Annotated in this window: 38 protein-coding genes and 1 pseudogene; 19 read left to right on the plus strand and 20 right to left on the minus strand. The window is 70.3% G+C overall.

Translation table 11 applies throughout. The features are described 5' to 3' along the window. Positions 1 to 146: 146 nt before the first annotated feature. The 4 genes from ACIP4X_RS33635 (at position 147) to ACIP4X_RS33650 (ending at position 8591) form a co-directional block, all read left to right on the plus strand. Positions 147 to 326, plus strand: a complete 180-nt coding sequence (locus tag ACIP4X_RS33635) for a hypothetical protein (RefSeq protein WP_190216024.1) — start codon at positions 147 to 149, stop codon at positions 324 to 326. Between the two features lie 95 nt (positions 327 to 421). After that, on the plus strand, positions 422 to 5824 hold the full coding sequence (locus tag ACIP4X_RS33640; RefSeq protein WP_401352048.1) for a hypothetical protein: 5403 nt from the start codon (positions 422 to 424) through the stop codon (positions 5822 to 5824). Positions 5825 to 6028: 204 nt separating this feature from the next. Next, positions 6029 to 7597: a zinc-ribbon domain-containing protein gene (locus ACIP4X_RS33645; RefSeq protein WP_401352050.1), complete on the plus strand. Its 1569-nt coding sequence runs from the start codon at positions 6029 to 6031 to the stop codon at positions 7595 to 7597. A 268-nt stretch (positions 7598 to 7865) separates the two neighbouring features. Beyond that, positions 7866 to 8591, plus strand: coding sequence for a hypothetical protein (locus ACIP4X_RS33650; protein ID WP_240318756.1), 726 nt, complete (start codon positions 7866 to 7868; stop codon positions 8589 to 8591). A gap of 27 nt (positions 8592 to 8618) precedes the next feature. Here the strand turns inward: ACIP4X_RS33650 and ACIP4X_RS33655 are convergent, their stop codons facing one another. Both ACIP4X_RS33655 and ACIP4X_RS33660 read right to left on the minus strand, forming a co-directional pair. Further along, the gene (locus ACIP4X_RS33655; RefSeq protein ID WP_401352054.1) at positions 8619 to 10712 is read right to left on the minus strand and encodes a Helicase associated domain protein; all 2094 of its coding nucleotides are present in this window, start codon (positions 10710 to 10712) and stop codon (positions 8619 to 8621) included. A gap of 176 nt (positions 10713 to 10888) precedes the next feature. Then, positions 10889 to 11176, minus strand: coding sequence for a hypothetical protein (locus tag ACIP4X_RS33660; RefSeq protein WP_190216020.1), 288 nt, complete (start codon positions 11174 to 11176; stop codon positions 10889 to 10891). A gap of 116 nt (positions 11177 to 11292) precedes the next feature. On the opposite strand from ACIP4X_RS33660, the gene ACIP4X_RS33665 reads away from it, so the two are divergent. Further along, complete coding sequence (locus ACIP4X_RS33665) at positions 11293 to 12255, plus strand: nucleotide kinase domain-containing protein (RefSeq protein ID WP_319352131.1); 963 nt, start codon at positions 11293 to 11295, stop codon at positions 12253 to 12255. Positions 12256 to 12297: 42 nt separating this feature from the next. Here ACIP4X_RS33665 and ACIP4X_RS33670 read toward each other — a convergent pair whose 3' ends face one another. From ACIP4X_RS33670 to ACIP4X_RS33685, 4 genes are read right to left on the minus strand one after another with little or no spacing between them, the layout of a single operon-like run. Continuing rightward, complete coding sequence (locus ACIP4X_RS33670; RefSeq protein WP_401352058.1) at positions 12298 to 13086, minus strand: hypothetical protein; 789 nt, start codon at positions 13084 to 13086, stop codon at positions 12298 to 12300. A gap of 42 nt (positions 13087 to 13128) precedes the next feature. After that, entirely contained in the window at positions 13129 to 14025 is an 897-nt protein-coding gene (locus ACIP4X_RS33675; protein ID WP_401352061.1) for an ImmA/IrrE family metallo-endopeptidase, read from the minus strand. Next, positions 14022 to 14426, minus strand: coding sequence for a helix-turn-helix domain-containing protein (locus ACIP4X_RS33680; protein WP_190216019.1), 405 nt, complete (start codon positions 14424 to 14426; stop codon positions 14022 to 14024). The genes ACIP4X_RS33675 and ACIP4X_RS33680 overlap by 4 nt, the downstream gene beginning before the upstream one ends. After that, positions 14423 to 14683 (minus strand): acyl carrier protein, encoded by a 261-nt coding sequence (locus ACIP4X_RS33685; protein WP_093686008.1) that lies wholly within the window; start codon positions 14681 to 14683, stop codon positions 14423 to 14425. Before ACIP4X_RS33685 ends, ACIP4X_RS33680 begins: the two co-directional genes overlap by 4 nt. Before the next feature lie 123 nt (positions 14684 to 14806). Between ACIP4X_RS33685 and ACIP4X_RS33690 the strand changes: the two genes are divergently transcribed. Continuing rightward, a complete protein-coding gene (locus tag ACIP4X_RS33690) occupies positions 14807 to 15685 on the plus strand; it encodes a nucleoside triphosphate pyrophosphohydrolase family protein (protein ID WP_401352066.1) in 879 nt (292 codons plus the stop codon). Positions 15686 to 16017: 332 nt separating this feature from the next. On the opposite strand, the gene ACIP4X_RS33695 is transcribed toward ACIP4X_RS33690, so the two are convergent. The 4 genes from ACIP4X_RS33695 to ACIP4X_RS33710 all read right to left on the minus strand — a co-directional run bounded on the left by ACIP4X_RS33695 (position 16018) and on the right by ACIP4X_RS33710 (position 21383). After that, positions 16018 to 17115, minus strand: a complete 1098-nt coding sequence (locus tag ACIP4X_RS33695; protein ID WP_401352068.1) for a hypothetical protein — start codon at positions 17113 to 17115, stop codon at positions 16018 to 16020. After that, positions 17112 to 19502 (minus strand): integrase, encoded by a 2391-nt coding sequence (locus ACIP4X_RS33700; RefSeq protein WP_401352071.1) that lies wholly within the window; start codon positions 19500 to 19502, stop codon positions 17112 to 17114. Before ACIP4X_RS33700 ends, ACIP4X_RS33695 begins: the two co-directional genes overlap by 4 nt. Then, positions 19499 to 20227 carry a hypothetical protein gene (locus tag ACIP4X_RS33705; RefSeq protein WP_190216015.1) on the minus strand — a complete coding sequence of 243 codons (729 nt, stop codon included), beginning with the start codon at positions 20225 to 20227 and terminating at the stop codon, positions 19499 to 19501. Before ACIP4X_RS33705 ends, ACIP4X_RS33700 begins: the two co-directional genes overlap by 4 nt. A 166-nt stretch (positions 20228 to 20393) precedes the next feature. Then, complete coding sequence (locus ACIP4X_RS33710; protein WP_401352074.1) at positions 20394 to 21383, minus strand: hypothetical protein; 990 nt, start codon at positions 21381 to 21383, stop codon at positions 20394 to 20396. 350 nt (positions 21384 to 21733) lie between these two features. Between ACIP4X_RS33710 and ACIP4X_RS33715 the strand changes: the two genes are divergently transcribed. Further along, positions 21734 to 25345, plus strand: coding sequence for a Helicase associated domain protein (locus ACIP4X_RS33715; protein WP_401352077.1), 3612 nt, complete (start codon positions 21734 to 21736; stop codon positions 25343 to 25345). Positions 25346 to 25398: 53 nt separating this feature from the next. Here ACIP4X_RS33715 and ACIP4X_RS33720 read toward each other — a convergent pair whose 3' ends face one another. From ACIP4X_RS33720 to ACIP4X_RS33735, 4 genes are all read right to left on the minus strand, one after another. Further along, positions 25399 to 27249 carry a hypothetical protein gene (locus ACIP4X_RS33720; protein ID WP_398352048.1) on the minus strand — a complete coding sequence of 617 codons (1851 nt, stop codon included), beginning with the start codon at positions 27247 to 27249 and terminating at the stop codon, positions 25399 to 25401. Then, positions 27242 to 27718, minus strand: a complete 477-nt coding sequence (locus ACIP4X_RS33725; RefSeq protein WP_120049511.1) for an ABC-three component system middle component 2 — start codon at positions 27716 to 27718, stop codon at positions 27242 to 27244. The genes ACIP4X_RS33720 and ACIP4X_RS33725 overlap by 8 nt, the downstream gene beginning before the upstream one ends. Next, positions 27715 to 28830 (minus strand): ABC-three component system protein, encoded by a 1116-nt coding sequence (locus ACIP4X_RS33730; RefSeq protein ID WP_120049510.1) that lies wholly within the window; start codon positions 28828 to 28830, stop codon positions 27715 to 27717. The genes ACIP4X_RS33725 and ACIP4X_RS33730 overlap by 4 nt, the downstream gene beginning before the upstream one ends. An 826-nt stretch (positions 28831 to 29656) precedes the next feature. Next, positions 29657 to 30475: a hypothetical protein gene (locus ACIP4X_RS33735; RefSeq protein ID WP_401352082.1), complete on the minus strand. Its 819-nt coding sequence runs from the start codon at positions 30473 to 30475 to the stop codon at positions 29657 to 29659. Positions 30476 to 30642: 167 nt separating this feature from the next. Here ACIP4X_RS33735 and ACIP4X_RS33740 point away from each other — a divergent pair, with 167 nt between their 5' ends. The 7 genes from ACIP4X_RS33740 to ACIP4X_RS33770 all read left to right on the plus strand — a co-directional run bounded on the left by ACIP4X_RS33740 (position 30643) and on the right by ACIP4X_RS33770 (position 36747). Continuing rightward, positions 30643 to 30906 (plus strand): helix-turn-helix transcriptional regulator, encoded by a 264-nt coding sequence (locus ACIP4X_RS33740; RefSeq protein WP_093457786.1) that lies wholly within the window; start codon positions 30643 to 30645, stop codon positions 30904 to 30906. A gap of 158 nt (positions 30907 to 31064) precedes the next feature. Continuing rightward, positions 31065 to 31949, plus strand: coding sequence for a DUF6083 domain-containing protein (locus ACIP4X_RS33745; RefSeq protein ID WP_401352086.1), 885 nt, complete (start codon positions 31065 to 31067; stop codon positions 31947 to 31949). Further along, positions 31946 to 32428 carry a hypothetical protein gene (locus tag ACIP4X_RS33750; protein WP_120049508.1) on the plus strand — a complete coding sequence of 161 codons (483 nt, stop codon included), beginning with the start codon at positions 31946 to 31948 and terminating at the stop codon, positions 32426 to 32428. Before ACIP4X_RS33745 ends, ACIP4X_RS33750 begins: the two co-directional genes overlap by 4 nt. Then, positions 32425 to 33990: a UvrD-helicase domain-containing protein gene (locus ACIP4X_RS33755; RefSeq protein WP_401352089.1), complete on the plus strand. Its 1566-nt coding sequence runs from the start codon at positions 32425 to 32427 to the stop codon at positions 33988 to 33990. The genes ACIP4X_RS33750 and ACIP4X_RS33755 overlap by 4 nt, the downstream gene beginning before the upstream one ends. Before the next feature lie 300 nt (positions 33991 to 34290). Then, positions 34291 to 34581 carry a helix-turn-helix transcriptional regulator gene (locus ACIP4X_RS33760; RefSeq protein WP_107439746.1) on the plus strand — a complete coding sequence of 97 codons (291 nt, stop codon included), beginning with the start codon at positions 34291 to 34293 and terminating at the stop codon, positions 34579 to 34581. Next, complete coding sequence (locus tag ACIP4X_RS33765) at positions 34578 to 36146, plus strand: helix-turn-helix transcriptional regulator (RefSeq protein ID WP_364455533.1); 1569 nt, start codon at positions 34578 to 34580, stop codon at positions 36144 to 36146. Before ACIP4X_RS33760 ends, ACIP4X_RS33765 begins: the two co-directional genes overlap by 4 nt. A gap of 28 nt (positions 36147 to 36174) precedes the next feature. After that, positions 36175 to 36747, plus strand: coding sequence for a transcriptional regulator (locus tag ACIP4X_RS33770; RefSeq protein WP_141202756.1), 573 nt, complete (start codon positions 36175 to 36177; stop codon positions 36745 to 36747). Between the two features lie 215 nt (positions 36748 to 36962). On the opposite strand, the gene ACIP4X_RS33775 is transcribed toward ACIP4X_RS33770, so the two are convergent. Beyond that, positions 36963 to 37256 carry a hypothetical protein gene (locus ACIP4X_RS33775; protein WP_364455530.1) on the minus strand — a complete coding sequence of 98 codons (294 nt, stop codon included), beginning with the start codon at positions 37254 to 37256 and terminating at the stop codon, positions 36963 to 36965. Positions 37257 to 37641: 385 nt separating this feature from the next. Between ACIP4X_RS33775 and ACIP4X_RS33780 the strand changes: the two genes are divergently transcribed. After that, positions 37642 to 38115 (plus strand): hypothetical protein, encoded by a 474-nt coding sequence (locus ACIP4X_RS33780; protein WP_120049502.1) that lies wholly within the window; start codon positions 37642 to 37644, stop codon positions 38113 to 38115. A gap of 64 nt (positions 38116 to 38179) precedes the next feature. Here ACIP4X_RS33780 and ACIP4X_RS33785 read toward each other — a convergent pair whose 3' ends face one another. Further along, positions 38180 to 40249, minus strand: coding sequence for a PQQ-binding-like beta-propeller repeat protein (locus ACIP4X_RS33785; RefSeq protein WP_401352099.1), 2070 nt, complete (start codon positions 40247 to 40249; stop codon positions 38180 to 38182). Between the two features lie 548 nt (positions 40250 to 40797). Between ACIP4X_RS33785 and ACIP4X_RS33790 the strand changes: the two genes are divergently transcribed. The 3 genes and pseudogenes from ACIP4X_RS33790 to ACIP4X_RS33800 all read left to right on the plus strand — a co-directional run bounded on the left by ACIP4X_RS33790 (position 40798) and on the right by ACIP4X_RS33800 (position 44560). Further along, entirely contained in the window at positions 40798 to 41133 is a 336-nt protein-coding gene (locus ACIP4X_RS33790) for a dioxygenase (protein WP_401352102.1), read from the plus strand. Continuing rightward, positions 41130 to 42146 (plus strand): annotated as a pseudogene (locus ACIP4X_RS33795) (hypothetical protein). Before ACIP4X_RS33790 ends, ACIP4X_RS33795 begins: the two are co-directional and overlap by 4 nt. Then, on the plus strand, positions 42143 to 44560 hold the full coding sequence (locus ACIP4X_RS33800; RefSeq protein WP_401352105.1) for a Helicase associated domain protein: 2418 nt from the start codon (positions 42143 to 42145) through the stop codon (positions 44558 to 44560). The pseudogene ACIP4X_RS33795 and the gene ACIP4X_RS33800 overlap by 4 nt, the downstream one beginning before the upstream one ends. A gap of 980 nt (positions 44561 to 45540) precedes the next feature. Here ACIP4X_RS33800 and ACIP4X_RS33805 read toward each other — a convergent pair. The 4 genes from ACIP4X_RS33805 to ACIP4X_RS33820 form a co-directional block, all read right to left on the minus strand. Beyond that, positions 45541 to 47196, minus strand: coding sequence for a hypothetical protein (locus tag ACIP4X_RS33805; RefSeq protein WP_401352109.1), 1656 nt, complete (start codon positions 47194 to 47196; stop codon positions 45541 to 45543). A 117-nt stretch (positions 47197 to 47313) separates the two neighbouring features. Further along, positions 47314 to 47844, minus strand: coding sequence for a hypothetical protein (locus ACIP4X_RS33810; protein WP_401352111.1), 531 nt, complete (start codon positions 47842 to 47844; stop codon positions 47314 to 47316). Next, positions 47841 to 50291: a hypothetical protein gene (locus ACIP4X_RS33815; protein WP_401352114.1), complete on the minus strand. Its 2451-nt coding sequence runs from the start codon at positions 50289 to 50291 to the stop codon at positions 47841 to 47843. Before ACIP4X_RS33815 ends, ACIP4X_RS33810 begins: the two co-directional genes overlap by 4 nt. Before the next feature lie 740 nt (positions 50292 to 51031). Next, positions 51032 to 52186, minus strand: coding sequence for a hypothetical protein (locus tag ACIP4X_RS33820; protein ID WP_401352117.1), 1155 nt, complete (start codon positions 52184 to 52186; stop codon positions 51032 to 51034). 116 nt (positions 52187 to 52302) lie between these two features. Between ACIP4X_RS33820 and ACIP4X_RS33825 the strand changes: the two genes are divergently transcribed. Then, the gene (locus ACIP4X_RS33825; protein ID WP_187090186.1) at positions 52303 to 52551 is read left to right on the plus strand and encodes a hypothetical protein; all 249 of its coding nucleotides are present in this window, start codon (positions 52303 to 52305) and stop codon (positions 52549 to 52551) included. Positions 52552 to 53085: the final 534 nt, after the last annotated feature.

Here is a 53085-nt window from a genome sequence, read left to right on the forward strand (position 1 = left end):
TGAAGACGTGACAGGCCACTACTCCCACGGACCTACCGCACCTATCCACGACCAGCGGAAACCTGCCGATCACGCACGGAAAGACAACAGCTTCTCAGGACGGGCCACGCGATCGGTATGCCGGGTCGGGAGAGGTAGAGGCCAGTGTGGTTGATGCCGCAGGTGTCGCTGCAGTCGAGCGGCAGGTATCCGGCGGTCTGCTGTCCCGCGCAGCGGTGTCGCATCGAACCGGCGAACAGGGCACCGGCATACGACTTGGCGTCAAGCGGGAACTGGCGGTCGTGCGCCTGGCCGCTGAGATCTTCACGGCTTGCGGCCAGGGCTGAGACCATGCGGGGTCTCGCCCGCTCGCCGGATTTCACAACCGCGCAAACCCTCTTGATGTCCAACTGCTCTGGACATCAAGGCTTATGGTGGTGGTGTGACTTCAACCGCCGACCTGCTCCGCGGCATGCTGGGCGAGAGCGCGTACAGGGCCTTGGAGGCATTGGCCAGCACGGCCACGCCCATGTCCGGCCGGATGGTCGCGAGGGCTCTGGACGTGTCTCCGACCACGGCGACAGCGGCGCTGGGCAAGCTCAGAGAGGCCGGGTTCGCCACCTCAAGCCAGGTCGGGCGTGCCAAGCAGTGGCGCCTCAACACCGACAAGGACGTGCTGCGCACGTGGCTGGAGGAGACCCGGGTGAGCGCCGCGGACGCTCCGGCTCCCACCGGGATGAGCCCGTACGCGACCGGTGGCGGCGGCGTCACCTTCGAGCGCAAAGTCGCCGTCCAATACCTTGCCCATCTGCTCCTCGGAGAGGGTGCGGCCGAGCTGGGCGACAGTCGGTCGGTCGTCAGCGTGGCCTTTCAGCAAGCACCGGAACACTCGGTTGACGACCTCGTCATCCGCGCGGCCCGTGCCGACGAGCCGGAGCCGTCCCTGGTGCTCGCCCTCGCCATGCGCCGCGCACCCAATCTCGTCAAGAGCAACGAGTCGAGCGCCAAGCTCATCTGCACGTTCGTGCAAGAGGTCGTCAACGCACCCGCCGAGGGGCCTGAATACCGAGCCGCTCTGGTTGTCGCCGGTCCGCAAGAGCACGCGGAGCAGCTGGCAGTACTCGCCGCCGAGGCCGTCGCGCAAAAGGATGCGCCCAGCTTCTTCGGCCTCATTCGGACGCACCAAAAGTTCCTGGCCGGCGTTCGAACACGGCTCACGCACATCGAAGAACTCGTCAAACTCGCCCTGGCCACGCTCGGGACCGCCGATCCCAGACCGCAGCTCGTCGAACAGCGCACCTGGGAACTGCTGTCACGGCTGACCGTACTCATGCCTCGACTCGAGACACCGGACGAATCGGACTGGGCCCGAGTAACGAACTCCTTGATCCCTGTGGCCCGCGGCACTGACCTCTACGGGGCAACACGGTTGCTGGAACGGCTCGTTGCCCTGGCTGACGAGTGCCCGCCGAAGGCAGCCACCGTCGACCTGAGTCTTCTGCGGCGCGACGCGCACCAGGTCCTCGACTCGACCACACGCCGCCACCGGCAGGGATGGAAGGCCCTCAGCCACCTTCACGAACGGGCGCTTGCCTCGGTGCGCAACGAGATCGCCACCGAGGACAGTCGCACGGTGCATCTTGACCGGAGCGATACGGCCAGTCAGCTGCTCCAGCTCGTGGAGTCCCCAGCGGCGGCGGTCGTCGCGCACGGTGACTCCGGCGTGGGCAAGAGCGCCCTCGTCGTCCGCACGCTCACCGAAGCCGCACAGGACCCCGATTCCACGCAGGTGGCCTGCATCAACCTGCGGCACCTTCCCCCGACCACAGTAGAATTGGAGTCCGTACTCGGCACCTCGCTCACCGCGCTTCTCGGCGAGCTGAGCGCCCCCCGGCGCCTCCTTGTCATCGACGGCGCGGATGCGCTCGCCGAGGGCATGCTGGACCCCTTCCTCTATCTGATGGACGCGGCTGGCCAGGTCGACGTCAAAGTTGTCGCCGTCACAGCGAACGACGCCCAGCAAGTGGTCCGTGACACGATCAACGATCGCTGCGTCGGGGAGGTCGCCAGCTTCGAGGTACCACCGTTGACCGATGCCCAGGTAGCCGAAATCGTCGCAGTCTTTAACGAGTTGTCGGCTCTCGCGGCAGACCCGCGCTCACGTGAGCTGCTGCGCCGACCTGTGGTGGTGGACCTGCTCGTCCGAGGAGGCGTGAAGAGCACCCCTCTCAGCGACGCCGATGCCATGCAGCAGGTGTGGTCGGGACTGGTGCTCCGCCGGCGTCCTGAACGCGGGACCCCGGACGCCCGAAACATTGCCCTTCTCCGCCTGGCCGCCCTGGAACTCGGCCAAGGAGACCCCCTGGAGGTCGTCGGAACAATCGATCCCACGGCGCTTGCGGGACTGCGCCAGGACGGGGTGCTGCGCACGGACATGGACGACCCGTTCGCCATCGGCCCGCAGTTCGCCCACGACGAAGTGCGCCGGTATGCGATTGCCCGGCTCTTCCTCTCAGCCGGCCACCCCACGGCGAAATTGGTCGAGGCCGGCGTGCCGCGCTGGGCGCTCGGTGCCGCACGTCTTGCCTGCCAGGCACTGCTTGCCGCTCCCGACACCCCGAAAGCCCCTCTGCGCGGCAGGTTCGCCCGCCTGCAGCAGGCCTTCGACGACCTGGTCACGGCAGGTCACGGGGACCGCTGGGCCGACGTGCCCGGCGAAGCGCTCCTGACGCTCGGAGCGCCCGACCCGGTCCTGCGCGAGGCCTGGCCCATGCTGCGCGCTGAGCCTGGCACCGGCCTGCGGCGACTGATCCGTCTCGTGCACCAGCGGCTACACAACGAAGCGGGCCTGGTGCGGATCGCCGCAGCCGAGCCCCTCATCGCCCTGCTCCTCGATGAAGACGAACCCTGGCAACAGGGCAAGCACGTGCAGGACATGCTGCGGGACTGGCTCCACGCCGTCATCATCACGGAAACACCCGCTGGGTATCCGCTCCGGGTCAGGCTGCACGACCGCCTGCTTGCCGCCTGCGCCGCTGCCGAGCGCCGGTTCAACGACGAGCAGGCAGCCGCGGCTGCGGCCAAGGCAGCCCAACCAGCTGAGGAAGCCGAAGCCGAGCGCCAGTTCCTGGAGAGGCAGCGGCTGGTCTTCATGGGAGACAGCCGTAGGCGCGAGCGCCGTCGCAGGCGTCTTGAGCTCCCCCGTGAGATCACCGATGAGCTCATGGTCGAACTGCTGGCACTGCTCGGCCCGGATCTCGGTGAGGACGGCGAGGCTATTCTGCGCCGCGTTGCGCGCGACGCGCCAGCATGGGCTGGTCCCGCCGTCGAGGAAGCGCTGACCGGCCGGGCTCTGGCCATGTATCGGCGTGGTTTCCTTGCCGAGCTGACCGAGGCCTACTACCTCAACGAGGACGAAGACGGGTCAGGATTCCACGAGGAGGGCATCCGGCGCCATGGTGCTCGCGGGCTCGGCGTGACTCCCCTTGCGGCCTGGTACCGCGGCCCGTTCATGCCGCTGTTCCAATCGGACTTCCGCAACGGCGTCTCGGTGCTGAACCGTATGCTCAACCACGCCGCACTGGCGCGCGCACGCACCCTCACAGGCCATCACCGTCCCTACGGTGTCCGGATCGAGGACCACGACCTCGACGCCTACCGGACAGAACTTGACGTCGCAGGGGCTCGCCGGACCTACGTCGGAGACGAGCACGTCTGGCTCTGGTACCGCGGAACCGGCGTCGGTCCATATCCTTGTATGAGCGCCTTGCAAGCTCTGGAACGGGTGTGTGACCAACTGGTCGAGGCAGGCGTCCCGTTGGACAGACTGGTCGCCACCTTGCTTGAGGACTGCGAGAACCTGGCGATGGTCGGCCTGGTCGTCGGCCTGCTCGTTCGCCATCTGGAGCACGCCGACCGCCTGCTGGACCGCTATCTCGCCGAGCCGGTGATCTGGCATCTGGAGTTCGCGCGTGTCGTCCAAGAAGCGAGCGGCTTGAGGGCATCCGCCGACGGACTGGCGGCTCCCGAGCGCCGACGCTGGTCGCTGCGGGAGGCAGCCATGATGATGGTGCTACGCGCTGACGACCAGCGCAGTGACGAGTTGCGACTGATCGGGCAACAACTTGTCGCAACGGCCAGGCGACTGGCTGAGGAAGAACCTGGCGAACTCGATGAGCCGGCCGTCCAAGAACAACTCGCGGCTGTGCGTGCCTGGGCTAGCAGCCTCGACCGCAACACCTACCAAGCACAGCAAGTGGAAGGCGGCCTGGAGATCAAGAGCTCGCCTCCCAGCGACGTCGTCGAAGCGTTGCAGGTCAGGAACGTGGAAATGGCACGCGCCCAGGAAGCCATCCGGCTGAGCGTCCGCCACTACATCGATCCCCGAAACGGCACAGACAAACACATCAGCGCGGACGACTTGGTCTCCGACCTGGCTTCGGCCCGAGAACTCCTTGCGAACCCGCCAGACCCTGATCCCGCCAGCCAGTGGGACGTACCTGCCGTCGTGGCCGCGACGGCACTCACCGCGGAGATCGTGGACGGCGTTGAACTGCCCGCCGACGCATTGCGCTTCGCCGTCGACACACTCCTGCGCATCGGGGAGGGCGCGGCATCGCCACGCCGATTCGAAGCCGAGGACTCCTACTTCGAACAGGGGGCTGACCGCATTGCCGCAGAGGCACTGCCGCTCCTTCTTCTGCCCGCCGCCGCGAAGCTCCGCGCCCAGATCGACGGCACGGACGGCTCCACGACGTACCGCCAGGCCGCTGCCGCGGCAGGCAAGCTGGCGCGTTCCCTCCCCAACGAGGTTCGTGTGCACTTGGCCCGCGGCCTCGACCCTGTCTGGCATGCGGCGTGCCCAGCCGGAAACATCGCCTGCCATCACGAAACGGCCTTCCAGCTGACAGTTGAGACGATGCGCGACTGCATCCTCGGTAACTGGGATCCGCAGACCAGTCGGCGGAGGGTCGTCGCGCTCGACGATCCCGTCGCGCACTCACTCGACGAAGCCACCGACGACTCCATCTACGTAGACCGCCTCGACGCAGCGATCAGGGCCCTCGGCGCGGCAGCGACGGCGTCGATCTGCGTTTCGACCCCGGCCCGCGAACTCCTCGCGGTACTCCTCGCCGCGCACCGCCGCGCGCTGCTCGCTGCCGAACAAGACATGGACAGTCGCGGCACCCACGCCCTGATCGCGGCGCGGGCATTGCTTATGGTGGCAGGCACGGGCGACGACGCGCCCGTCTTCCAGCACCTCGACGCCTACGCCGACGACGCGACGCGCCTGGAAAGCTTCTTGTGCGCGCTGTCCTCGGCTGCCGAGGAGTCAGCGGACAGAGCAGCCACGGCACGGCGGATGTGGCCGACGGTGGTCGCCCACGTCATCGCCCTGCAGACTTCCGGGCACACGCCCTTCGCCGGACGGAGCGACTACCACTCTGCTCTGGCTTCGCTCCTGCCCAACCCTGTCCCCGAAACCGCCTACCTCTACCGGGAAGTTCAGGGGAAGCCCATCATCTGGTGGGATCCGCTGGCCTGGCAGGACACAGTCGCCCACTGGCTGCCCCATGCTCAGGGCCACGTCGCGTGCGTGGATCAGCTCATCGCCTTCATCAAGCCCCTGCCGGCCGAGGAACAGGCACGCGTCGGCCTTCCGTGGGTGGCGAGCCTTGTCCTCGCCGATCCCAGCCATATCGCGAACCGCACCTATCTCCTGACACCATGGCTGATCGAACTGCGCCGAGCCGTCGCCGACGCGGGCCTGGCTGACGATTGGCAACGGGTAGTTGATGCCCTCGTCGTTGCCGGGGTGTCCCGACTCGCACCATACTCTGAGTAACCGCCGGGAGCCCGGGCGCCCGTATGGGGTGCGCCGCTGTGGTGTCACCGGGCACGGCGTCAGTGATGACGGGGGAGCTGGTCTGGGAAGCCTGGACCCATGAAGGGCCGTTGTCAGTGGCGGCTGTCAGGATCTGCCGTCATGGGTAAACGGCGAAGTGCTACCGAGGTGGCTGCAGTTCGGGCTCGGCTGAAGGCCGAGTTCGTGTCCAACCTGTCCAGCCCGGATATGGCGCTGGAGGCCATACCGCTGTCTTCTACGGACCGGTGCCAGTGGCGCTGCTCGGCGGAAGGATGCGGTCACCAGTGGCCCGCCCGGTTGCAGTTCCGCACCCGTACCGTCAAACCCTCGGGGTGCCCTGAGTGCTGGAAGCGCCGCAACCGGGCTCCTGGCCCGGGAGAATCGCTGGCCGATCTGAATCCTGCGCTGGCACGGCAGTTCCGCCGCAATCTCAGCCGCCCCAACCGTGGGCCGGACACCCTGCGCCCGCAGTCCCATGACCTGTGCGTGTGGGAGTGCGCTCAGGGGCATTTCTGGCCGGCGAGGCTCGCCAATCGCACCAATGGGCGTGGCTGTTCGGACTGCACCGGGCATGGCCGCTCCCCGTTCGAATGCAACGTCGCCATGCTCGTCCAGGCCGCCTGCGGGCTCGACGTGGAGCTGGACCACCGGCTCCGCCTGCCCGGGCGCCGTCAGGACCGCTTCGACCTGTACCTACCCGAGCCGGCCTTGCTCATCGACCTGGACCCGGAATGGACCCACAACAGGCCAGGAAGCCTGGAGCGTGACACCGCCAAGACCGCGGCAGCGATCGCCGCTGGACTCGACGTGGAACGCATTCGAAGCCGCGGTTTGCCGCCCGTCCCGGTGCCCGGCCTGGTCCACCATGAGGCCGGGCCGGGGGTGAACCCCGAGGGCTGGGCGGAGGCGGTGGGTGCCGTACTGCGGGGCCGCGGCCTTTCCTGGCGGCAGCTCACACCGGCCGAGGTCACCGCGGCGCTCACGAGGGGTGCGCAGCTGTGGCAGAAGGCCGTGGCCGGCCCAGAGGTGTCGGCGGTGGACGTGGCGCCCCACCTTGAGGAGGAGTTCGTCGCGAACCTCACCAACCCGGGCAAGGCGCCTGATCGGATGCCGCCCGGCTGCAACGACGTGTGCCTGTGGCGGTGCGGGAAGCCGGAGTGCGGCTACGAATGGAAGGCCGTACTGCACAGCCGGGCACTTGCTGGCCGCGGCTGCAGCCGGTGCGGTCACGCACGGGTCGGCGCGGCCAACAGCAGGCCCGGCCCTGGTGAATCACTCGCCGAGGTCAACCCGACGATGGCCGAAGAACTCATCGAGATCGTCGGCCACCCCGGCTGGACCGCGTTCGACCTGCTCCCCACGTCGAACAAGACATGCCAGTGGCGGTGCCCCGAACCACACTGCCGCTTCGAGTACCCCGCCCCTCCAAACCGCCGCACAGGTCAGTCGAGCGGATGCCCCCGATGCGCCCGCCGACGCACCATCGCAGCCAAGGTCCGCCCCAAGCCCGGCAAATCCCTGCAGAACGTGCACCCTGCCCTCGCCGACGAGCTTGTCGAAGTGATCGACGAGCCGAACCTGACCGCGAAGGAGCTCAGACCGAGCTCCACCAAACTGTGCCGGTGGGCCTGCTCGAAGCCTGGCTGTCCGGGACGGTGGAAAGCCACGCCTGATCAGCGGTCCCGCCGTGGCGGGACCGGTAAACGCTGCCCAGCATGCCATCCGCCGCGCGAAAGCCGCACCCAGCCGTGAGCCCGGCCTGTGCATCGCGCCTTCTCACCGTGATGCCGGTCATACCGCATCAGCGCGTCACGTCGCCGTCCGCCTCGGCCGCTGGCACCACCATGAGGACTGCAACAGGCCCCATCCACCTTCTCCTTGCCTCATTGAGCCGAGAACCCCTCTCGGACCGGCACTAACGCGGTGTGCAGACCGCTGAAAGGCGGCACTGGGAGCCCGTTCCTCCGAGAAGATGGAGTAGGGCGGTGGGCGGAGCCTGCCGGAGCGGATGGGAGAGCTGGTGGGGGACTACGACTACGCAGCCGCGATGACGTATGCACGGGAGCGCTTGAGCGCACTGGGCGTGACCGCAGAGAGCGGAAACCTCGCCAACGCCGCCGCGGTCGGTATCACCGAGTTCGTCTGGCGCAACGGGCCCATCGAAGACGCTCATGCGGGAGCGAGGGGACGGCGCAACAAGCTTCACGATGGCGTCATGTTCGCCCGCAACACCTGGGTCTACCACCAGGCCCTCGAAGCGGTGAACAGTCCCAAGCAGTACGCGCTGCTGCGGTTCGAGAAGCGCATCCTCGACCGCGAGCTCGTCTGGCCCGGCACGTCCGGCACGCTGACCCAGTTCGGATACGGCGCGCTCGGCGAGATCAAGAAGCACGTCAAGAAGTCCATCGACTACCTGATGTACCTGCAGGAGACGTTCTCTTCTGAGGAGTTCCTCCTCCTTGCCGCGCTTCAGGGCTTCGGTGCCTCTGACCACTTCGGGATGCCCGCATGGGAGCCACGGGTACGTGCCGCCATGGACCGACTTCGCGGACAGGATCCCGCGTTCGTGGAACGCCTCAGGGCCGTCTACAAGATCGACTTCTCCGAGATCCTGCAACGGGCCCCTGCCATCGTTCATGACGATCTGCCTGAGGTGGAACGAGCGCTCCTGAACGCACCGTACGAGCTGGGAGCCGAAGCGCTGGACTGGTTTGCCTGGAACCCCGTGCTCGACCGGGATCTCTGAGGCCTCGGATGAGCCCGGTACACGGGCTCAGGTGTCGCGTTCGTGCGCGGAGGCACCGCTGCTGAAGCGACAGCGCGCCACCCCGCCGCGGGCAGCGCCGCTCACCAGCTCCTGTTGCCCGGGTTGGAGGAGATGCCATGATGCCTGCTGCGCGTGCAACCACTGCCGGGCCTGGTCTTCGTCCGGTGCGCCGGTCCACCACACCACACCTTCGGGCAGGCCATGGAGATGATGGCGGGCGGCCCAGTAGTACCGCTGCCAGTCCAGTGGCCAGGGCGGGTTCCACCAGGTGTCCAGGGCAGTGAGCCGCCGGCCGAGACGCGTGGGTTGGGTGGCGGCGCGCTGACGGTGGCGCACTTGGTTGAGCCACTTGCCCAGGGCGAACCCGTCATGAGAGGTGGGCTGGGAGACGGCCAGGTGGCCGTGGCGGGCGGCGTAGTCGTGAGCAGCCTCCAGGCCGTGCAGCACGCTGCGGCGCCGCGCGGGCCAGGCGTGGAAGCGGTCGATCTCTGCGGCTGTGAGGCCGAGTTGGGCGAGCAGTTGCTGTTGCTCGGCGGCCAGCCGCGAGTACTCGGCGATCTGCTGGCGCAGCCACCGCTCGAGCCAGCGCGGCATCCCCGCCAGATTGTCATCACCGCTGACGAGGCCGTGGGCGAGGGCGTGAGCACGGGCCCGGTGCCAGGCTCGCTGCCAGCTGATCGGCCAGGGCGGATTCCACCACACGTCCAGCTCCGCCAGCGCCCGCACGAACTCGGGCGGCAAGCCGGCAGAGGCGGCGCGCAGATTCGCCAGCCATCGGCCCAGGTCGAACCCATCCTGTGGGGCGCCGGCGTGGGGGACGGCCAGATGCCCATGCCGGACCACATACCTGCGCGCGTGACCAAGGCCCTCCCAGAACCGTTCCTCGGACACGGCCTTCAACCCGGCGCCCCGCCCCACGCGTCGAGGCACGTACAGCTCGGCCCGCCACCCCGCCACCCCGGCGTGCCCTCGGAAGGCGACTGGTGGAGTGGTGGCCAACAGACGTAGCCCCGCTCCCACTTCGGCAGGCTGGTGGGCCGCCGGCACCCACCAGATCCCGCTGTGTGGCGAAGCGGACCGCGACGGTGAGCGCAGCTCGCGGGCCACACCCCTCATCCATGTCTGCAGGGCGCTCGGCCTCTCCGGCCACTCCACCTCTTTCAGCCAGCCGCGCTCCAACCGGTCTCCGAGCGCGGTCATGAAACGGTCATGGCGCCGAGACCGGCGGACAAGCGGCCGTTCATCCGTTACCAGCAGCCGCAGGGCCGGATCCACCAATGCGGCCGCCACCGCTACCACCTCGGGGAAAACAACCGCGTCCCGCGCGACCAGCTGCCACCACGCCGCCGGCCACTGCGCCGCCGCCTCGTTTCTGCGGCTGGTGTCGAGAGTGACGCGCTCAAGGCGCTGGCCCCACACATGCTCCCGCTGCCAGAAAGCTTCCTGTTGCCACCATCCGCACACCACCGCCCGAGCCACCGCGAACACAGCCCCCGGCTCCGCTCCCGTGCTCACGGCCCGTCGGGCCACCCGCGGCCACCGCGCCTGGGCGGCAGCCAGCTCCTGGCACCCGCCCACGTCCAGATACTCCAGGTCGTGGCCATCGCCGACGTCCAGCAGCCACCGCCCGTGCCGGGAACACACCCGATTCCACCGTTGCCCGTACCGCCATACCCGCTGGCTCCGGCCGCTGCGCCGGGCGGCACACAGCCGGCAGCCGAAAGACACCGGCCCCCATGCCTGAGCTCCCACCCGCCACCGTGCCCATCCCCGATCCGCACGGGCCCGCTCACCGAGGGACGCTGGCCCGGCCGTCCACGACGGCAATGCCCGCGCCAGATGCGCAACCGGGACCCCGGCCCACGCCGCGACCTGTGCTTGTGCCATGACGTTCAGGAGTACATCGCCGTCCGGGCGGCGGCCGCGGCTCTGGGTGACCGGATTCACCCACTGCCACCACCCCCACGCCAGCAGCTCGCCGGCCTCAAGGCCGTAGCAGACGGCGACGCGATGCAGGAACGACCATGTCGTCTCGCCCTGTACCGGCACCGCGTCGCCCGGAGCAAACCAGGCGCCGAGCTCGTCATCCCTGAGGCCCATCTAGGTCTGTTCCCGGCGACGTTGGTCAGGGCATTCGAGTAATCGGCCCAGGTCTGCGGGACATCCGATCGGCCGCCTGTCGAGGGACGGCGAACGCAGCCGTGACCGTATGTCGTTTGGCGGCGTTGACCGGGTTAGCGAAGGGACTCGAGTGAGAAAGCGGAACTGACTCGGCGTCATTTCCTGCCGCGAGTGCGTCCGGGTGAGCGCACGGACGGCAGGTCCTCGCGCGTGTTGTCCGCTTCGAGGGCGCCGGCGGGCATCTGGCGGTAGGAGTGGAGGAGTTCGGCTACGACGGCGGGACGGACCTCGGCCGCCGTCACGAGTGCGGCCAGCACCTGCGAACGCGACGTCTGCTCCCCGGCTGCGGCCGCGGCCCGCACCAGGACGTCCAGCTTTGTGTCCACGTCCTCCGGCCAGTCGACCAGCGTCTTGCGTCGTGGACGCTGCCACAGCAATTCCACACGTCCCCCTCGCTGACACCGATCTATATTGAATATATATTGAGCCCATGGTGACGGTGCTGCAAGAGCGTTCAGGGCAGAGGGTCTTAGACCGCGGCCCTGCAAGGAAGATCCGTGTGGCAGGCCGCACGCTGACGTTGACGCCGGTGTTCGACACCTACTGGCGCTTCGCGGCGGCGCGCCAGAAGGTCTACGAGGCGCGACTTGCCGGGGGAGCGGGACCGTTCACGGACGATCCGATCCTGCAGCGATACCGTTTCACCAACTGCTTCCGGGCCGCCGACCGGGTCAGCCAGGACCTGATCAGTGGCGTGATCTACCGGGGCGAGCAGGCGTGGGAGGAAGTCTTCTTCCGGACCCTGCTGTTCAAGATCTTCAACAAGACCTCGACGTGGCGGCTGCTAAACGGCGCACTGGGAGAGGTGCGGTGGGACGCCTACGACTACCGGGCCTTTGACCGGGTGCTCTCACAGGCCTTCACCGCAGGGCAACGGCTGTACTCCGCCGCCTACATCGTGCCCCCGCCGCAGCTCGGCGAGCAGCGCAAGCACCAGAACCATCTGCGGCTGCTGGAGATGATGATGAAGGCGGACGCGCCGCAGCGTGTGCTGTCCGCGCCGACGCTGCAGGACGCCTACCAGGTTCTGCTGGGATTCCCGGCGATCGGGCCGTTCCTGGCCTACCAGTTCGTGATCGACCTCAACTATGCGGCCGAGATGCCGTTTTCGGAGATGGACTTCGTCGTCGCCGGGCCCGGAGCGCGCGACGGGATCCGCAAGTGCTTCGGGCCTGCGGCCGACGGCATCGAGGCGGACGTCATCCGCTATATGGCCGACACGCAGGACGAGCACTTCGCCCGCCTGGGGCTTGCCTTCGCTGGACTGCGCGGGCGCCCACTGCAGCTGATCGACTGCCAGAACCTTTTCTGCGAGGTCGACAAGTACGCCCGGGTCGCCCACCCGGACATCGCCGGGATCAGCGGCCGCAGCCGCATCAAGCAGACCTACCGGCGGCAGGCCGTTGTGATGCCGGCCTGGTTCCCGCCCAAGTGGCAGCTCAACGGCCCGCCGGAGCAATGAGGTTGCCGCATGTGACGCCGGCGGCCGTGCGGCGGGCTGCCGTCATGCCGCGAGGCGGCCGGTGCCGGTCAGCAGGGGGCGCAGCTGTGTGATGGGACCGTCCAGCCGGGCGTGGCCGGCCATCACGGTCAAGGTCCCGCAGGCCAGTTCGGCCTGCTGGGCGATGTAGGCCAGCAGGCGGCCCAGACCGAGGTAGTTGCCGTAGGCGCGCTCGAACATGAAGTGGCTGCGGTACAGGGCCGCGGCGTGCACCCGCCGCTCGCGGTCCAGCTGGAGGGAGATGTGGCTCAGGCAGGGGAAGCCGATGTAGCTGTTGTCCTTTCCGGCGGTGTGGACCAGCAGGTCCGCGCTGGCCTCCTCCGCGTCCGTGGCTGCGGCTATGTCGATCTCGTAGGCGGCGGCTATCTTGGTGCCTGAGGCCTGGGCCCGCAGGCGGTTGATGACGGTGCCGAGCTGGTCGACGCCGCTCTTGGACACCGCAGGGTAGGACACGAGGCGGCCGAAGTAGGTGCCGCGGTGGTTGCCCGGGTACCGCTTGATCACTGGATACATCTGCCGGTAGCGCTCGGCGAGGTCATCCGGGCCGGCACTCCGTGCCGCCAGGGCCGCGGGGAACAGGGTGCTGGCCACGGTCTCCAGCGGCCACAGCCCGCGAGCGGTGCGCAGCCGGTCCAGTTCGGCGCGGAATACCGGGTCGTCGTTCGTCGGGTCGGCGATGCGCACCACCGTGTGCAGGCCGGTCCGGTCCGGGTTGTCCTTGCGGTCCAGCTTGTTGCAGGCGGCGACCCAGGCCTGGGTGACGTCGCGTTCGGTCACGGTGAAGGTGTGCATCAGTCCTCCTGACACATACGGGTGTGATCCGGGGAGCCGGGCTCAGGCAGGCCAGGTCTCGTCGACCCCGGCACGCGGGGCTTCGCGCACCACCGTCAGCCGCAGCGCGGCGCCGTGCGTCGGCACCGCGACCTCGATCAGGCCCTGTCCGCCCGGCGGGAGCTCGTCGCTCACCACGGCGCTCGCCAGCGGCGTCGCGCCATCACTGGTCCACGGCTGAAGCCCCTTGGGCAGGACGTCGAAGACCGCGTTCTCCAGGTGCAGCACCAGCACATCGCCCGCGTCGGCGTACACCGTCTGCCCCGCGGAGGCTGCCGTGATCACGTGCACCTGGGCCTGCGCGGGCAGCGAGGCCCCGCCCGCCAGAGAGCTGCGCAGGCCGGCAGGAGAGATCTTGGACCACTGGTCGGCCCGGCCGGCATCCAGCAGCCGGAGGTTCACCAGGTGGCGTACGGTCCCGGCGTACGACGTACCCAGTTCGCGCGCCACCCGGTAGACGTGCTCGGGAGACGACGGCCGGCCGCCGCAGATCCGCTCCAGGGCCGTCCGCACCGCCGGCAGGGGCATCAGGAACCACGCGGCGAACGCCTCCGCTGTCTTCTCCTCCTCGGGCCAGCTGCCGTTGCCCCAGCGCAGCGCGGGATCAAGCTCCTCATCGGCTGCGGTGCGATGGCCCAGTCGGTGATGCCCCAGCTCATGTGCGGCCGTGTGCCGCTGGGTGACCGCATTCAGCGAGGCGTTCAGCATCACGGCCGGCCCCTTGTCGGCGGGGGAGAAGTACACGCCGAACAGCCGGGGCATCGGCTGCGCCATCCCGATCACGTCGGCTGCCCCCAGTGCCCGGTGCACGTGGACGTACTGCGTGCGGTCGATGCCGAGGTCGCGGTGTGCCTGGACGGCGGCGATCGAGGCGATCCGGTGTGCTAAGGCCCAGTTCACGCCGTCGGACTCCCGTCCTCGGTCTCCTGTTCCTCGCGTTCTGCCGCCCGCCGCAGGGTGAGGTACTCGGCGAACTCCAGCACTGTCTTGGCGTCCCCGTCGGTGAGCTGGGCCAGTGCCCGCGGCAGACCGGCCAGGGAGTACTCGCCGGCGTCGGCGTCCTTTTCCTCGGCCAGGAAGTAGGCGACCGGCTGCCGGTACAGGCGCGCCAGCTTCTTCAACTCCAGGCTGTCCACCCGCCGCTCGCCGCGCTCGATGTCGCTGATGGCCGAGCGGGGGATGCCGGTCGAGTCCGAGACGAACTGCTGGGACATGTTCAGGTAGTCGCGGGTCTTCTTCAGCCGTTCACCGAGCCGGACCAGCTCAGGATCACGGTCACGGCTGTCCGAAGGAGGGGTCATGACTGCTGCCTTTCAACGATGGCGTCCAGTACCGCCGCAGCGAATGCCCGCACGGACCGGGTGGCCTGGGCCGCTTCCCGGTCTGCGGGAATGGCGACGTGGTAACGCTCCTCAATGCGCGTGAGAATCTCGACCACCAGCAGCGAGTCCACGGGCAACTCCCGACCGCTCTGCTCCAGTTCAGAGCGGAGCTCGTCGGGCGAGACGCCCTCGTACTCGGCGAGGAAGTCGACGACGACCGAGGTGATGTCGTCCATGCTCGGTGTGTCCGTGTTCGACAACTCTCCCCAATCGTCTGCATTTCCAACGACGCTGTCGTAGCATACGACATGCTGTCGGGAAAGCCAACGGGATTGTCCCAAGATCAGACAGGTGTGAGTGTGGACTTCAAGCGCTACCAGGAAGCGGCCGTCAAGACCCTCCAACTCCCTGCCGAGGGCACCGACCCGGTCCTCGTCCCTCTCCTCGGCCTTGCCGGCGAAGTCGGGTCCCTGACCACCGCCTACAAGAAATTCCTGCGCGACGGACCCGCCTTCGAGCAGGGCAAGCACCAGTTACGCGAAGAACTCGGCGACGTCCTGTGGTACGTCGCCGCTCTCGCCCACCGCTTCGGGCTCGACCTCGACGACGTCGCCGCCGCCAACTTGGAGAAGACCAAGGACCGTTGGCGCCTCACCCCCCACGACGAGCACACCCCCTTCGATGCTGCCGCTCCCGCCCACGAACAGCTGCCCCGGCAGACCACACTGACCTTCACGCCCACCACGACCGACGACGGCCGCACCGTCGTCGTCCTCACCCGGGAAGACGGAACCGCCGCCGGTGACCCCCTCACCAGCGCCTCCCACGTCGAAGACGACTACCGCTTCCACGACATCTTCCACCTCGCCCACGCCACCGTGCTGGGCTGGTCCCCCGTCACCCGCTTCCTGCTGGGCCGCAAACGTAAAAGCGACCCCCGCACCGACGAAGCCGAAGATGGCGGCCGCGCCATCGCCATCGAAGAAGGCATCTCAGCCCTCGTCTTCTCCTACGCCGCCCGCCACCGCTACCTCGCCGACATCAAACACATAGACCACGAACTCCTCGCCACCATCGGCCACATGACCGCCCACCTCGAGGTCAGCATCTGCCGCGCCGCTGACTGGGAGCACGCCATCCTCACCGGCTACGCCGCGTGGCGCCAACTCCGTGAGCAGAACGGGGGAACGGTCCACCTCGACCTCGACCAGCGCACGCTCATCGTCACCCAGGACTGACGGCGGCCCGACGGCTGGGGAACGCTCCAGGTGAGGGCGTTCCCCAACAGCCCAGGAGACCCGCGAGTCTACGTTCTCACCCGTCAAGCGCAGATGACACGTCCTGACCCGCACAGCGAGTTCATGATGCTCCGCCATGCGCGTCATCGTCCGGGTGGCGCGGCCTTCCTGCGGGCGTCGGTAAGCGCCTGCGAGCCCAGGCCCGAGCAGCCGGTCTCACGGTCCGAGCCGCTTCACGCGTGCCCTCGACTGATGGACAGGACGGTCTGTTCTGACAGACTGCGCGGTTATGTTGGAGGCCTTGAGCGGACCAGGCCGGTCAACATGCCTTCTCAGCGGCCGTCTTCGGATGGCAGGTCGAGGTAGCGGGCGGCGTCGTGCAGAACGTCGCGGGTGATGGCTTCGGTGCGGTCGAGGATGGCGAGTTGGCCGGCCATGCCGACCAGAGGGGTGAGGTTTTCCATGATTCCGTCGGTCATGTGGTAGAGGTCTTCCTCGTGGTCCAGGAGGCTGCCGGGCCGGTGGTGGCGCAGGGACAGCCGACCGTCGAGGGTGGCCACGGTGCTGGGCCATTCGTTGGGGTGTTCCTTGCATCGGGGCGGCAGCCGGTTGACCCACAGGGTGGGCACTGAGCGTTGCCGGATGGGCGCGGTGGCCTCGGTAGGACGCCGCAGGGCGGGGAATCGAGCCGCGCGGGCTTCACGGAGGATGTCGCTGGAACCGATGCCGCTCCAGAAGACAGTCAGTTCCAACTCCTCGGCGAGGTAGTCGAAGTAGTCGAAGGTCGGCTGCAGGTCCTCGGGCCGCAGCCGGTCGATGCCGTCGACCAGGCAGACCTCCGTGCGGGAGTGGCGCATCACGTGGACGGCAGGGCCGGTGAAGTCCTTCATGCGCTGCACGGGCCGCTGCTGGGTGTCGGGGCGGTAGAGGTCCCAGCCGAGGAAGACGGCCAGGGCCGCGGACCAGTCGGCGGGCGTGCCAGGTTCGGGCGGGGCGTTGATGCAGATGACGGGGATACGGCTGTCGTCGATACCGTAGAGCTTTTCGCGGCGGCCCTGGTGACCCAGGCCGATGTGGTGAAGCAGCGTGCGTTTGCCCGTGCCGCGGCAGTCGCTGTCGATGGCGACGTGCGGGCAGGGATGGCGGCGTTCCCCGTTGTGACGCAACAGCCGCCGGGCGGTAAGCGATCCTTTGATGATGTCGGTGGTTTCGACGAGGCCGAGCTGGGCGTGGTAGCGCACGCGGGGGTCGTTCTCGTCGACAGGGTCCTCGGCGGTGCCGTCCTCGTTGGCCGGTGGGATCGGGGGAGGGGAGGGCTTGTGCCGCACACGGGCGCGCCAGCCGTGCAGAGTGGTCGGCGGCCCAGGAGGCAGGACTGGGGCCGGGGCAGGGGGCGAGGCGCTTTGCGGATCGCGTACGGGGGTCTTCACTGTTTGTCTCCTTGCCGTCCGCTGCCTGGTCCGTCGCCGGGCAGGCCGCCAGGCGGGGGAGCACCGGTGCTGTTGTCTCCCGGGATGGCTGAGCTGGGCTCGTTGCTGCTGCCGGGGCCTTTGGGGCCGGGCGGGTGCAGGCCGGGCAGGGACGCCAGGAAGTCGTCGAGGGTCTGTTCTGCGCCCCGGACTGGCTCGGGCGTGTCGAAGAGCTCTCCGGCGGGCCGGTCGAGGGTGCGGAACGGGCGGACGGTGTCCGGGTCCAGGGGCGGCATGTCGGTGGCGTAGGGCTTGGCGGGCGATGGCAGCGAGGGCCGGGACGGGCGGGATGCCGTAGCCGGGCGAGGGGTCTGTGACGCGCTGCCGGAGGACGGCCCGGCGGCCAGGTCGCGCAGCAGCTGGGTGGTGGCCCGGGCGATGGCGGCCTCGTTGTAGCGGCTGCCGCCGGCGGCGAGGTGGATGCGCAGGCCCTCGGACCAGGCCTCCTCGGTCCACCGGTCAGTGAATAGCCGGCGGTGGATGAAGGGCACCTCGACCCACGGGTCGGTGCCCGGCTCGGCCCGGTGGTTGAACAGCCAGGCGACCTCCGGGTTGTCGGGGGAGTAGTGGGCCTCCCAGCGCCCCTGCTGCGCTGTGATGCCGGAGGACCCACGGAAGAGATCCAGTTTTCCCCGGTCCAGGTTGTAGGTGCGATTGTTGATCTGGAAGCCCTTGCGGCTGACCCGGACCCACACCGCCGGCAGCATTTTGCGGTTCTCCTCGGCGGTCAGCGCGGTGGACCGGTAGCCGCGCAGGAAAATGAGGGCCGCGTACATCTGGTTGGGGGTCAGGCGCAGCCCGGGAGTGAAGGGGGAGCGGAGTGCTCCGTGGGGGGTCTGCTGCCAGTGGATGACCACCCACTGCTCGAACCGTTCCTGGAGTTCGCGGATGGTCCACAGCGGCTGCTTGCGGACGCGTTTGCCTCGCAGGTGAAGGCGGTGGTGGGTGTAGGAGGCCAGGTACTGGCTGAAGCCAGTCTTCACCGCCCGCATGGCGCGCTCCACGATCGCCTTGTCGACAGCGGTACGCAGCCGTGCCTCGCGTACTTCGATGCCCAGGGAGTGGCAGGCGCGGGTGAAGTCTGCGGAGATGAATGGCGAGCCGTGGTCGATGACGAGCGTTTCGGGCTTGATGACGGGCCGGGCGGCGGCGCCGGCGAATCGGGGGTCGGCCGCCAGGAGGTCCTCGAAGGGCAGGTCCGAGCCGTCCATGAAGGTTTCCGGTGCCCAGCCCGGGCGCGCGGGAAGCGGGGCCGTGGTCTGGGCAACGACCTGCATGGTGTCGAACGAGCGGGTGGCCCGCCCGGCGGCCCATCGTCCCGTCCCGCCTGTGCGGCCGGTGCGCTTGGGCACGATCAGGGAGCCCACGATGCTGCGGGTGGCCACGTCGATGGCGATGGTGAGCTCCACGGAGATGACCCGTCCGTCGTCACCGAGGACGAGAACGTCCAGTCCGGTGGTGTCGATCTGCACCAGTTCCCCGGGCCAGCGGGCCCAGGTCGCCCGCCGGGCGCCGGGCCGCTCTGCGGATATGGCAGGTCCGGCCGCGTGACGGGCCGCGGCGTCATGCGAGTTCTCCGCGGTGATCCCCAGCCGCTCCAGCAGCCGGTAGAACGTCGCCGGACTGATCACCAGGCCCCGGGCGGTCTTCGGGTCGGCCAGCAGGTGCGCGTAGCGGACCCGAACCGCCTGCTGCACCCGGTCGATCAGCCGGGACAGCGTTCCTGGTGACAGGCCTCTGCCGCGCTCGTCGTCCAGGACCTCCCACACGAGGTCGACCACTCGCGTGTCGACGCGCCCGTGCGGGGCCGCACTACGCCGGCTGCGCTTGTCGACCAGGCCCATCAGGCCGTCCCTACGCCAGGCCGCGCACTTTCGTTCGACAGTGGCCGCGGACACCGGGGTTCCTGCCTGCGTCAACTGGTCGGCCTTGGCCTGGTAGCGCTGGCGCAGGGTGCGCTGCTGCGGGTCGAAGGCCGGTGGGGGCTCGGTGGTGGCGGGAACGTTCGGGGCCTGCTGGTGCAGTACCTCCTTGACATGCCGCTCCCACTTCTCAGCGGCCTTGCGTACGTCGCGCGGCAGCGCACGGAACTCGCCGAGGCGGCCGGGCAGCGAACTGCGTCGCGCCGCCCGGTTCAGCACGGCGAAGTCGGGGGCCGAGGTCACTGCCGTCTGCAGGATGATCAGCGGCTCTGCGGGCTCTGCGGGCTCTGCGGCATCGAGGAAGAGACGCGGTCCGTGGAAGGCGGTGACCACCCAGAGGCCACCGCGGAAGCGGATGGTGTCCCCCAGAGCCAGGGTGTCAGCAGCGGGGGGCGCTGCGGCGCCTGCGGCGTGCCGCGAGATCACCTGACCTCCCCTGACCATGCCGTCGACGACGGGGTGAGCGGGACACTCATGTCGGTGTGCAGCCGCCGCGCCCAGATCAAGTGATAGGCAAGGTCCACTCCCACATACGAGGGCAGGGCGGCGGCGCGTACCCCGGAGCGGATGGTCCGAGGCAAGGCGAACTGCCGTGCTAGCAACTGGTCCTGCCCGGCCGTGAGCCACCGTGGACTGCGGGCGGCGTAGAGGAGCTTGAGGTTGTCCAGTTCCACCCCGGTGGAAGGCTCCATCACCCGGATCTGCCAGCCTGCTGCTGCCGAAGCCACCGCCAGCACGTCCTGCTCGGATTGCCACCGGTCGGTGATTTCCTCCGGCCGCACGCAGATCACCTCGCGCTGCCCCGCCCGTAAGGCGACGAACGCCGGCCGCAGGCGATGGCGGCGCCCCTGACGGCTCCAGCGCAGCTCCATGGGTCCCGCGCTGCGCAGCCCGACTGCAGGGTCGCGGTCCAGGAGCATGCCGCAGTGCTGCTGCCGGAGTGAGCCGCAGGCCAGCAACTGGTCGGTGGCCGAGGCCCATGCGTTGGTGACGAACGACTGCCGTCCCGGGTAGGGTACGGGCCGCTCCAGCGGGGCCAGCTCCTCGAACGCCACCTCGCCGACCTCTGCCACCGGGCGTTCGCGCTGCCGTCCGAACCGGTCGAGGTAGCAGACGGCGATCTCGTGCGCGCTGACCGGGCCCCCTGGCACGTCCGTCCCCTTCGTTCTCTGCAGCGGGCCGCCCTGCGCGTGTCCCCGCTCCAGCATCCGGGCACGGGCCCGGGGAGCGCAGCTGCAACCGTCTTCACCCCACGATCGAGGGGACCGGCGGATGCGTGTACGAGACGTGAGATGCGTATCGCTGCGGAGGACGAGCTCACACGGCGGCGAACGGGTCGCCCCAGTCCCAGGGCAGGCAACACAGGCTCCCCAGCGGCGCCTGGTGCTCGTCGTCCTGGTGGATCAACGCGGTGACAGGCTGCCGGTCCCCGCGGCGGCCGCTACCCTCATTGTCTTGCACGGCCGGCGTACACCGGCGGTGTCGTGCGAGCCACTCCGCCACCGGGACCTGCCAAGTGCCCAGGGGCAGTTCGAGCGAACCCGCCAGTTGCGACAGCTCGGCCACCAGACGGGCCTCAGCCGCAGCCCACGGCCCGCTGGGCAGAGCGGCGCGCTGCTGCTCGTAGCGCAGCAGCGCCCGGGCCACGAGCAGTGCCTCCGGATACACCAACAGCCATGCCGTCTCGACATCCCGGGGCTGCAGCCCGGCCCGCCCGGCCCGCTCGGCCCACCGGCTGGTGAGTGGGGCACGGCGCCACCACCATCCAGCGAGAGCGAAGGCGTCCGCCACCAGCACGGCCCCGGCGGGCCCGAAGCGCCGCTCCAGCCTGCCCCGCCTGCGGTGCGCGTCGACGGACTCTGGCAGCCGGGCCAGTTCGACCCCTCCAGGCCCGCCCTGACGCACATGGGTGAACCGGCCGTGCCGCTCACAGATCTTCCACCTTTCCGGCCAGACCAGCCACATCTCACCCCAGCCCCCGCCGCGGACCGCCGCACACAACCCGCAGGCCGGCACCAGACAGTGCGCCAACGGCTCCCACGGCCACTCCCACCGCGCCCGCTCGCCCGGCAGAAGATGCGGTGCGCGCAGATGCGGCAGAGCCCACCGCAGCCGCGCGGACGGCACATCGAGCATCTGCGCGAGCCTGTCCGCCGCTGCGCCGCTCAGCAGCACCTCCGCCAGATGCGGTCGCAGGGCCTGCTGCCCTGGCGGCCCGTCACCCAACTCGGCCAGCAGGAAGTCGACCTCCACCCCCTGCAAACCGGCCACCCGCCACAAGAACGAGCAGTTCGACTCGTGCGCCACGAAGCGCACCGGTTGCTGAGCCAGGCTCCTGCCCCACACTGCGTTCCCCAACGTCCCGCCCCGTCCCAGGGCTCCGCGGCCGCCCGGCCACGGGCACCACCTCCGTGCAGCCCTTGTTGATCCTTGCTGCCCGTCCGGGCCTATGGGACCGGACGGCGCCGCACGGCTGTCCCGGCCCGCGGGAACCTCCTCAACGCTGTGTGGCACTGCGCTCTCTACCACGGCGCGCTCCTGCCCGACGGGAGGGTTCACCCCCAGGGGTGAGGAAGCCCGGATTGAGCACCCGCGCCGCACACACGTCCGCATCCTGCCCCTTGGGACATCATCAACTTGAGCGGGGGAGCCATCCTGTGCTGCACGACCTGCCTGCCGAACGCCTGCCCAGCGAACTGTGGACGCGCCAGCGTGCGGCGGCGGACTGCGTGCTCAACGCGTTCGCCATGGGATCCGAACGCCAGCAGGTCATCATGCCGTGCGGTACGGGAAAGACCCACCTCGCCGTCCACATCGCCCACGAAATCACCTCCGGCAGCCGCACCCTGACGGTGATGCCGACCCTGGACCTGCTCAACCAGACAGCCCGCGTCTGGCACACCTCCGGCCGGCCGGGCCACTTCTTCGGCCTGTGCTCCGACAAGCAGACCAGCGAGCCCGTTCTCAGCGGCGTGCTTACCATGACCAACGACCCGGCCTGGCTGGCCGCCGCCGTGCGCGACGCAGACGGGCCCGTCAGCGTCTTCGCCACCTACGCCTCGCTGCCCAAACTCGTTGAGGCCCACCAGCGCCATCTGCTGCCGCGCTGGGACATCGCTGTCGTCGACGAAGCCCACCGAACCGCCGGCGCCCGCGCCAAGCCGTGGGCCGTCATCCACGACGACGACGCCATTCCCGCCCGCCACCGGCTCTACCTCACCGCCACACCCCGTATCTGGGACGTCAACCGCGGCATCACCACCGAGCCGATCGCCTCCATGGACGACGTCGACCTCTTCGGCCGCATCGCCTACCGCTACTCACTGGCCGAAGCCATCCACGAAGGACGGCTCGCCGACTACCGCATCGCCGCCCCCGAAATCCACAACGCGCAGCTGCACGCCTTCCTGGCCGGGCGCACACGCAAGGGGGCCCGCCGCACCCCCCAGGCCGACGCCATGCGCGTGGCGGCGGCCCAGCTGGCCCTGCTCAAAGCACGCGAAGATCACGCGATTCGCCGCGCGGTCGTCTTCAGCCGCAGCATCATCCAAAGCGAGGCCTTCGCCGAAACCTTGCCCGAAACCGCCGCCGCCATCCCCGGCGGCCACGCCGAGGACCTGTGGGTCACCAGCGTCCACTCCCGCAACCGCCGCCGTGAGCGGCAAGAGCGCCTGGCACGATTCGCACAGCCCCCACTAGACAAGCGCGCCGGCCGGCTGGCGGAGCTGAGCGTGCTGTGCAACGTCCGCCTGTGCGTCGAAGGCGTCGACTTTCCGCTGGCCGACTCCGTGCTCTTCGCCGACCCCAAGCAGAGCACCATCGACATCGTCCAGGCGATCGGCCGCGCGCTGCGCATCGGCCCCAGCATGAACAAGGTCTCCACCCTGGTCATCCCCGTATTCTTCGGGCCCGGGCAACGCGCCGAGGAAGCGGCGTTCGGCACCCCGTACCACCTGCTGCACCAGGTCATGATCGCGCTCAAGGCGTACGACGAACACTACTTCTACCGTCTCCCGGTCAACGGGCCCCGACTGCTGCTGCCCACACCGGCTTCCGCTATCCGGCCCGCACGCGCCCCGGAGATCGCCCCGCACCTGATGCTGCGGATCATGGAACCGGAGCCCGATGTCTGGGAGACCGGGATGGCCTGCGCGCAAGCCTTCTTCGACACCCACGGACACCTGAGCGTCCCCAGCAACCACATCACCCCCGACGGCTTCCACCTCGGCTGCTGGCTCGGCTACCAGCGCGCCCTCAAGGCCGCCGGCAACCTCTCCGCAGCCCGCGCCGCCGCGCTGGCCACCTGCAACATGCCCTGGGCGCACCCCAAGAACAGCACGGAGACCTTCCTGGAACTCGCCCAGGCCTACGCCCGCGAGCACGGCCACCTGCTCCCGGCACCGACACAGACCTACCGGGGCCGTCCCCTGGGCCAGTGGCTCGCCGAACAGCGCCGCCAGGCAGCCGACGGCACCCTGCCCGCCCCCTACCAGCGCGCCCTGAAAGACATCGACCCCTGGTGGAACCCCGCCTGGCCCGAAGAGTGGCAGCGCATGTGCGCCCGCGCCCGCACTCACGGCAAGACCCTGGCCATCCCCACGGGCCCGCTGCCGGCCGACGCCGACGCCCTCACCCGCTGGCTGGACGAACAATTCGACACCTTCCCCGCCCTCGCCGAGGGCCAGCAGGCGCAACTGGCCGCGCTGCCCCTGCAGCACGCCCCCCTGGCTCTCGCACTGCGGCGCCCCCTCGCCAGCCAGGCCGCCCATCACGCCCGCGGCCTGCGCGCCGCCCGGCGCTTCTACCGCGCCCACCAACACCTGCGCGTTCCCGTCGCCTACCTCGACGACCACACCAACCCGTGCTTCCCACTGGGCAAGTGGATCGCCGACCTGCACGTCCTCGCCAACGCGCGCCTCCTCAGCCGCGAAGAGATCGACTCCGTCGAAGCCCTGGCCATGGAATGGGCCCCAAGGCCCCAGCATGGGCGCACCCCGGCCACGCTCCCTGTCACATCAGCGGACACCACCGACAAGCACCCGCCTGCCCAGTGGCCGCAGCCGACACCCGGTATCGCCGACTCGCATGAACACGGTCAGGATTTCTGGGTCGCGGGCCGCGAACCGTCACCCCCCATGCTGCCCGACGTCATCCTCAACGGCGGCCGACGCATGCTGCTCAGCATGCCGGCCGGGGCAGGCAAGACCATGACGGTAGCGACAGCGGTCCATGAAGCCGCGAGCCGCGCGTGCCTGGTACTCGGGCCGGACCGGACCTACCTCCACCACGTGGTCAAGACCTGGCGCATGGTCAGCCGGGGGCCCCTCGTGGGCATCAACATCCGGCCCACCAACAGCGGCAAGGCGGGCGAGAAGCTGACCACCGCAGGCCAACTGGCCGACTGGGTGGCACAACAGCCTCCGGGAGCCCTCGTGGTGGCCCGCTACAGCGATGCCGGGCTCATCGCCGAAAGCCACCGCGACCACCACCTGCCGCCCTGGGAACATCTCGTCGTCGAGGAAGCCCACCGCACTGTTGACGGCATCACCAGCTCGGACCATCCGCACGCTGTGATCCACTACGACGACGGCATCCTCGCGTACAAGCGTGTCTATCTGACGGCCACACCCCGCATCCCCAGCGAGCTGCCCGGCCCCGGCGACAGCCGAACCGAGACCGCCTGGGCCGTGGACATGCCTTCCCAGCCGATCTTCGGCACCCACCACCCGAGCGTGGACCGCGCAGAACTGGTGGACAAAGGACTGCTCAGCCCATACCAGCTGATGCGGATCCGAGTGCCCGAACTGCCCAGATTCCCCATCTGGCGGCCCCAGGCCCTCGGCGCAGCCCACCTCATCGAACAGCACCGCCTGCGCCGCGTGGTGGTTGTACTCCGGGACCGGAAGCAGGCCGAAGCCTTCGCCTGCCAACTCGCCGTCCGCATGCTCGACGCGGAGATCATCATCCCCGGGCAGGGAGCCGTGCGCTACCCGCACAACCAGCCGGTGATCCGCTGCCAGCGCGCGACCGACCCCACGCCTCCCGACCTCGACGCCCTCGTGCTCCCCTCCAGCGCCTACACCACGCTGGAACTGGTCGACGCCCTCTCGCCCCTGCTGGGCCAGCACTCCGAACGTGCCGCGCAGACAGCGATCATCGTCCCTGAACCCTATGACCCCGACGTCGACGCACCCCCCACCGCGCCCCCTGCCGTCCTGCGCCGCATCGCAGCGGCACTCTGGGCACACGACCCCGCCGGCCCCCGGTGACACCCGCCTTGCGGCCGGGCCGACGGGGAAGCAGCCACCGCTGCTGTACCCCGTTACTGTGCCGGGGCGGACGAAGACGTCAGAGGGAAGAATCCGAAGCGCTGGCCGTGGGCCTCGCGGCTGAACATGTAGACCTGCCCTTGATCGAGGACGTCGGAGGGCGGGTCGGTGTTCTCCACGACGACGGCCTGGCCGTGGAAGGCGTTGAGCAGGTGCCGGTAGAAGTGCTGGGGCACGTTCTGGCGCAGGTCCGCCTCCCGCACCCCGGGTTCCCGGAAGGTGACCAGGGGGGAGTCCAGCACGATGAACCCGGGATGGCTGCGCCGTTGCTCCAGGCAGTAGTCGGCCAGGGCGGTGGTGAACGCGGCGTGCAGGACGGCGCGCATGCCCTTGCCGTGGCCGGAGCGGGACCGGTCGCCCACGTACAGCTCCGCCGTGTACTGGTCGTAGGTCACCTCTTCCTCCCGCCGTACCCGCCAGGCATCCAGCGTCCGCTCGATGGTGCGATCGAAGCCGGTCAGCGTGGCGGGCGGGATGCCACGGCTGGGCTGCCCGCCCGGCTGGGCCTCTTCGGAGACCAGTTGTGCTCTGACGTCTTCCAGCTCCTCGATCCGTGCGTGCAGGCCGAGTTCGTTCTCCAGGCGGGAGCGGGTGGCCATCACCTCGGCCACCTCGTCCTGCAGGGGGGTGAGTTCCTCGCGTTCGATGCGGGTGATCTCGGCGTCCGCCTGCTCGGCCAAGGCGGCCTGTACGGCCTGGTCCTCGGCCACGTACGCGCGCTGCGAGCGCAGGTCCTCGATGGTGACCAGCAGGTCGGCCAGGAGCGTGCGGGTCTTAGTGCTTTCCGCGGTGACGGCCTGGTGCAAGGCGGTAGTTTCCATGGCGTCGTGGCCGGCTTGCTGGTGGTGGGGCTCTGCGCCGCAGAACACGCACGGGCCGCTGCGGAAGTAGCCGAGCAGGCTGCCGGCCTCGCTGACCATGCCCAGGCGGGCCAGGTCGGACTCGTACTGCGTGCGCAGCAGCTCGAACCGGCCCAGCAGGTCATCGGTCTCTGCCAGGCGCTGGGCGTAGTGGGCCAGCGCCACGGACAGGGTCGCGCGGTCGGAGGCCGCCTGAGCGTGGCGGCGGGTGACGTCCCGCAGCGACTCGGCGCGGTTTTCTTGATGTTCGAGCAGCCGCCGCAGCTGTTGCTGCAGCTGGCTCTGGTTGGCCTCGCGTGAGGCCAGTTGGCGTTGCAGTCCGAGGATCAGATCGTCCAGCAGGCTGATCTTGCCTTTGTGGACGCGGCGCTGTGCCTGGTTGAGGCGGCTGGGCGAGGGCTGCTCGCCCGCCCCGGTGAGCAGGAGCTTGAGGGACGACTTGTGCGCGGTCTGGCCGCTGGTGCCCGAGGTGCGCAGGACGGGGGAGACCTTCGAGACCATGCGGGTCTCGCTGATCAGGCACAGGTGCAGCAGGTCCCGGAAGCCGGCGAGTTTGGTGCCCCCGGAGTCATTGGTGGCCAGTAGCGAGCCGTCGAGCCCGATGCGCTCCATCAGGTAACGGGAGAGGTTCTTGGTGGTGCGGGGGCTGTGCTGGGCCGAGAGCACCAGGTCCGGCGACCGGTAGACGAGGTCGCGGATATCGTCCTCGAAGACGCTGACCCGCCCGGACTGGGGCGCCCGCATCAGGGTGATGACCGATGCGTCGGGCAAGGCGATGCCCAGCAGGATCTGCGAGTAGCCCTCGGCCTCGGGGATGAGGTTCAGCTTGCGGGCGCCGAGCATGTAGTCGATCGACTCGGTGACGAAGGACTTGCCGGTGTCCGAGGCGCCGTAGACGATCGTCAGGCGGGGATCGAAGTCCACGCGGGCCGTCTCGCGACCCATGCCGGCGTAGGTCAGATGCAGCAGGCGCAGCTCAGTCATCGTCGCCTCCCCGGCGCGGGAGACGGCTCTCGAACGTCTCCATCCACCGCTGGGTGATGTCGTCCGTGGCGGCGCGGCTGTCGGCCGGGGCGCCGTAATGGAAGGCCAGCGCCCACTGCGCCCGCTCCCGCAGGGCTGCGACATACGGGGCCTCGAGCAGGTCGAGGAAGCCCGGGCCTTCCTCGCTCGCCCGGTACATCAGCCCGCCGTCGTCCGCCTGCACGTCGGCCAGGCCCGCGCGCATCAGCACCACCAGTCCCTGCTCGAGCAGCTGGCGCTTCATGGCCAGTTCGCCCGGGCCGGCCGGCAGTGACGGGTGCACGCTGGGCGGCCCGTCCATCTCGCCGCTGTGCAGCATCGCGTAATCCAGATAGACCAGTTGAGCCAGGTCCAGGGGCCGGGGAAAGGAGGCGGCGAGCAGCACCAGAGCGCGCACACCGACCTCCAGCGGGCTGTTGAGCGCTCTCACGTCTCCTCCTCGACCCAGGTCAGCCGGTCGTCGTTGGCGAGCTGGTGACAGATGCCCATACGGTCAATGGTCTCCACCACGTGGACCAGGACGTTCGTTCCCAGCGGCATGTCGCGTGCCGCGTCCTGCACCGCGTTGAGCCGGTCGAATCCGGTGGCGAAGTCCCGCCAGGTCACATTGACGACACCGTCGTAGACGTTCTTCTGCAGCGACTCGAAGGTGCCCTCCGGCACGCTGTCGCGGGCGAACACCCGCAGTTGCTCGGCGCAGTAGAAGGCTTCCCGCTGGTGCTGCAGGTGGGGGCCCGCCTTGGAATGCGCGCGAACCTGCCCCATCGCTGCGGGGTCACAGCCCCATTTCTCCTGGTAGACGTCCAGGAGCTTTTGGATATACCGGGTCTCCACCGGTGTGTGTTCCGGCGGGGGAGCCTGACGGGCTTCGCGGTCCGGCAGCCGCGTGCCGAATCTGCGCACGTGATACGGCGTGGTGGCGTGCTGTTCGAGGATCCGGTCGAGATTGGCCGCCTCGAAGCGGGCGAAGTCCGTCTCCCGGGCCAGCTCCAGCGCCGCGCCGAGCGGATCTGCGCCGTACTCCGCGGTCAGCCGGTCGGTGCCCTTGGCGGCCCAGTCGAGGAACGTCTCCTTCAGCTCCGCGGGTTTGGCCAGCAGCTGTGTGAGGGAGGCGCCGATCCTGGGTGCCACGAAGACGTAGCGCTCGGGCAGTGTGCGGTACTTGCCGTCGGCTACCACCGCGATGATCTTCAGTATCTCGACATAGGCAATGGCCGGGGTGAGCGCCTTCCCGTAGTGCTTGCACTGATAGCAGTGCCACCGGTCGTCCGTCCGGTGCGCCGTGAGGAACGCGGCGACATCGGCGCCGCCGTCGTGGGCGCCGCCCAGCTGCATCACGTCCACGTATCCCTCCTCCCTCAGCGCCAGCAGCCACTCGTAGACGAACTCCTCGAACTGAGTCGGCGAGTGATGCGCAAGGATCTGCTTGGGCGTCATCGCGGGGCCTGTCGCCATCATGGGGGACAGCACTGTCACTGGGACCTGCGACGGCTTGGGGACCTCGGAGAACAGCGGCTCGGCGGAGCCGTCGGGTGAACTCATGCATCCCCCGTCGCATGATCGTGATCGTTGCCCAGAGCACGTTCTTACCATCGCCCACCGCGCCCCGAAAGTGTGCATTCCGCCATTCAGGACCCATGTGGCCGAGGTGCAGGCAATGGCTGGCGCCTCGGGGTGAGGGGGTCGACTGCGAAACCCTCGCATGGCGTTCGGTGGCCGTGCTGCTGCGCGCGACGGGCGGCCGACTCGGCGGCCATCTGCGCGGCGGACGACGCCGCCGGAAGCCTTCCGTCGCCGGGTGGATCCTCAGCCAGCCTGTCACACCGACGGCTCCCCGGCGGCTGTGCGACGGAAGGCGCTGGTTGATCTGGGCACGCCGCATGACGTGCGCGCGTGACGCTGGCCTTTCCTCGGTTCGCGGCCGCGGAGTGCAGCAGTGCGGGACGGCCGCGGCGACGCCGTGCACTGGCGCCGGAGTGGGCGGGCGGGCACGCCTGCTGTGTCAGGTCCTGGCGCAGAGGCAGTACGCGGGGCTGGAACTGCTTGTTCCTGTTGAGGGACGCCTTTCCGCTCATACCGTGAGGCGCTCATGGGCGGCTTCCCTGTCTGTGATGCCGCTATCGCAGGCGACCGGGTCCGGGCCGGGCCGGGTCGCGAGGTGTTGCGGGCGGCTGGGGCGGAGGCAGGTGCCAGACCACCTCGTCGGTCTCCCGGTGGTGGTGCCAGGCCGTCAGGATGCGGGCGGCCACCAGCCGGTCGAGGAGTTCCTCGGTCTGGTGGCAGGAGTGCCCGCACAGTCGGGCCAGGATCTCCAGGTCGGCGCTGTGGCGGGCGAGCGCAGAGGTGTGCGCAGCCAGTACCAGCGTGGTCAGCTGCAGGGCGGAGGGGCGGTGGGCGGCAGTGCCAGGGGCATCGGGTGCGTCGCCCAGTGGGCGGCTCGGTGGCGTGCGCTGCGGCCGGGTGCCTGGTCCAGGACCGCGGGATCGAGCAGACGCACCGTCAGGTGCGCCGGCCTGGGGGCAGGCAACTCCAGCCAGCCGGCGTGGGCCAGTTCCTCCCACAGCTCCCGGCGTCCGTGCAGACGCATGCCGCGCAGCAGTCCCGCCGGCAGCCGGACGTGTCCCCGGCTGTCGGCACGCAGCGCGCACTGCAGGGCCAGGAGGCGGGCCGCGGGAGAGGCGAACTGGGGAAGCGCCGTTGCGAGGTAGGTGAGCATCTCCCGTACCCGCAGTTGCTCATGGAAAGTGGAGGGCGAGGCGGGCGCGGGGGCGGGGGCCGAGGTGCGTTGCGCGGCGTGGGGCCGGTGCGGGCCGAGCAGGGTGTCCGGTACGACGGCGGTGTTGCTCGTCGCTGCGGCGCAGGCCGCACACGTGTCGGCCAGCCGCCAGGCGCGGCCACCCCGGTCGCGGGTCAGAGCGAGCAGCACCGGCCCCGCACAGCCACGGTGCCGCGGATGCCAGCAGCACCCCTGCGCCCGGCACTGACAGGTGCGCAGATGTCCGGGCAGTACGTCGGTTCGGGCGTGGCAGGCCAGATGCGCCAGGACGGCAGACCGTGCGGAGGAGGCCTGGAGGGGAGGGGTGTGGGCGGTGCAGTGGACGCAGACGAGGCTCGGCCCGCCCGCCCGTGGGCGCAGTTCCACCGTCCAGATACGCCGCACCGTGGTGTGCGCGCCGGCCAGCCTCATCGGCCTGTCGCCCTCCTGTCTGTCGGTGCGCGGGCGTCCCAGCCACAGGCGTCTGGGACGCCCGCACGGTAGTGCAGATTTCTGCACCGCGAATGTCACTCCCCCTCCGGCAGATAGTGCAGAAGTCTGCACTGACAGGGCAGGGTCCTGCACCGTCGGATGGTGGGGTGACGATCTTGCCGCCCGACCCCGACCTCACCGCGCTGCGTGTCGAACTCGCACGCCTGCGGGGCGAGCGCGGCTGGACCTTCGACGAACTCGCCGACCGCAGTGGTCTGGCCCGCCGCACCCTGATCGACCTGGAGCACGGCCGTACCACCGGCAGCGTCACCACCTGGCACGCTCTCGCCCACGCCTTCGATGTCCCCATCGAGCACCTGATGGGCACCCTCTGTGACGACCACACCCCGCCCGGGGCGAAGGACTCCTGACCCCGCCGAGCCCCCGTTCGTGAATCACCCGAACCGGCGAGCAGGCACCGAACGGTCACGCGGAAACTCGCATGCGCGTTCGCCCTGGATGGGCTGCCCGGGGGACACGTCCCCGCCGTTCCCGTCACGTCGGCGCGCCGCCTGGCACGGTCCGGGCCATGTGCCCCAACACCGCTTCCACCGGCCGCCACTGGGACGGCAGCCCCCGCGCCACCCGCGCCCATCGCCCGCTGCGGGTGGCCGACACCAGCCCCAGCCGCCTGCTGCGCTGCGGGCAGAGCGCCCGCTGCCGTCTGTGCGGCAACCGCATCGACGTCTACCCGCGCAGCGACCAGCGGCCCATTGCCCTGCACCCCGACGAACTGGCCACCGCTCAGATCCCTGAACCCTGTCGCTGGCACCTGAGCTGCGGCATCGCCCACCCGCACGGAGACGGCAGCGCCTGGTGCCGCCTCCCGCACACCGTCCTGTGCCCCGGCCGCACCACACCGGCAACCGCCCAGCTGAGCCCGCGCCTCGAAGCGGTACGCCGCCAACTCGCCGTCCGCTCCCGCCGCCTGATCGACACCGGCGCCTTCACCCCGCCGGCCCCGTCCGCCCCCGCCTGCCAGGAGCAGGTTTCCGACATCCGCCGCCCCGCCCGGCCCGCCCGGCCCGTCGTGCAACTGCTGCTGGGCCGCTACCTCGCCGACCTGCCACTCGAGGAGATCCGGTGCGTGGCCCAGACCCGCCAGCGCCACCGCTGCTCCCAGCACCTGCTCACCTCCCACACCCCCGCAGGCCGCTGGATCCTGCTGCCCGCCGGCCCGCAACGTGGCCAACTGGCCCTGCCCACAGTGCTGATGGCCGTCTACGACCTCAGCCGCCTGCCCTACCCCGAACAACTGCGCTGGCGCAGCCAGCGCTGCCCCGTCCACGCCGCGGCCCCCGGTGCTGCCGACCTCGCCCTGACGGGATGGCAGGTCTTCGATCCCCTCCGGCACGCCGAGCACATCCACACCCGCCTCCCGCACGCCTCGGCCAGCCGCCCGCGAGAGGCATGACGATGCCCCACCACGCCCTGGAGATCACCCTCACCCGGCCCCTCACCCCGGCCGAACTCCACACCGCCGCCCGCGTGCTGCCGCTCGCAGCCAACAACGACGCCACCCGCCTGATGGCCCTCGTGCACGCCAAATCCCCCGGCCGGGCCGCCCGCCGCCTGCGCCACCGGCTCGGCGAACGGCTGCCCGTCGATGTGATTACCACGCACTACCCGGACACGGCCGGGCGGGTCCTGCTCAACGTCGCCTTTCCGCCCGCCGTCCATGCCGCCATCCGTCACGCCGCCGGACAGGCGGGACAGTCTCCGGGGCTGTTCCTGAACCGGTCCCTGGAGCGTGCCCTGGCCCGGCACGCCAGCGAGGAGGCCGACCGCCTCGACCGGGCCGTGGGCGAACTCCTGGCCCACACCACCTCCGCTCACCTGCTGACGGCCCTCGGACGTGCCCTCAGCCGCTATCCCGGAGCCGCGCAGCCGTGAAAGCGACCGACGAACAGATTGCCGCAGCCGACGCCTTCCACACAGGCGACCACGTGTCCCTGCAGGCCGGTGCCGGGACCGGCAAGACCACCACCCTGGCCCTGCTCGCCCACACCACCACACGCCGGGGCCGCTACCTCGCCTACAACCGGGCCATCGCCCAGGACGCGGCGAGTCGCTTCCCGAAAAACGTCTGGTGCAAGACCGCCCACGCCCTGGCCTACGCCGCCGTCGGCCACCGCTACACAGCCCGCCTGAACGCACCCCGCCGTCCGGCCTGGCAGACCGGACAGGCCCTCGGCATCACCGAACCCATCCGCATCGGCGAACGCGACCTCTCCCCGAAGACCCTCTCCTACGCGACCCTGCGCACCGTGGCCCGCTTCTGCCACACCGCCGACGACGCTATCGCCTGCCACCACGTCCCGCAGCTGCGCGGCCTGGAAGACCGCGGCCTGCGTAACGAACTTGCCGCCCATATCGTGCCGTTCGCCCAGAAGGCCTGGGTCGACCTGCAGCACCCGGACGACGGAGCGGTCCGCTTCGACCACGACCACTACCTCAAAATCTGGGCCCTCACAAGACCGACGATCGATACCGACTTCCTCCTGCTGGACGAGGCCCAGGACACCAACCCCGTCGTCGAACAGGTCTTCCTCGCCCAGCGCAGCCACGCCCAGCTGGTCATGGTGGGCGACTCCGCCCAGGCTATCTACCACTGGCGCGGAGCCAGGGACGTCATGACGGGCTTCGACGGCACCCGGCTGGCCCTGTCCCAGTCCTTCCGCTTCGGCCCGCTCCTCGCCGACGAGGTAAACCGCTGGCTGGCCATCGCCGAGGCCCCGATCCGGCTGACCGGCACCCCCGCGGTACCCACCGAACTCGGCCCCGTCGTCCAGCCCGACGCGGTGCTGTGCCGCACCAACGTCAGCGCCATGGCCCAGGCCATGGAACTGATGGCCGCCGGACACCGTGTCGGGCTGGTCGGGGGAGGAGACAGCCTGTGCGCTCTGGCTCTGGCCGCCCGGGACCTGAAGGAAGGGCGCCGCACCACCCACCCCGAACTGGTCCTGTTCCCCTCCTGGGGCGAACTGCAGGACTATGCCGCCCACGACCCGGCCGGGCGCGACCTGCGGCCCTTCGTCGACCTGGTCGACACCCACGGTACGGACGCCATCCTGGCTGCCGTTGCCCAACTCGCCCCCGAACATCAGGCCGAGGTGACGGTTTCGACCGCCCACAAGGCCAAGGGCCGCGAATGGGCCCATGTGAAGATCGCCGACGACTTCACCCCGCCCAAGGACAGCGATCAGCACGACGACATCGGCCGCCCGGTACCCGGCCCCATCGACGACAGCGAGGCCCGCATCGCCTACGTCGCCGTCACCCGCGCCCGCCACCGACTCGACATCGGCGGCCTGTCCTGGATCCACGACCATCCCGAAGGATCCCCCGGCGCGCCCGTGCATATCGAGCAGCATGCCCACCCCACCCCGGCAGCGGAGCGAGCACCAGCCGCTTCTGCCGCATCCCGGGCCCAGCCCTGCGCCGAGGGTGGATGACCAACGCCGGACAGCGCGCCGCACGCCCTGCCTGCGGCCTGCTTACCTGCCCGGCCGCTCACCTGAGACGACTCTTTGTCTGCGGCACCCCAGGGGCTGAGCATCAGGGGGCAGGGGAGAGGCTGAACGAAACGCCGGCCAATCCCTGCCGGGCTCGGCTCCACCCCGCGGTGTGCCCGGGGTGGAGCCCCGATGCACCGCGCCCGCCTCCCGCCGTTCCCCGAACTCCGGCCCACCAGGCAGCTATGCGAATCACTCATCAATAATGCATGAATCGCATGACTTTGGTAGGATGGGGCCATGGGAATGTCCTTGCCGGAACGAGTGCGGCTGGTGGTGGCGGCACTGATGCACGCCTCGGGCGAGTCGCAGGCGAGGCTGGCTGAGGCGCTGGGGGTGACGCAGGCGCAGGTGAGCCGCCGTCAGTCCGGGGCCGCCGCCTGGAGTCTGGCCGACTGCGAGGCGCTGGCCGTGCACTACGGCATGGATGTCCTGGACTTCCTGGCAGGTCCGACCCGGGCGTGCGAGGCACTGCCCGACACGCGCCGTGCCGGACGGCGGCGGCCGCCCGTGAAGGGAGAGGTGCGGTGAAGCCGCAGTTCGAGGCGATCGACGCCCTGCTGGCCGCGGCCCGCAACGAGGCCGAGCTGCCCCCGGCCGAGCAGCGCCGCGCCCTGCGTGTAGCACTGGACCTCTCCCGCGCGCAGGTGGCCCGGGCGCTGGGGGTGAGTCCCTCCACGGTCGGCGGCTGGGAAGCGGGCCGCGACCCGGCCGGTGACGTCCGTGAGCGTTACGCCTACTTCCTCAAAGGCGCTCACGCCAAGCTCGCCGACTTGGGTGCCGCCCGGCAGGCCGAAACCACTGCTCACGCCGGCCTCCCCCAATCCGGGCCCGCCACGTCGGGCGGCGATGATGAATGCACGGCTGCCAAGCGGCCGGGTGCAGCTGATCAGCCGTATCCGGCGCCGGAAGCCGACGACGTCGAGGACCTGGGAGTGCCCCGGCCGTGCGTCCTGTGCGGGCAGCCCGCCCGCCACCAGGTCGCCGGATTCCCGCAGCACCTGGACCCCGCCGAGTGCGCGCCGCAACCGGCCCCGCCGGCCGTGGCTGTCCCGGCGAGCCGTCCGCCCCGCCCCGCCGCGCCGGTGAGAACCGTGTCCGGCGCCCGCCGTGTGCAGGCCGCCTCCGACCTGCCGGATCCGATCGCAGAAGTCGTCGCGGCCGCACTGGCCAGACACGAGGGCGATGTGGAGGCCGCGACGGCAGCGCTGGTCAAGCGGGCGATCCCGGACGCGATGGCTCTGCTGGACAACTGCCGCAAGGGCGGCCGCTACGCCATCGTCGCCCACCCCTGGATCCCCGACATCCTGCGCAAGTCCTCCGCCCGCGGCGCCGACCAGATCTGGGAGGCACGGCCCAAGTGGACCCGCCCCGAACTGCCTTCCGGCACACACGAGGTGACGGCCCTGGACATCAACGGCGCCTATCTCAGCGCGCTCAAGACGCACCTGCCGATCGGCCAGCTGGAGCACTCCACCGGCAACCACCACGACCGCCGCCGCGCCGGCGTCCACCTGATCACCCCGCCCGCATGGGAGCACGACGCCTACCTGCCCAACCCGATCGGCAACCGCGACGAGCCCGGCCCGCTCTGGGTCACCGAACCCACCCTGCGCCTGCTGCTGCGCCTGTCCGGCCCCAGGTACGGACTGTGCGAACCGCCGCAGATCCACGAGTCGTTCACCTCGGGCGCGACGGAGAGCCTGCTGGAGAAGTTCCGTATCGCACTGAAGGACGCCCGGGAGAGGGCGCTCGCCGAGGGCGACGAGGTGACGCTGGAGTACGTGAAGGCGATGTACTCCAAGTTCGTCTCCACGATGGGGGAGTCGAACTACAACCGGGAACTGTACCGCCCCGACTGGATGCACCTCATCCGCTCCCAGGCCTTCGCCAACCTCTGGATGAAGGCGCACAAGGCGCACGACGAGGGCCTGACGGTCGTCCGCGCGATGGGCACCGACGAACTCCACGTCATCGGCACCTGGCGCCGTGTCTTCCCCGAGGGCCGAGGGGTTTTTGAGGTGAAGGTCAAGGACGTCTACACCGTCGGCGCCCCGCCCACAGACCCGGCCGCCGCCCAAGAAGCCGATGACTGAGAACCGACAGGGAAGAAGGACCTTTTAAGTGCCCGAGCGTACAGCCGAGTTCGGCAAGTACGGCGCCAGCGGAATCAAGGGTCACGAGGCCATCGCCCGTCAGCTCGACGCCCTCGCCGACTTCATCGCCACCCCCGTCACCACCCGGCGCGGCCTCATGGCCCGCCTGCACTACCTCACCCGCACCCCCCACGCCCGCGCCGCCGCCCACGACGCGGGCCTGACCGTCACAGGCCGCACCCTGAAGGCATGGCTGGCCGGCACCCGCAGCCCGACGAAGCAGAACCTCGCCCGGATCGACGCCGCCTACCGCACTCTCCGCCGCCGCAACGTCGCCCGCTACCTCCTGGCCCGCCTCAACCGCGGCGGCCGGGGCACCCGCGTCGAGATCCACCCGCTCAACCAGTCCGGCGTGCGGCCCTCCCACCAGCGGGTCGTGGAACTGCGCACCCTCAACATCCGCCACTGGGAGGTCCTCGTGGCGGCCTGGTCCACCGGCGACGACCGGGCCCTGGACGAGGCCTGGATCGAGCAGATCGTCGACCTCGGATCACAGTGGGGCCAGTACGAATACGTCACCAACATCGGCTTCGCCGCCTGACCCCCGCAAGTCCGCATGTCGCGTATCCCACCCCGGCAGCGCGTGGCATCGCCCCGGTCGACCGACGTGCCCGCCAAGGCGAACGGGCGCTCCAGCGCCGCGATACGCCGTCGCCCTCACCGTAGAACCCGGCGTACAACCCGACTCGGTTGCCGCTCTTTACCTTCGCAGGTCAGGGCCCTTTTCCGAGCTGAACAACCCCTCGGGGCCGAAGCTCAGTTGGCGACGGTGAACCGCCGCCGGCGGTGGGCGGGCCGCTCAGCTTCGTCGATCAGGGCGACCGCGTAGTCCTCGGCGGAGATGGCGTCACCTGCAGGGGAGTCGCCGCCGAGCCGGTACGACCCGGTCCGCTCGCCGGGCTGGATGACCGGGGGCGGTGACAGGAAGGTCCACTCGACGCCCTCGGGCTGGGCCCGCAGCATGTCGAGGGCCTCGGCGACGATGAGCGCCCAGGGCTTGTGGGTGTCCGGGACGCCGGGCATGTCGACCAGCCGCACCCCGTCGACCACCAGCGACCGGCGCCGCCCACGACGATCAGCGGGGTGCCGCCGGAGGCGTCGGCCAGGTTCCGCGTGTGGTCGATGAACTCGCGTAGGTTCCCGCTTTCGCGGTTCGACCCGAAGTTCGGCCCGATCGCCGAGTGGAGGCGCCCGTGACGTCGAGGTCGACGGAGAGCCGGGCCCGCTCGTGCCTCCTACTGGAAGATCTGCCGCCGTGCGGCGGGTTCGTGACTTTCCCGCCGTCGGAGGGTGAAGGCCCGCAAGGATGAGACGACGCGAAGCGGCGGACACCGCCGTCACCCTCGTCGCCGGACTGTCCCGGTGGTCGACGGACTTCCTCTGCCAGTGACCCCCGGCCGCACCCTGAACGCGCAAGAGGACAAGAGGAGATGCGATGAGTAACCACGACACCCCACTGCCGCCTCACGTCCCGGGCATCGCCGAAATGCAACTCCGGGCGGCGAGCGGGCACTTTGCCGACGAAGCAGCGATCTTCATCCTGCAACCCCACACCCTGCAGGTCCGCGATGCCCAGGATCAGGTCGAGATCCCCGACGCCGTCGAGTACCTGGTACGACGCACGGGTGGACAGCAGCTCACCATGACGTCCCTCTTCACCCCGCAGCGCACCCCGGGCTGGAGCGCCGAGCTGCGACTGCCCGACGAGGCCCTCGTGATCCGTTTCCCGGACACGAGCTACCTCTACGACGGCTCCATGCCGTCGCAGTCCACGTGGCAGCGCGCTGTCGCCGCCACCGGTGACGTCGTCGTCATCACCGGGCCGATGGCCGACGTGGACTGCATCGACCCCGCGATCCATGCCGGGCTCACCAGCTACGTGCGCGTACCGCTGTCGATCGAGCGCTGACAGCCCAGGCCAGGGCTGTGCCGACGACGGGGATGCGGTTGCCGACGACGCGGCCTGTAGGCCTTCAGGGCAGTTCCCACGCCTGGAGCCAGCCGCTGCAGGTGGAGACGAACATCGTGTGGCCCTCAACGGCCGGCTGCCCGCCGCCCTCTTCGCTCCACCGCTCCAACTGCTGTGCCAGGGTTCGGCGGGTGCCCGGGTCCCAGCTGTGCAGGACTCCGGTACGGTCAGCCGCCCAGATGCGATTGCCCGCCACGAACGGCGCGGCGGTGAAGGCGCCGCTCACGCTCTTGCGCCACAACTCGCCACCCGAGGAGGGATCGAGGACCACCAGCCGCCCCGGGGCGAAAGAAGCGATACAGACGCCGTCGTCGGTGACCAGGGGAGCCGTAGTGATGCTCCGGGAGGCCTGAACGTCCCACCGCAGGCGTCCACCCTGTGCATCCCAGGCCAGCGCTCGGCCGCTCCGGGTTGTCAGATGAACCGCCGTACCCGCATGCACCGGTGCTGCTGCCGCTTCGCCGGTCAGTTCGTGGCGCCACAGCAGCCCTCCGCTGATGCGGTCCAGGGCGACGATCTCCCGCTTGTGATCCGGTGTGTCGACAACGGCGGTGAGGACCTGGTCGCCGGCGCTCCAGTGCGCGATGGCGCACGAGCCGCTTGGCCAGCACCACACCGTACGCCCGCTCCGTACCTCGAAGGCAGCAAGAACCTGCTGCTCGCCCGCGGCTGCCGACGGGGCCTGCAGCAGCGCGAACACCGTGCCGCCATGAGCTTGGGGCGCTGCCGCGACCTGCAGGCGGTCCCCGGCGTACGACCACAGCACCGCCTTGGAGGCGACGTCGTAGGCGCTCAGCCCCGTCGCGGGGTGCGCGGCGAACAGCACCCCGTCCGACACCGCGGCCAGGCCGTCCTGCATGCGCAGGCGTAGCGGCGCGCTGCGCTGACCGGTGTGCAGATCCCGGGCCCGGGCATGGCCCAGAGGGTCGGAGGCGAAGCACGCCCTACCGGCGACCACCGCTCTGTGCCCGCCGCCGCCCTTCTTGCCCCAGCGTTGGTCGCCGGAGTCGACATCGAAGGCGAGCGTCCAGCAGCCGTCGACCACCACCACGGTGCCGTCGTCCACTTGGGGCTGGCGGGCCGTCCCGGACAGCAGACGTGCCTTCCACCGCAGCTTGGCGCGTGCAGGGCGCCGGCTTGGCCGTGACGTTCGCGTCGCAGGCCGGGCGGGCGCAGCAGTGGCGGGGGAGGGCAGGTACGCCGGGGCGAAGCAGTCCAGTCCCTGGAGGTCAGCGTGCAGCCGGGACAGATCCACCACCGCGCCGCCGGGAGCATAGGCGCCCACTTGCTCCGCGAGATGGGCGAACAGGGCGTGCGCCGCGTCGTTGCTGCGCTGCGGCGTCACGTCCCGCAGGCGTTCGACACTGTAGGTCCGGTCCGTGCAGTCGGCGCCTTCCAGGCGCATCTCGGTCAGACGCAGGACCGACAGCAGCCGCCAGGTCTCCCGCGCCGCCTGCGCCGACGGCTCGGGGATCAGGGAGGCGACGATCGCTTCCAGCTGGGTCAGCCGGTTGCGTACCGCTGTCTGCAAGCTCCCCGGACGGCGCAGCCGGTCCTGAAACTCCGTCCAGCTGCCCGAGGCCGAAGCCATCTCGGCCAACGCCTTGAGCTGCTGAGCGGGAACACAGGAGGGCACCACGGCCAGGGCGAGCTTCCAGCGGCCGCTGTCCACCAGCGCCCGCCTGGTACACGCGACGTGCAGGAAGTCGGCGATGAGCTTGACGGAGTCCGCCTCGCTCGGTACCAGCTTCGGCCTTCTGCGCACCCCGATGGACAGCACAACTTCCGTCTTGTTGGGTGCCGTTCCGACCACGACGATGTCGTCCACACGGCTGACGGAACGCGCCTGAAAACGGATCCGGGTCGGTGTCACGGCGTCCCCCAGGCCAGGCACCGGCGTCCCGGTCAGCAGATGTGACAACAGCACCGCTCCATAGCGCTGCTCCAGGATGGTCCCGCCACCCCCGGTGGAGTAGGGGCTGGCGCCGGCCGGACCCGGCGAACCGTCCTGCTGCAATGCGCCGCGCTGAACGGGCAACGCGGCCGGAGCGCCGATACTGCGACGGTAGGACACGTCCCTCCCCAGTGTGATCCGTGACAGCCGGCGCACGGGCCGGGCCGGCCAAGGGGGAGTGACCCAACACGCGCGCACGCGCCCCGTGCGTGAGTCCATCGGAGTGTCGCGCCATGGGCGCACTGCCCCCTCTGGGCAACGCGCCATCGCACAGTCGGTTACCGGCTCTTTGACACCGACTGCCCCTGGCCGGGGCTCGGGCGCCCGCCGATACCGGCGGTTCGGCTGGTGCTTCCGCTTCCCCACCGGCCCGCAGGGGTACGGACGCCGCGCCGTGGGGCCGCCGGACGACCCGAGAAGCGACGGCGGAGCGGGCAGACAGCGTGAAGCGCGAAAGAGCGGAATGAGCGACGGCCGGCGACATCGACCTCCTCGAAGAGGCCGATCCCTTTGGCCTGTCCGAACGTGTGTCCGGAGTTCATTCGCGCTGCGGCGCCTCATTGTTCACTGGATGAACACTGTCGTTGTGCGGGCCGAACGCCCCTCCGATACTTGCGTCGCAGTGTCGGCCACGGGTCAGCAGCCGACCGTCTCAAGGGGATGCCGATGTGATCATCCAGGACGAAGAGCAGCTCACCGCCGCGGTACTTGCCGAGACGGAGCGGGCCGGCGACCCGCGAGTCAAGGAGATCGTCCAGGCACTGGTGCGCCACCTGCACGATTTTGCTCGCGAAGTGCGGCTGACCGAGAAGGAGTTCGACACCTCCATCAACATCGTGACCAGGCTTGGCCAACTCACCACGCCCAGCCACAACGAGGTGAGGCTGATGGCGGGCTCGCTGGGCCTGTCGACGCTGGTCGCCTTGATGAACAACGGCAGCGAGGACAAACCGACCTCGGCGAACCTGCTCGGTCCGTTCTGGTGCAGGGCAGCCCGGCGATGAACAACGGCGAGTCGATCGTCCGCTCGCCGACCGAGGGGCCGCCGCTGTTCTTCACCGGCCGGATCGTCGACACGGATGGAACGCCGGTCGCCGGCGCGGAAGTCGACGTCTGGCACGCGTCACCGGCTGGCCTCTACGAGAACCAGGATCCCGAGCAGGCCGAGTGGAACCTGCGTGGCAAGTTCTTCAGCGATGAGGAAGATGTGTTCGCCTTCCGCAGTATCAAGCCTTCCGGCTATCCGATACCGATCGACGGGCCGGTGGGAGAGCTCTGACCGCGCTGGAACGCCATCCCGGTCCGGCCGGCGCATCTCCATGCGCTGATCCACAAACCCGGTTACAAGACGATCGCGTCCCAGCTCTACAGCCACGACGACCCGATCCTGGAGACCGACGCGCAGTTCGGCGTCGTACAGAGCCTGGTCGGCACGTACGTGCGCCACGAGAACGAGCCGGCGCCCGGTCCTGACGTGAGCCCTGGTACAGCCTCGAGTTCACTTTCGTCGTCGAGCCGGGTGAGGCATGGCTGCCGACCCCGCCCGTGTCGGGCAAGCGCGGCACCACGCCGGACGACGTGTGACCCGACTGCGCCATCGCCGGGGCGGGAGCGCTGCTCCGCCGCACGCCGTGCGACGGCACTCCGTACCCCGAGAGGAACCCGTGGCATCGCCACCACAGCCCCTCACATCCCCGCAGCTGCTGCTTCGTCGAGTCGCTCAGAAACCCACACGAGGTGCCAGCGCACGCCGCGGTCGGTGCTGCCGGTGTACCCCCGGAAGGTCGCGATGCTCCCGCCGTCGTACACCGCCGGCGCGCTCGGCCTTGTCGAAGGGAGCCGCATCCCAACGCACGGCTGTCCCACCAGCCGGGGCGAGAGGCTTGCTCGGCTGGACAGGAAACTGCGCCTTGGACAACCCGCCCGCAAGCGCGGGAATCCACCCCGCACGGAGTTACTCCCTCAGGCCAGAATGGCTACCTGCCCTGTCTGCGCCGTACGCCGAGGACCCGCGTGACGCCCTCCAGCCCCGCAACCCCCCAGCACACCACCCGCCTGGCCCTGCGCACCGATCAGCAGGAGGGCATCGCCAACACGGTCCGCCACCTGCGTCGACCGCACACCCGCGGCCACGTCGTCTCCGCCTGCGGCACCGGCAAGACCCTCCTCGCGCTGCGCGCCTCCGAGGAACTGGGAGTGCAGCATCTGGGGGTGGCATTGCCGAGCCTGGACCTGGTCGCCCAGTGGGCGGCCGCCGCCCGCGCCGACCTCCGCCGCGAGCCGATGATCACCGTCTCGTCGCTGCGCGCCGCCTCTCACCCGGTGCTGGCCGCAGTCGGCGCCGATTCCACCAACGCCGGGGAGTACCTAGCCTACTGGCTGGCCCGCCACCCCCGAGCGACGGTGTTCTTCACCTTCGACTCCCTGTCCAAGATCGAGGAAGCCCAGCACTCGGCGGTCTTCCCCGCCCCCGTCTTCGGCCTGCTGGTCGTGGACGAGGCCCACGCCACGGCCGGCACCTGGACCAAGAACTGGACGGCGCTGCACGACAACAGCCGTATCCCGGCCGACCGCCGTCTCTACCTCACCGCCACCCCCTACGTGTGGGAGGCACCGCGCCTGGCCGAGCCGCCCACCACCGGCCCGACCCCCAAACGCACGACCGCGACTGCCCCGGAATGGGACGACCCCACGCTGCTGGCCACCATGGACCAGCCGAAGATCTTCGGCCCTCGCCTGCACACCTACTCCCACGCCGACGCCATCGACGACGGCGTCCTGGCCGACTACCAACTCGTCGTGCCCACGGTCACCGACGACGAACTGCGCACCGCGCTCACCGATCCGGAAGCCGGGCCCACCGCGCGCCGCACCACCGCCCTGCACCTGGCCATCCTCAAGGCCATGCGCGAACACGACCTGCGCCACGTGTTCGTGTACTTCCAGCAGATCGCCGACGCATCAGATTTCGCCCACCAGCTCCGCCACACCTTGCGCACCCTGCCCGACGACCAGCGCCCCGACTGGACCGACCACCTGAGCATTGCCTCTATCGACGGCACCCACAGCCCCACCCGGCGCGCCGCCATCCTGGCCCGCTTCTCCGACGCCGAGCGGGGCGTGCTGGCCAACGCCAAGGTCCTGGGCGAGGGCGTTGACCTGCCGGCCGTCGACGCCGTCGTCTTCGCCGACCGCACCGGCAGCGTCCGCCGCATCGTCCAAGCCCTCGGCCGCGCCCTGCGCAAACCCCCCACCCTCACCGCCAAGACGGCCAGCCTGGTCATCCCGGCCTACATCCCGCCCGCCGCCGACCCCACCGACCTCCTCGGCACCCCCTACGAAGCCCTCTGGCTGGTCACCGCCGCCCTACGCCACCACGACCAGACCATCGCCGCCCGCGCCCCCCGCGCCAAGAACCAGCGCCCCGCCCGGGACCCCCACACCTACATCACCCGCCGCTTCCGCTTCGACCACACCCTCGACCCCACCGCCATCGCCCGCGCCCTGGACCTCATGGTCTGGCCCGCCGACGGCGCCGTCCTGTCCGCCCCCCGCCGCGCCGGCCTCGCCGCCGCCGTCCGCTACCGGGCCGAACACGGCCACCTGCGCGTCCCGGCCGACTACGAAGACGCCTACGGCTACCGGCTCGGCGCCTTCATCACCGGCCAGCGCACCGCCCACCGCACCGGCACCCTCGATCCCGCATGGATCGCCGAGCTCGAGGCACTCGGCATGATCTGGGACGGGCACGAGGCCGCCTGGCAGGGGCATCTGGCCGCCGTCGAGGCCTACCAGGCCGAACACGGCCACCTCGCCATCCCCGCCCAGGCCCCCGGCGGCCAGTTCCTCGCCGACCAGCGCTCCCTGGACCGCAAAGGCCGCCTCACCCCCGCCCGCGCAGCCCAGCTGGACGCCCTCGACGCAGACTGGCGCCTGCCGCACGGCGCCGACTGGCACCGCAAGTACCACGCCCTGCGCCGCCACCTCGAAGCCGGCCACCACCCGGCCACCCTCACCCGCGACACCGTGATCGGCGAGACGAAGGCGGGCAGCTGGCTGCACCGCCAACTCGCCACCTTCGACCGGCTCGAACCCGGCCAGCGCGACCTGCTCACCCACATCGGCCTCACCCCCGGCCAGATCGACCTTGACCACCCGGACAGAACGGCCGGGCGGCGCTCCTTCGCCCAGACCGTGCAGATCCTCGCCCTGTTCCTTCAGCGCTGGCAGCGCACCCCCGGCGCCCGCGAATGGATCGAGGTCGACGGCGAACGCGTCATGATCGGCCCCTGGCTCGCCAAGACCCGCACCAAGCTGAACGCCGGGCAGCTTCCCGCCAGACAGCAGCAGTTGCTCTCCCAGGTGCTCGCCGAGCACGGCCTCGAAACAGCGGCCGCGCCCGTGCCTGTCGACTGGATCGAGGACGGCTGAGGCCGCACCGCACCCGCTGCGGTTTTCTCGCTCTGCCCGCAGCACGGTGGTGGGGGCGTGTGGTCGGCGGGCGCCCCTGTCGGCGCCCGCCCAGACGGTCTACCGTCGTGAGGGCGCCCCGGCGTTGGGCCGGGCCCGGGATGAGGGCCGGGCCGGAGCGGGCCTGGCGGGCGCCGCCCGCGCGGCAGGAGTGTGGATGCTTCAAACAGTCCCGCACCGAGCCGGCCGGCGCTTACGAGGGCCTGGCCAGCGCCGCGGCCCGCCGCTGCGGGGACGCGGTGGTGCTCGCCGCGGCGGCCCGCGCGGGCGCGACCCCGCTGCGCCGCACCGGCCGCACTGCACAGGCCCTCGCCCTGCTGCAGGAGGCACACGACCGGCTGACATCCGCCTCGCGGCCCACCGCGGCCGAGCTGGACGCGGCGGGGATGGTGGAGCTCACCGTCGCCTACACCGCCGCGCAGGCCCACGAGGCCGCCCTCGCGCGGGACTTCGAGTACGCGACCGACCAGACCACCCCGGCGTCTCGCACACCGCCCGTACGACGACGGCCACCGGCATCTGCTGGCGGCCGCCCAGTGCACGCTCTACCGGATCGGGATCCACCGCCACCTCGGAGACGTCGACACCGCACTCGCCCACGCAACCCGCCTCGACCTGCGGGCCCTGCCGACAGGCGAGCGCCGCGCCCGGGCCGCCACCGACACCGCCCGCCACCTGCTCGATGCCGGCGACAGCGCCGGAGCCTTCGACCAACTACGCCGGTCGAGGCCGCCTCGCCAGGCGAGGCGAGTCGTCCCTCGGTGCGCGCCCTGACCGCCAAGGTCGCCGCCGCCCGCCCCAACCTTGCGGGCCTGAACGCCCTCATCGACCGCACCGCACCCGAGCCCAACACCTCGGCTGGGTAGAGCGGTTGCGGCCCCGTACCGTACAGGTCATCTGCCCGCCGAGGCCGGCGCCTGGACCGCGGGGAACCCCCGCGACTACTCCGGCCGTTCGTTTCCCAGGTAGCGCACGGCCGGGAAGCGCTCGGACAGGCGCATGATCACCTTGGCGTGCCCGTGCTCGGCGAGTTCGTGCCGGGCCTCCTTCATGTTGAGGATCTTGTCCATGGTGTAGGTCTCGGTGCAGGGGCCGAGGTCGATCTGGTGGTCGCCGAGGGTGAAGAGCATGGACTCGTATCCGACGGTGAGGCGGAACATGCCGCCGCGGATGTCAGCTAGTTGGTCGAGGCCCTCGGCGCTGATCACCTCCACGGACACGGTCTCGCCCCGCAGGACGATCTCCTCTCCGTCGAGTAGTGCGTGGATCTCCTTGACCTCGCGGACGTCGTGCCGGGTGAAGTCGTCGGGGACGGGGAAGTACTGGCCGGTCCTGCTCTGCAGCCGGGCCAGGTCGTCGTACGCGTTGGCCCAGAACCGGGCTTCGCCCGCCTCCCAGCCGGGCGGGGTCATGCCGGTGGTGATCGGGGCGCGCAGCCCGTCGCTGGAGTCCCCGGCGAAGACGAGCGTCATGAATCGGCCGGGGTGGCTTTCGGCGATCAGTTGCAGCACTGGCACCAGGGCCGCCGGCATCGCGGTCTCGGGCGGCACGAAGGAGAACTTGAGCTGGCCGGACAGATCGTGCCGACTGAAGCGCACCTGCACCCGCATCAGGCCGGTCATGTCGCTTCCGTACAGGGTCCCGCCGTCCGTGCCCAGGACACGGTGCGTGAAGGCCGCAGCCAGGGAGGCGACCGGGATACCGGAGGGCTGCTGGACGATGACCCGGCCGCGCAGCGGCGGCGTCACCTCCTGGCGGGGCGAGGTGATGCGCACGCTGGCGAGCGTGAGCTGATCCAGGCCGAGACCTTGGGGCCCGGCCAGACGCGTCTCGGCGAGGTTGTCCGCCGTCAGTTCCACCTCGCCGCCGAAGCGCATGGTCTCCTCGAACTGGCGCCGCCGCTGCACCTCCTGTTCATCGCCGGCGGGGAAGCGGACGCGGCCGGTGAAGCGGATCGCCGTCTGCCCGTCGGGGGTGGGCCCCTTGGGCGTCAGGTGTACGACCGTCTGCCCGTCCGCGCCCAGCGTCGTGTGCAGCGCGTAGTGCGGGGAGATCTCCTGGGCCCGCGCATGCAGCGCGCTCGCCCGCTCGAGATAGTCGGGCAGCCCGCCCAGCAGCACGTCCCGCTCGGCGCGCGCCTCGGCGACCCGATCCAGGATGTAGTCGCTGGACTCCTGCAGCGCGTAGCGCACCAGATCGGGATGGGCGGCGAACTTTTCGTCCAGCCAGCCGCGCCCGCGCCAGTGCCGTACGAACGGGAACTGTTCGCGCAGCCCCTCGAACCACAGCAGTTCGGCGGGGTTGTGGTCGATCGGCACCAGGAGGTCCCAGTGGTCGGGCTGGTGGCGGGCCGCCGACACCAGCGAGCCCACCACCTGCCGCCGCCGGACCGTGGTCATGCGGCCGGTGAACGACTTCGCCTCGTAGACGACGAGTTCATCGTCCTCCGTGTCCTCGAACAGGTCCCGGCCGCCGTCCCCGCCGCTGCCGTCGACCGCCCGCGCTCTCTCGCGCAGACGCAGCACCAGCATCGTCACCAGTGCCTCGGACACCTTCGGGCTCTCGGCCGCCAGTCTGTCCCACGGAACTTTCACCACTCACCCACCCTACGAACGCCCACTGACACCAGAACCCCATCCGGCTGTCGCACCGCTCCTGCGTGCCGCCCGCTCGGGTCCCGGCAGACAATCCGCCGGGACCCGAGCGGGGATGGGTCAGGCCGGTGCCGCGGACCGGTCGCCGGAGCCGTCCGCGCTCGGGCGGGGAGGGCCGATACGGGTGGCCGGGTGCGAGGTGACCTGGGCGAGCCACTGCGCCGGGGTGACTACGGGCCATGTCCGCGGGCCCATTCGGCCGCGCAGCCCGATCAGGTCGGCGGCCCGGCCCTCGGCGGCCTCGATCGCCTTCGCCGGGCTGAACGGGTCGGCCTCCACGACGAACACCCCCGCGTAGACCCGGGCCCGCTCGGAATGACGGAAGTGATCCTCAAGCCGGGCTTTGACCCCGCTGCCGCGGTGCGCCTTGCCCAGCCACCGCAGCCGCCCCTCGGCGTCGACCGCCAAATACAGCCCGGCCAGCACTTCGCCGAGCGCCGCGAGGCTCTCGGCCCGGTGCGGTAGGAGGAGGCTGCGCGAGGCGGGCCAGCCGCCGCGCGCCAGGGGGCCCAGCGCCGTCCACGCGTGGCGCAGCACCCGCGCGTCGACCACCGGTCCGGCGACCGGCTCCGGGCAGCAGTCCCCGCTCACAGCGACATCACCGCCAGGGTGGCCTTGTCCAGCAGCGGGGCGATCTTCGCGCACTCCGCCTTGATCTTGTTGAAGTCCTCTACGTACAGCTTCTGCACCTGGGCCGGTTCCTCTGCGGCGCCGGCCTCCTCACGGGCACGCACAGCGTCCTCAAGGGTGACCAGGAGCCGGGCGATCTGCTCGGCCAGGGCGGCGGCGCCCACCGTGCTGCTGTCGACCACGGCCGACACTTCCATGCGCAGACGGGTCAGCCGCACGAGTGGGTCCTCGGGAATCTCCTCGGCGAGTTCCACGGTGTCCTCGCCGCTGCCCCCGTCCTCGGCAGCGATGTTGTCTGCGGGTGGCTGCGGCCGTTTGGACCTGGGAAATGAGGTCAGGGGGAAGAGCGCGTCGAACCATTCCTTGTCGGCGAGGAGTCCCTCGCACGGATCGCCGTGTGCGTCGGGCGCCCAGAAGGTGCCCGGTGCCAGGCCGTCGCCGGCCGGGGAGTCGGGGGCGCGCAGCACGGACTCGGCGAACGCGAGCAGCAGCGCACGCGTGACGCCCTCGGGCGGGTTGGTGTAGGCCTCCACGAGCGACTGGACCGCGTTGGACGGCGCGCGCCGCACACCCTTGCGCTGCGCGCTGGTGAGTGAGCCCTGGTTGGGCGTGATGAACGGCTCGGCGCCGCTGATCATGCCGGGCGCCAGGTGCCGCCGCACCAGGGCTTCCCAGGCCGCGGGGTCTCCCTGGCGGCAGGCGGTCAGCAGCGAGGCGAGGCTGCGCGCGTCGGTGCGTACCCCGAACTGCACCTCGGCCCTGCCGAACAGGCCCTCGGCGGCGGCGAGGGGGCCGGGGCGCAGGAAGTGCTGGGCGACCACGGCCGCCCAGATCTCCGTGCGCCGCTTGGCCTTGTCCCCGTTCCTCTGCGTCCAGGAGGCCTCCTGCAGGGCGGCGCGCACCACCGGCCAGTACTGGCCGGTGGGCATGTGCGCCCGGGCCGACAGGCCCTCGGGGCGCGGCGGGACCGGCGGGAACACCAGGACGGTGGCACAGCGGATCGCCACGTCCCGCAGGGTCATGGGGCCCACGTCGTCGCCCGGCGGCAGCAGCACCATGAGTTCGTCGAGCGCCCGGGCCCCGACCAGCGCGTCCGCGATCGCCTCCTCGTCCAACTCGCTGGCCGCGATGCGGCCGTGGGCGACCTCCTGGGCCAGCAGCTCACCCAGCAGCCCCTTGGTCCGGTAGGCCTTGACCAGGGTCGACCACAGTCCCAGGGAGCGGTCCATGTCCTCGTAGTCCAGCTGGCCGCGCAGGTGCTCGTGGACGTTCAGCTGGCGCAGCGACTCCTCCAGGCGCTCCGGCTTCTTGGCGCCGACTACGATCCGGGCCGGCACCTGCGCGATCCGCGCCGCCCGCTGCGCACGCCCTTCAAGATCCTGGTCGGGGTCGGCGTACTCGGCGTTGAGCAGGGAGCTGATCCGGCGCAGGATCTCGCCCAGACCCCGTACGACCATCCGCCGGTTGTCCTCCTCCCCGGGCAGTCGCAGCAGGGACTGCGGCACACCGGTCAGCAGGTGCTGGGGCGTGATGCCGAAGGTCTCCAGGCGGGCATCGGTCCGGTTGGCGCCGGTGGCCTGCTGGCCCCGCCAGATGTGCCGCCGGGATCCGTCCTGGTCGATCACCGGGGTGCGCTGCAGCACGACCACCGTGGAATCCCGCTGGCCCTCCTGCACCAGGGACTCCGCCAGGTCGTAGGGGCGCTGCCGCGCCCGCTGCCGCAGCGTCTCCACGGCATAGCGCTGCACCTCGGTGGCCACCTCCGTGCGGACGGCCTCCGTCGTGAGCGCCGCGAGCGGGATCCCGTCCTCGGTGACGGCCCGCACCACCGGCAGCGGGCGCCGCTTGCCCAGCGTCTGCTCGCACACCTCCAGCTCCCGCCTGGCGCGGGCCAGTTCCTCCTCGGCGGCCTCGACCGCGGCCGCCGCCGCGCTGTTCTCCGCCGCCGTCGCGGTCGGGGACAGGGTCCGCAGCGCCGACCGCGCCCGCTCCAGTGCGACGGTCCGCACGGCCACCGACCGCTGCTGGTCGACGAGTTCCTCCAGCCGCTGCTGGTTCTCGGCGGAGGGGTGCAGCCAGGCGCTGCGCGTGCGGTCGTTGTTGACCCAGGGCAGCGTCGCCGCCCCGTGCAGCTTCGCCTTCAGCACCAGCAGCGCCCCGTCGGTGTCGCGCTGCTCGACGTGGTAAGCGGTGGCGCGCAGGAAACGGCTCTCGCGCCGGCGTTCGGTGACGTGCTTGGCCTCGCCCTCGCCGAGCGCCGGCGCGAGAGCGTCAAGCACGGCCTGCTGGGGCACGGGCGCGAAGCCCTCGACCCCGCAGGTGTTAACGATGGCCTCGTAGAGGTTCAGAGCCCAGGTCGGGTGGGTGGGATACGGAAAGGGCCCCTCGGGGGCCTTGCGGGCAGACATGAGAAGCAGACAGTCCTAACTCCCGGAGCCCTCATGGCCCCGGGCGCGACCCAGCGCATCCGGCGATGCCGAATACGGCACGCACCCGGACCGCAGGCACTCCTTCCACGGAGCACCGGCGAGGGCCGCCGCCACCGCCACGCACCTGCGGCGCGTACCGGCGAAGACCGTCTGCCTCTTCGAGTCCACCACCGGAGACTGTGCGCGCCACCGGAACCACCACTGCAACACCATCAATAGTGGGCAGTTCCGCGGCGTACGGCTCACGCCCCCTCCGCCGACGGCGGTACGGGGCTGGCAGGTCATTGAGACCACTGACGTGCCCTAACAGTCTGTCAGACCCAATGGAAATCAGACAACTTGTATGCAAGACGCGCATAGAACCACAAGATCACCAATGTGCGGATGCCTGCTCACATCCACATCGGCCAGTCAACCCCGCTGCTCCCACTGGAGATGCCGCATCGACAGATGCGGCATCTCGCCCTCGGCAAGCACCCGAGCGCGTTGGCCGCATGCCGCCCTGCACTGCGGCGCACAGGGGGCCTTGGCGCCTCGCCCGGCTGTCTGTGGCCTGCCCTGTCGGGCGGGTCCGATACCCGACAGAGATCTTCCTCGGGGCCTGGAGGACTCGCCGGGATCAACGAGGGGCAGGCCCTGCGGGCACGGTCACCTCGGTCACCCCTGGGGCGCCGACGAGTGACCTCGGCACGGGGACCACCGTGACGGCCGAACCGAGGTCACTCGTCGGCGCCGTCCAGGCCGCGGTCGCCTATTTCGTGGACGCGGTTGGTCCAAGCCTTCATGAACGCCTTCGCCCCGCCCTCCTCCGCGCCGGGCAGGGACAGTAGCCCTTGCCCGGCACTGATCTGTTCGTCGATCAGCTCCTCCATCCAGGCGGCGAACGCGGCCATCTCGGGAGACAGGCACATCACCAGTGCGTGGGGGACACCGGACGGCTTGGCCATCTGAGGGACGAGCAGGGCGATCAACAAGGCGAACCCCGACTCGTCGACCCTCGCCCGCAGCCGGGCGAGGAAGGGGCTGTCGTGCATCAGGAACCCATGCATCACGTAGAAGAAGCCGACCAGAGTGAGGACCCGCACCACACCCCGCGCCGCGGCCATCTCCTCCTCACCGGCGGCCTGGAGGCGGGCGAGTGGGTCGACGAGCGCCCCCGCCGCGATCCAGCTCTCCAGGGTGCCCTCGCTCTCGGCCCTGCGCGCGGACTCCGCGACCGGAGTCCAGTCCACACCGGGCATCAGCGCGGCGAGCGCCTCGACGAGCATCTCGCCCCCGACCTCGCCGGCCCCCATCCCGGCGGCCGCGGCCAAGCGCACTACCGCGCTCCGCTGCTCGCGCTCCGGGCTCGGCCCCCACCCGCCCGCGGGGTCCTCGATCACCCGCCGTACTTCGTCCGGGTGCGGCAGCCCGGCCGGACCCCGCCCCACCACCCGCCCGGCCTCCGCGTAGAAAGCGTCCTGCGCCTCCTCACCCCCGCCGCCCGCAGCCCGGGCCTGCACCACCACCCGCTGGGCGTGCGAGCGGCCCACCGCCCACACCAGCGCCTCCCGCACGGCTGGCCACGGCGGCTCCGGCACCGCCAACTCCCCGGGCCCGGTCGGGAGTCCGGCCTCGGTGTACCAGGCGATCACCGTCCACCGCAGATCACGCCCCGGCCGCGCATGCCGTCCCAGCGCCGCCGCGACGGCGACCGTCTCCTCGGCGAGCACCGAAACCGACCCGCGCCCCCGTCCCAGCCACCGCCGCGCATGCCCGGGCAGCAGCCCCGCCCCACGCCACCGCTCCAGCTGCGCCGCCGACACCCGCACCCCGAGCGCCGCCAGACGCTCGATCAGCTCCTTGTCCGCCGTGCTCGGCACCCCTCTGGCCACCACCCCAAGTTAGAACCCCGCGAGGTACTCGGAAAACGCAGGTCACGTACGCGCTGAACTGGGCAGACAACCGGGCCCCGGCCAGGGCCCGCGCACCGCGAAGGAGCCGTCCGCCCATGCCCATCCGCACCCGTCAGCGTCCCGCCCGTACGGCCACCACGGCCGCCACCGTGCTCCTGCTCGCCCCGACCGGCCGCACCGCCCTCACCTACGCCGGCACCGCCCTCCTACTGCTCCTGGCCCTCGCCGTAGCCCTCGCTCTCGGCGCCGCCTATGCTTCCCGCCCGGCTCACCGCACCGCCGCCCGCCACACACTCCACCTCCTGCTGCGCCTCGCTCCCTGGTACCCCGACCGCCCGCAGTAAGCGGGCGAGGAGCGCCGTGCCCCCGGCGGACGGCGAGCCGCCCAACCACGGCAAAGTGCCTGCGCCGTTCGTTCCGACGCAGCGAACCGCGCCGCCCCGGCCTCGATCGTGTGCGGAGGTGCCGCGGCATTGCACCAAGGCCGTCTGCACCCCCGGCTCGAAAACGGAACAGCGACGGGGGAGACCCCAAACTCGAATCTTCCATAGTTCTGAAGACAAGGAAGCACCCCACCCCGCCACTTGCCGGGTCACCTATCTGATGAGGCATCAACAGGAAGTCGACAGACCGCACGACCCTGTCCGTTAGCCAGCCAGAGGCCGGCCACGGAGTGGACGGCCACTCAACTCACCTTTACTACAGTCAAGTTATATAGAAATTACGCTGTCAGGCACGATCGCGGAGCGATCGGGACCACCACCCCTGATCCGCGGAGCGGATCAACCGGTCCCGGAGGGACCGGACGTCTCCGCGGAGCGGAGACGGGTACCGACGCGTAGCGTCGGCGCGTCGTTCCTGCGGAGCAGGACGCGCGC

Origin of the sequence: Streptomyces sp. NPDC088817, from assembly GCF_044750345.1 — a bacterium.
Lineage (GTDB): Bacteria > Actinomycetota > Actinomycetes > Streptomycetales > Streptomycetaceae > Streptomyces.

Bases quoted from the DNA above. Each gene is read 5' to 3' on its own strand.
- ACIP4X_RS33655 (WP_401352054.1), bottom strand. From the start codon at position 10,712: ATGGGCCTCAGGGATGACGAGCTCGGCGCCTGGTTTGCTCCGGGCGAC.
- ACIP4X_RS33670 (WP_401352058.1), bottom strand. From the start codon at position 13,086: ATGCACACCTTCACCGTGACCGAACGCGACGTCACCCAGGCCTGGGTC.
- ACIP4X_RS33680 (WP_190216019.1), bottom strand. From the start codon at position 14,426: ATGACCCCTCCTTCGGACAGCCGTGACCGTGATCCTGAGCTGGTCCGG.
- ACIP4X_RS33685 (WP_093686008.1), bottom strand. From the start codon at position 14,683: ATGGACGACATCACCTCGGTCGTCGTCGACTTCCTCGCCGAGTACGAG.
- ACIP4X_RS33720 (WP_398352048.1), bottom strand. From the start codon at position 27,249: ATGACTGAGCTGCGCCTGCTGCATCTGACCTACGCCGGCATGGGTCGC.
- ACIP4X_RS33730 (WP_120049510.1), bottom strand. From the start codon at position 28,830: ATGAGTTCACCCGACGGCTCCGCCGAGCCGCTGTTCTCCGAGGTCCCC.
- ACIP4X_RS33735 (WP_401352082.1), bottom strand. From the start codon at position 30,475: ATGAGGCTGGCCGGCGCGCACACCACGGTGCGGCGTATCTGGACGGTG.
- ACIP4X_RS33745 (WP_401352086.1), top strand. From the start codon at position 31,065: ATGTGCCCCAACACCGCTTCCACCGGCCGCCACTGGGACGGCAGCCCC.
- ACIP4X_RS33750 (WP_120049508.1), top strand. From the start codon at position 31,946: ATGACGATGCCCCACCACGCCCTGGAGATCACCCTCACCCGGCCCCTC.
- ACIP4X_RS33760 (WP_107439746.1), top strand. From the start codon at position 34,291: ATGGGAATGTCCTTGCCGGAACGAGTGCGGCTGGTGGTGGCGGCACTG.
- ACIP4X_RS33780 (WP_120049502.1), top strand. From the start codon at position 37,642: ATGAGTAACCACGACACCCCACTGCCGCCTCACGTCCCGGGCATCGCC.
- ACIP4X_RS33815 (WP_401352114.1), bottom strand. From the start codon at position 50,291: ATGTCTGCCCGCAAGGCCCCCGAGGGGCCCTTTCCGTATCCCACCCAC.
- ACIP4X_RS33825 (WP_187090186.1), top strand. From the start codon at position 52,303: ATGCCCATCCGCACCCGTCAGCGTCCCGCCCGTACGGCCACCACGGCC.